This is a genomic window from Micromonospora sp. NPDC049051, from assembly GCF_043197575.1.
Classification (GTDB): domain Bacteria; phylum Actinomycetota; class Actinomycetes; order Mycobacteriales; family Micromonosporaceae; genus Micromonospora.
Genome location: NZ_JBICTL010000005.1, coordinates 171580 through 228687, shown reverse-complemented (window position 1 = coordinate 228687; position 57108 = coordinate 171580). Strand labels below are relative to the sequence as shown.

50 protein-coding genes, 1 tRNA gene, 1 other RNA gene and 4 pseudogenes (2 of these 56 cut by a window edge) are annotated in these 57108 nt (G+C 73.0%); 20 read left to right on the top strand and 36 right to left on the bottom strand.

Annotation, left to right across the window (positions count from 1 at the left end; all coding sequences use genetic code 11):
- Together ACGFIR_RS22210 and ACGFIR_RS22205 are read left to right on the top strand one after the other, a co-directional pair.
- Positions 1 to 1273: the 3' portion of an AAA family ATPase gene (locus ACGFIR_RS22210; protein WP_393146875.1), read on the top strand. Its footprint begins 71 nt before the window's first position; the window shows 1273 of its 1344 coding nt (coding positions 72–1344); its start codon lies beyond the left edge, outside the window; the stop codon is at positions 1271 to 1273.
- Positions 1274 to 1453: 180 nt separating this feature from the next.
- The gene (locus ACGFIR_RS22205) at positions 1454 to 2179 is read left to right on the top strand and encodes a hypothetical protein (protein ID WP_393146873.1); all 726 of its coding nucleotides are present in this window, start codon (positions 1454 to 1456) and stop codon (positions 2177 to 2179) included.
- A 630-nt stretch (positions 2180 to 2809) separates the two neighbouring features.
- Here ACGFIR_RS22205 and rnpB read toward each other — a convergent pair.
- Positions 2810 to 3226, bottom strand: an RNA gene (rnpB, locus tag ACGFIR_RS22200) — RNase P RNA component class A.
- Between the two features lie 103 nt (positions 3227 to 3329).
- Here rnpB and ACGFIR_RS22195 point away from each other — a divergent pair.
- On the top strand, positions 3330 to 4091 hold the full coding sequence (locus ACGFIR_RS22195; RefSeq protein WP_393146871.1) for a sulfite exporter TauE/SafE family protein: 762 nt from the start codon (positions 3330 to 3332) through the stop codon (positions 4089 to 4091).
- Positions 4092 to 4274: 183 nt separating this feature from the next.
- Positions 4275 to 5152, top strand: a protein-coding gene (locus ACGFIR_RS22190; RefSeq protein WP_393147276.1) for an IS5 family transposase whose coding sequence is annotated in 2 segments (ribosomal slippage) — positions 4275 to 4626 and positions 4626 to 5152 — 879 coding nt in all. Because the reading frame shifts where the segments join, the coding sequence is not laid out codon by codon here.
- Between the two features lie 18 nt (positions 5153 to 5170).
- On the opposite strand, the gene ACGFIR_RS22185 is transcribed toward ACGFIR_RS22190, so the two are convergent.
- The 10 genes from ACGFIR_RS22185 to ACGFIR_RS22140 all read right to left on the bottom strand — a co-directional run bounded on the left by ACGFIR_RS22185 (position 5171) and on the right by ACGFIR_RS22140 (position 15645).
- Positions 5171 to 5719, bottom strand: coding sequence for a hypothetical protein (locus ACGFIR_RS22185; RefSeq protein WP_393146869.1), 549 nt, complete (start codon positions 5717 to 5719; stop codon positions 5171 to 5173).
- 97 nt (positions 5720 to 5816) lie between these two features.
- A complete protein-coding gene (gene mctP, locus ACGFIR_RS22180; RefSeq protein ID WP_393146867.1) occupies positions 5817 to 7472 on the bottom strand; it encodes a monocarboxylate uptake permease MctP in 1656 nt (551 codons plus the stop codon).
- Complete coding sequence (locus ACGFIR_RS22175) at positions 7472 to 7753, bottom strand: DUF3311 domain-containing protein (protein WP_393001876.1); 282 nt, start codon at positions 7751 to 7753, stop codon at positions 7472 to 7474. Before ACGFIR_RS22175 ends, mctP begins: the two co-directional genes overlap by 1 nt.
- Positions 7754 to 8038: 285 nt before the next feature.
- Complete coding sequence (locus ACGFIR_RS22170) at positions 8039 to 10495, bottom strand: M14 family zinc carboxypeptidase (RefSeq protein WP_393146865.1); 2457 nt, start codon at positions 10493 to 10495, stop codon at positions 8039 to 8041.
- A gap of 113 nt (positions 10496 to 10608) precedes the next feature.
- Positions 10609 to 10689, bottom strand: coding sequence for a putative leader peptide (locus ACGFIR_RS22165; RefSeq protein ID WP_393002887.1), 81 nt, complete (start codon positions 10687 to 10689; stop codon positions 10609 to 10611).
- A 163-nt stretch (positions 10690 to 10852) separates the two neighbouring features.
- Positions 10853 to 12076: a bifunctional RNase H/acid phosphatase gene (locus ACGFIR_RS22160; protein WP_393146863.1), complete on the bottom strand. Its 1224-nt coding sequence runs from the start codon at positions 12074 to 12076 to the stop codon at positions 10853 to 10855.
- 4 nt (positions 12077 to 12080) lie between these two features.
- Positions 12081 to 12818: a zinc ribbon domain-containing protein gene (locus tag ACGFIR_RS22155; protein ID WP_393146861.1), complete on the bottom strand. Its 738-nt coding sequence runs from the start codon at positions 12816 to 12818 to the stop codon at positions 12081 to 12083.
- On the bottom strand, positions 12815 to 13645 hold the full coding sequence (locus ACGFIR_RS22150) for a Nif3-like dinuclear metal center hexameric protein (RefSeq protein ID WP_393147274.1): 831 nt from the start codon (positions 13643 to 13645) through the stop codon (positions 12815 to 12817). Before ACGFIR_RS22150 ends, ACGFIR_RS22155 begins: the two co-directional genes overlap by 4 nt.
- Before the next feature lie 181 nt (positions 13646 to 13826).
- Entirely contained in the window at positions 13827 to 14399 is a 573-nt protein-coding gene (locus tag ACGFIR_RS22145; protein WP_393001868.1) for a flavoprotein, read from the bottom strand.
- Positions 14400 to 14415: 16 nt separating this feature from the next.
- Positions 14416 to 15645 (bottom strand): helix-turn-helix domain-containing protein, encoded by a 1230-nt coding sequence (locus ACGFIR_RS22140; RefSeq protein WP_393001866.1) that lies wholly within the window; start codon positions 15643 to 15645, stop codon positions 14416 to 14418.
- A gap of 245 nt (positions 15646 to 15890) precedes the next feature.
- Between ACGFIR_RS22140 and ACGFIR_RS22135 the strand changes: the two genes are divergently transcribed.
- Positions 15891 to 16562: a bifunctional DNA primase/polymerase gene (locus ACGFIR_RS22135; protein WP_393146859.1), complete on the top strand. Its 672-nt coding sequence runs from the start codon at positions 15891 to 15893 to the stop codon at positions 16560 to 16562.
- 245 nt (positions 16563 to 16807) lie between these two features.
- Here the strand turns inward: ACGFIR_RS22135 and ACGFIR_RS22130 are convergent, their stop codons facing one another.
- From ACGFIR_RS22130 to ACGFIR_RS22110, 5 genes are all read right to left on the bottom strand, one after another.
- Positions 16808 to 17530 (bottom strand): FAD:protein FMN transferase, encoded by a 723-nt coding sequence (locus ACGFIR_RS22130; protein ID WP_393147272.1) that lies wholly within the window; start codon positions 17528 to 17530, stop codon positions 16808 to 16810.
- A gap of 103 nt (positions 17531 to 17633) precedes the next feature.
- Entirely contained in the window at positions 17634 to 18221 is a 588-nt protein-coding gene (locus ACGFIR_RS22125; RefSeq protein WP_393146857.1) for an FMN-binding protein, read from the bottom strand.
- A 10-nt stretch (positions 18222 to 18231) separates the two neighbouring features.
- Positions 18232 to 19653: a ferric reductase-like transmembrane domain-containing protein gene (locus tag ACGFIR_RS22120; protein ID WP_393146855.1), complete on the bottom strand. Its 1422-nt coding sequence runs from the start codon at positions 19651 to 19653 to the stop codon at positions 18232 to 18234.
- Complete coding sequence (locus tag ACGFIR_RS22115; protein WP_393146853.1) at positions 19650 to 21017, bottom strand: DUF1501 domain-containing protein; 1368 nt, start codon at positions 21015 to 21017, stop codon at positions 19650 to 19652. The genes ACGFIR_RS22120 and ACGFIR_RS22115 overlap by 4 nt, the downstream gene beginning before the upstream one ends.
- Before the next feature lie 20 nt (positions 21018 to 21037).
- Positions 21038 to 23110, bottom strand: a complete 2073-nt coding sequence (locus tag ACGFIR_RS22110) for a DUF1800 family protein (protein WP_393001856.1) — start codon at positions 23108 to 23110, stop codon at positions 21038 to 21040.
- A gap of 472 nt (positions 23111 to 23582) precedes the next feature.
- Here ACGFIR_RS22110 and ACGFIR_RS22105 point away from each other — a divergent pair, with 472 nt between their 5' ends.
- Entirely contained in the window at positions 23583 to 23840 is a 258-nt protein-coding gene (locus ACGFIR_RS22105; protein WP_393001854.1) for a DUF3040 domain-containing protein, read from the top strand.
- Between the two features lie 102 nt (positions 23841 to 23942).
- On the opposite strand, the gene ACGFIR_RS22100 is transcribed toward ACGFIR_RS22105, so the two are convergent.
- From ACGFIR_RS22100 to ACGFIR_RS22090, 3 genes and pseudogenes are all read right to left on the bottom strand, one after another.
- Positions 23943 to 24938 (bottom strand): SWIM zinc finger family protein, encoded by a 996-nt coding sequence (locus tag ACGFIR_RS22100; protein ID WP_393001853.1) that lies wholly within the window; start codon positions 24936 to 24938, stop codon positions 23943 to 23945.
- A pseudogene (locus ACGFIR_RS22095) lies at positions 24935 to 27094 on the bottom strand (DEAD/DEAH box helicase); the annotation flags it as partial. The pseudogene ACGFIR_RS22095 and the gene ACGFIR_RS22100, both read right to left, overlap by 4 nt.
- A gap of 68 nt (positions 27095 to 27162) precedes the next feature.
- Positions 27163 to 28084 (bottom strand): annotated as a pseudogene (locus ACGFIR_RS22090) (ATP-dependent helicase); the annotation flags it as partial.
- A 136-nt stretch (positions 28085 to 28220) separates the two neighbouring features.
- On the opposite strand from ACGFIR_RS22090, the gene ACGFIR_RS22085 reads away from it, so the two are divergent.
- Positions 28221 to 29093: a carbohydrate kinase family protein gene (locus tag ACGFIR_RS22085; protein ID WP_393146851.1), complete on the top strand. Its 873-nt coding sequence runs from the start codon at positions 28221 to 28223 to the stop codon at positions 29091 to 29093.
- Between the two features lie 82 nt (positions 29094 to 29175).
- Here the strand turns inward: ACGFIR_RS22085 and ACGFIR_RS22080 are convergent, their stop codons facing one another.
- Complete coding sequence (locus ACGFIR_RS22080; protein WP_393146849.1) at positions 29176 to 29697, bottom strand: DinB family protein; 522 nt, start codon at positions 29695 to 29697, stop codon at positions 29176 to 29178.
- Between the two features lie 84 nt (positions 29698 to 29781).
- Here ACGFIR_RS22080 and ACGFIR_RS22075 point away from each other — a divergent pair, with 84 nt between their 5' ends.
- On the top strand, positions 29782 to 29988 hold the full coding sequence (locus ACGFIR_RS22075; protein ID WP_393001847.1) for a hypothetical protein: 207 nt from the start codon (positions 29782 to 29784) through the stop codon (positions 29986 to 29988).
- 33 nt (positions 29989 to 30021) lie between these two features.
- Here the strand turns inward: ACGFIR_RS22075 and ACGFIR_RS22070 are convergent, their stop codons facing one another.
- From ACGFIR_RS22070 to ACGFIR_RS22060, 3 genes are all read right to left on the bottom strand, one after another.
- Positions 30022 to 31167 carry a polysaccharide pyruvyl transferase family protein gene (locus ACGFIR_RS22070; protein ID WP_393146847.1) on the bottom strand — a complete coding sequence of 382 codons (1146 nt, stop codon included), beginning with the start codon at positions 31165 to 31167 and terminating at the stop codon, positions 30022 to 30024.
- Positions 31168 to 31235: 68 nt separating this feature from the next.
- The gene (locus ACGFIR_RS22065; protein WP_393146845.1) at positions 31236 to 31715 is read right to left on the bottom strand and encodes a GNAT family N-acetyltransferase; all 480 of its coding nucleotides are present in this window, start codon (positions 31713 to 31715) and stop codon (positions 31236 to 31238) included.
- Between the two features lie 19 nt (positions 31716 to 31734).
- Entirely contained in the window at positions 31735 to 32313 is a 579-nt protein-coding gene (locus ACGFIR_RS22060; RefSeq protein WP_393146843.1) for a TetR/AcrR family transcriptional regulator, read from the bottom strand.
- A 74-nt stretch (positions 32314 to 32387) separates the two neighbouring features.
- On the opposite strand from ACGFIR_RS22060, the gene ACGFIR_RS22055 reads away from it, so the two are divergent.
- Positions 32388 to 32969: a dihydrofolate reductase family protein gene (locus ACGFIR_RS22055; RefSeq protein ID WP_393146841.1), complete on the top strand. Its 582-nt coding sequence runs from the start codon at positions 32388 to 32390 to the stop codon at positions 32967 to 32969.
- 74 nt (positions 32970 to 33043) lie between these two features.
- Here the strand turns inward: ACGFIR_RS22055 and ACGFIR_RS22050 are convergent, their stop codons facing one another.
- From ACGFIR_RS22050 to ACGFIR_RS22040, 3 genes are all read right to left on the bottom strand, one after another.
- Positions 33044 to 33841, bottom strand: coding sequence for an alpha/beta fold hydrolase (locus tag ACGFIR_RS22050; RefSeq protein ID WP_393001837.1), 798 nt, complete (start codon positions 33839 to 33841; stop codon positions 33044 to 33046).
- Positions 33842 to 33917: 76 nt separating this feature from the next.
- Entirely contained in the window at positions 33918 to 34385 is a 468-nt protein-coding gene (locus ACGFIR_RS22045) for a GNAT family N-acetyltransferase (protein WP_393146839.1), read from the bottom strand.
- Between the two features lie 91 nt (positions 34386 to 34476).
- A complete protein-coding gene (locus tag ACGFIR_RS22040; protein ID WP_393146837.1) occupies positions 34477 to 36399 on the bottom strand; it encodes a sigma-70 family RNA polymerase sigma factor in 1923 nt (640 codons plus the stop codon).
- Between the two features lie 132 nt (positions 36400 to 36531).
- Between ACGFIR_RS22040 and ACGFIR_RS22035 the strand changes: the two genes are divergently transcribed.
- From ACGFIR_RS22035 to ACGFIR_RS22020, 4 genes are all read left to right on the top strand, one after another.
- On the top strand, positions 36532 to 37404 hold the full coding sequence (locus tag ACGFIR_RS22035) for a hypothetical protein (protein WP_393146835.1): 873 nt from the start codon (positions 36532 to 36534) through the stop codon (positions 37402 to 37404).
- Between the two features lie 387 nt (positions 37405 to 37791).
- The gene (locus ACGFIR_RS22030; RefSeq protein ID WP_393146833.1) at positions 37792 to 38694 is read left to right on the top strand and encodes an aminoglycoside phosphotransferase family protein; all 903 of its coding nucleotides are present in this window, start codon (positions 37792 to 37794) and stop codon (positions 38692 to 38694) included.
- 59 nt (positions 38695 to 38753) lie between these two features.
- Complete coding sequence (locus tag ACGFIR_RS22025) at positions 38754 to 39491, top strand: VOC family protein (protein WP_393146831.1); 738 nt, start codon at positions 38754 to 38756, stop codon at positions 39489 to 39491.
- Between the two features lie 116 nt (positions 39492 to 39607).
- On the top strand, positions 39608 to 39850 hold the full coding sequence (locus tag ACGFIR_RS22020) for a hypothetical protein (RefSeq protein ID WP_393146829.1): 243 nt from the start codon (positions 39608 to 39610) through the stop codon (positions 39848 to 39850).
- 45 nt (positions 39851 to 39895) lie between these two features.
- On the opposite strand, the gene ACGFIR_RS22015 is transcribed toward ACGFIR_RS22020, so the two are convergent.
- The 7 genes and pseudogenes from ACGFIR_RS22015 to ACGFIR_RS21985 form a co-directional block, all read right to left on the bottom strand.
- Positions 39896 to 39967 (bottom strand) — tRNA-Val (locus tag ACGFIR_RS22015).
- Between the two features lie 77 nt (positions 39968 to 40044).
- Entirely contained in the window at positions 40045 to 40512 is a 468-nt protein-coding gene (locus tag ACGFIR_RS22010; protein WP_393001823.1) for a peroxiredoxin, read from the bottom strand.
- An 84-nt stretch (positions 40513 to 40596) separates the two neighbouring features.
- A complete protein-coding gene (locus ACGFIR_RS22005; RefSeq protein WP_357450928.1) occupies positions 40597 to 41034 on the bottom strand; it encodes a DUF3052 domain-containing protein in 438 nt (145 codons plus the stop codon).
- Positions 41035 to 41146: 112 nt separating this feature from the next.
- Positions 41147 to 43123 (bottom strand): annotated as a pseudogene (locus tag ACGFIR_RS22000) (thiamine pyrophosphate-dependent enzyme); the annotation flags it as partial.
- 321 nt (positions 43124 to 43444) lie between these two features.
- Positions 43445 to 43831 (bottom strand): annotated as a pseudogene (locus ACGFIR_RS21995) (transketolase); the annotation flags it as partial.
- A 51-nt stretch (positions 43832 to 43882) separates the two neighbouring features.
- Positions 43883 to 44365 carry a MarR family winged helix-turn-helix transcriptional regulator gene (locus ACGFIR_RS21990; RefSeq protein WP_393146827.1) on the bottom strand — a complete coding sequence of 161 codons (483 nt, stop codon included), beginning with the start codon at positions 44363 to 44365 and terminating at the stop codon, positions 43883 to 43885.
- 53 nt (positions 44366 to 44418) lie between these two features.
- Entirely contained in the window at positions 44419 to 44823 is a 405-nt protein-coding gene (locus ACGFIR_RS21985) for a YjbQ family protein (protein ID WP_393001817.1), read from the bottom strand.
- A gap of 185 nt (positions 44824 to 45008) precedes the next feature.
- Here ACGFIR_RS21985 and aceE point away from each other — a divergent pair, with 185 nt between their 5' ends.
- A complete protein-coding gene (gene aceE, locus ACGFIR_RS21980) occupies positions 45009 to 47753 on the top strand; it encodes a pyruvate dehydrogenase (acetyl-transferring), homodimeric type (RefSeq protein ID WP_393146825.1) in 2745 nt (914 codons plus the stop codon).
- A 139-nt stretch (positions 47754 to 47892) separates the two neighbouring features.
- On the opposite strand, the gene ACGFIR_RS21975 is transcribed toward aceE, so the two are convergent.
- Positions 47893 to 48339 carry an SRPBCC family protein gene (locus tag ACGFIR_RS21975; protein ID WP_091104367.1) on the bottom strand — a complete coding sequence of 149 codons (447 nt, stop codon included), beginning with the start codon at positions 48337 to 48339 and terminating at the stop codon, positions 47893 to 47895.
- A 186-nt stretch (positions 48340 to 48525) separates the two neighbouring features.
- On the opposite strand from ACGFIR_RS21975, the gene ACGFIR_RS21970 reads away from it, so the two are divergent.
- From ACGFIR_RS21970 to gltX, 3 genes are read left to right on the top strand one after another with little or no spacing between them, the layout of a single operon-like run.
- Entirely contained in the window at positions 48526 to 49857 is a 1332-nt protein-coding gene (locus tag ACGFIR_RS21970; RefSeq protein ID WP_393146822.1) for a GH1 family beta-glucosidase, read from the top strand.
- Entirely contained in the window at positions 49854 to 51131 is a 1278-nt protein-coding gene (locus ACGFIR_RS21965; RefSeq protein WP_393146820.1) for an MFS transporter, read from the top strand. Before ACGFIR_RS21970 ends, ACGFIR_RS21965 begins: the two co-directional genes overlap by 4 nt.
- 49 nt (positions 51132 to 51180) lie before the next feature.
- A complete protein-coding gene (gene gltX, locus ACGFIR_RS21960) occupies positions 51181 to 52590 on the top strand; it encodes a glutamate--tRNA ligase (protein WP_393146818.1) in 1410 nt (469 codons plus the stop codon).
- A gap of 147 nt (positions 52591 to 52737) precedes the next feature.
- Here gltX and ACGFIR_RS21955 read toward each other — a convergent pair whose 3' ends face one another.
- On the bottom strand, positions 52738 to 53328 hold the full coding sequence (locus ACGFIR_RS21955; protein ID WP_393146816.1) for a copper resistance protein CopC: 591 nt from the start codon (positions 53326 to 53328) through the stop codon (positions 52738 to 52740).
- A gap of 275 nt (positions 53329 to 53603) precedes the next feature.
- On the opposite strand from ACGFIR_RS21955, the gene ACGFIR_RS21950 reads away from it, so the two are divergent.
- Positions 53604 to 54254, top strand: a complete 651-nt coding sequence (locus tag ACGFIR_RS21950; protein ID WP_393001805.1) for a hypothetical protein — start codon at positions 53604 to 53606, stop codon at positions 54252 to 54254.
- Between the two features lie 43 nt (positions 54255 to 54297).
- Here the strand turns inward: ACGFIR_RS21950 and ACGFIR_RS21945 are convergent, their stop codons facing one another.
- Positions 54298 to 54636, bottom strand: coding sequence for a hypothetical protein (locus ACGFIR_RS21945; protein WP_393001803.1), 339 nt, complete (start codon positions 54634 to 54636; stop codon positions 54298 to 54300).
- Between the two features lie 223 nt (positions 54637 to 54859).
- On the opposite strand from ACGFIR_RS21945, the gene ACGFIR_RS21940 reads away from it, so the two are divergent.
- Positions 54860 to 56116, top strand: coding sequence for a PucR family transcriptional regulator (locus ACGFIR_RS21940; protein WP_393001801.1), 1257 nt, complete (start codon positions 54860 to 54862; stop codon positions 56114 to 56116).
- A gap of 78 nt (positions 56117 to 56194) precedes the next feature.
- Positions 56195 to 57108: the 5' portion of an acyltransferase domain-containing protein gene (locus ACGFIR_RS21935; protein ID WP_393146814.1), read on the top strand. 256 nt of this gene lie beyond the right edge of the window; the window shows 914 of its 1170 coding nt (coding positions 1–914); the start codon lies at positions 56195 to 56197; the stop codon falls past the right edge of the window.

The window sequence follows — 57108 nt, the reverse complement described above, 5'->3', positions numbered from 1 at the left end:
GCAAGATGGCCGCGTCACCATTATTGCAGGACCGAACGGTGTCGGCAAAACGCACATACTGAGGTTGATTCACGCCATTCTGGGCCTGCAAATCACCACCTTATCTCGAATGCCATTTCAGTTGGCGAGACTAAAGTTTGCAGACGGACGCTCCCTCACCGCACGCCGACTAGTCGGCAGCAACCCGCGGGAGTCCCGACTTCTTCTCGAAGGAAACGGGGCACGAGGCAGGAAACTCGGCCTGGTCGAATTTCCCGCCGAAATTAATATTGAGAGCGAGCTGGAACGCTTCATTCCTCGCAGTGACGGACGATTTATAGACCGTCGAACGGGCCGCATCCTGCAGGGTCGCGACGTAGAAGAGTACGCATCGTTCTACCGTATGCGACATTCACACGCACGGCGACGCGCAATGGGTGAAGAGCAGGCCGCACTGTTTAGCGAAGAGGTGATTAGCAATAGCGACTGGCTTGCCGACTTGATCGAAAACCGCAATCCGATCTTCATCGACACGAAGCGGCTAGATACGCCACAAATGAAGGGTGGACCCGACGGCCCCCCCTCCTCGAGACCTCGAATCGACGAATACATCGAGCAGGTTAAGGTTCAGGTAGCAGACGCCAGGCGCGGGTCTTTGGCCGTCACGCAGGAAACGGACCAGACCTTCGCAAAGCGCGTCCTCACTCCGTCGAAAAAATCTAAGCCGATTCGCGAAGAGGACCTTAAGCGGAGATACGAAGATATCGCCGAGCAGAGCGCAGAGCTTTACAGAAGCGGCCTCTCGCAAACTCTTGTTGATGTTCAATTTCCCTCAAGCACCGTGGACTCCACAGAGACCCGGGTACTGTCCATCTTTATTGACGACTGGCAGCGCAAGCTTGAGCCACTTCTCCCCGTCAACGACAAGCTGAAAGCCCTACAGCGGATCGTCAACGACAAATTCATAGGGAAGAAGTTAAGGCTGGACAAGACGGGCGCACTAGTCTTCGTAGCCGACGACGATCAGTCGTTGATACCTGTAACACTCCTATCGTCAGGCGAGCAGCACATTCTCGCTCTATTTACCATGTTGTTGTTCTCAGCCCAACCTGGATCGGTTGTCCTTATCGACGAGCCGGAGATCTCTCTCCACGCCGCGTGGAAGCACGCCTTCCTCGAAGACATCACCGACGTCGCCAACATCGCTGACCTGCAGATCATACTTGCAACACACTCCAGCGGGATAATCAATGGCCGCTGGGATCTAGTCCAAGAGCTTGGAACGCGCAGGTAAAGCGTGATCACTTCAATCAAAGCTTACGACCGCGTTGCGGATAGAATCCGACAGCACAGGCAGGCGGATACGCGACCAGTACTTGTTGTCGAAGGCCCCACGGACTCTCGCTTTTTTCGGGTCGGGTTTGACGACGAATTCGTGGCGTTCCCTACAGGTAACCGGAACAGCGCCCTAGCCGTGACCGAGCAGTTGGTTGCATGGGGAATGCCGGAGGCAGCCTGTGTGGTTGACAGAGATTTCGATCACGAGATCAAGCAGAGAGAATCAGACGGATTCCCGGTATTCGCCTACGAGAATGCAGACCTTGAGGCCATGGCCTCAAGGACGGACGCCTTTGAGTTGATGCTATCCGAACTCGGGAGTGAACAAAAGGTCAAAGATAAGGGCGGACCAGCGGCGATTGCCAAAATCATATACGCAGCAGTTATCCCAGTCGCGCGATTGCGATGCGCCAACGCAGCGAACGGATGGGGACTAGCCTTCGACAAAGTCGAACTTGCCGATAAAGTGTCGCTAAAGACACTCGAACTCAATATACGCGGCTACTGTGCTGCGCTGAGCGCTGAGAGCATCGATCCTCCGCCGGTGTCCGACCTGGTGGCAGTCGCCGACGGTTCGACTCCGCTAGCTCAAGAGGTATCCTGTCCACGCCGTTCCTATCCCTACTATCGCGGTCGAGACTTTTTATCGGTAACGGGGGTCGCCCTAAGGCGGCAGGTCGGATCCTGCCAAAAAGCCGCAACAGATGCCGAACATCTCGCAGGCATCATCAGAGCGATTGCATGCAAGGGCGTCAAAACGTCCCCTTGGGGGAAGGACTTGCAGCGGTTCATCGGAGACCTAAATACTTCCCCTGCTGGAAGGGTTCCGAGACCTCGGCGGCAGCCTGACCGAGAGGACTAGCGAACATCTGAGCCTACGCCCCTTCTCGGCACTCTTTGTAACGCTTGTAAGAACGTTCCTCGGTTGCACAAGAACCTCCGGGACGCCAGAAGGCATTACCCAGGACACGACACTTCTAGCGACTATTGCCGAAATTCTCTTTCTTGGATCAAGGCACCGCGCTCCGCCCGGTGCGGGGCGGCAAGCCCGGCCGGCGGGAAGCCACCGACAGCCGCCGGGACACCGCCCCACCGCAGCCAGAACCAGCCTCAGAGAAGCCGTGACGGAAGCCAGCGGCTCGACCTCGTCGCGTGGTCGGGGCTTCCGGCTGCCGCACCAGTCCAAACCCGGGACTGGCTTGCCACCGTGTCACCGAGTCGGGGTAGCAGTTCCACCGCCAGGACGTGCCCGCCCCCGTCTACCGCCGTCGGGGACGCGCAGGCCCCGCCAAGCCGCCCCGGAAAGCCCCCAGGACGGAACAGCACGCGCCAGGACGAGGCGGTCCACTGATCCCCCGCTCAGGCCGTCTCCAGGCCGTCTCAGGCCGTGGCTAGGCCGTCAAACGCCACCCAACGATGACCAAGGTCAACCAACGGCACCAAACAAAAGACCAGCTCAGAGCCTTGATCGTGGCTCTGAGCTGGTGGGCGACGGACGAGTCGACCTGTACGCCGGATTCTGTGACCGGCGCGCGCCCCGAGGGGCTCGCGTCGGCGGCGGCCATCCATCTAGGCCTGCCGTCGCCGGCAGGCTCGAGCGGCCTACCCGCAGACATCGGGCGGGCCGCCCTCAAGCGTCTGCGCGGGTCGTCATCGTTGCTGATGACGGCCCTTTCTTGGCCTTGCTCCGGGTGGGGTTTACCGAGCCACCCCGGTCACCCGGGGTGCTGGTGGGCTCTTACCCCACCGTTTCACCCTTACCGTCCCCGATGGGGTCGGCGGTCTGTTTTCTGTGGCACTGTCCCGCGGGTCGCCCCGGGTTGCCGTTAGCAACCACCCTGCCCTGTGGAGTCCGGACGTTCCTCGGCGGCGGGCCGGAGCCCGCCGACGCGACCGCCCGGTCGACTCGTCCGTCGCGCACCCATCCTAACGACGTCACGGCTGCGTCTATTGCCACCCCGGGTCGACCGGCGACCGTCCCGCCGGGGGCGGGGTACTAGCCTCTGGTGACCATGGAGGTCTCCGACGCCGCGCTGCTGATCGCCGCCGGTCTCGCCGCGGGCACGGTCAATGCGGTGGCCGGCGGGGGGTCGCTCATCACCTTCCCGGCGATAATCGCGGTGGGCCTGCCGCCGGTGCCGGCCAACGTGAGCAATTCGGTGGCGGTCTTCCCGGGGTACGTGGCGAGCGTGGCGGGCAGCCGGCAGGACCTGCCGCCCCGGCGGACGGTGGCCGCGCTGGTGCCCACCACCATCGTCGGCACGATCGCCGGCGCCCTGCTGCTGCTGGCCACCCCGGCGCGGGCGTTCGAGTTGGTGGTGCCCTTCCTGGTGCTCGGGGCGACGGCGGTGCTGGCGTTCCAGGATCCGCTGCGCCGGCTGGTCGGGCATCCGCGCGACCTGTCGCCGCGCCGCCGTACGGTCACCTTGCAGACCATGGTCGCTGTCGGCGCGGTGTACGGCGGCTACTTCGGCGCGGCGCTCGGGGTGATGCTGGTCGCCGGCCTGGCCCTGGTGCTGGACGCGACGCTGGCCCGGGTGAGCGCGCTCAAGAACCTGCTCTCCGCCCTGGTCGGGCTGACGACGCTCGTGGTGTTCGCGCTGTTCGGGCCGGTGAACTGGGCGGCCGTGGCGGTGGTCGCACCGGCGACGCTGGTCGGCGGGTACGTCGGCGCGCGGCTGGTGCGCCGGCTGCCGCCGGTGGTGCTCAAGGTGCTGATCGTGGTCTTCGGCACGGTCATCGGCCTGTACCTGCTCTCGCGCGCCCTGAACTGAGCCCCGGCGGCAGGTACTCGGCCGGGCAGGTTGGCCGGCTAGGGCCTGTGTCGAAGTCGGCGGTGGTGCCTGAGCTGGCGTGACCGCTCGGCGTGTCGAAGATCGAAAATGGGTGAGGTCTCCGGTAGATGGTTCAGCGACCAAGCAGAACCTGAAACCGGAGACCTCGTGGACACCCTAGCGGTGACGAGGCGGTTCGACCTGACCGACGTGCAGTGGGCGGTGCTGGAGCCGTTGCTGCCGGCGCCGAAGCGCCCGGGTCGACCGTCGTCGTGGACCAGGCGGCAGTTGATTGATGGGATCCGGTGGCGGATCCGGGTGGGTGCCCCGTGGCGGGACGTGCCACCGCAGTACGGGTCCTGGTCGGCGGTGTATGCCCTGTTCCGGCGGTGGCAGCGCAACGGGACCTGGCAGCAGGTGCTCACCGCATTGCAGGCCCTCGCCGACGCGGCCGGGCGGATCACCTGGGACGTCAGTGTGGACTCCACCAGCGCTCGGGCCCATCAGCATGCGGCCGGAGCGAGGAAAAGGGGGATCTGCAGGCTGAACCGCCTGGCGGGGTCAGCGTCGAGCCGGCAGACCACGCGCTCGGCCGGTCCCGCGGCGGGTTGACCACCAAGCTGCACCTGGGCTGCGAGCAAGGCCAGAAACCCCTGGCAATCGTGTTGACTGCCGGGCAACGAGGTGACAGCCCGCAGTTCATCCCGGTCGTGGCCGCCATCCGTGTTCCTCGCCTGGTCACGGGCCGTCCGAGGACCCGCCCGGACCGGGTCTTGGCCGACAAGGCGTACACGTCGAAGGCGAACCGGGCCTACCTGCGCCGGCGGGGCATCGCCGCGACCATCCCGAGCAAGGCCGACCAGGACGCCCACCGACGAGCCAAGGGGTCCAAGGGCGGCCGGCCACCGGCCTTCGACCCGCACATCTACCAGCAACGTCACGCCGTGGAGTGCGGGATCAACCGCCTCAAGCGCAATCGGGCCGTGGCCACCCGGTTCGACAAACTCGCCGTGCGCTACGAAGCCACCATCCACCTCGCGGCCATCAACGAGTGGCTGTGACCGACTTCGACACAGGCCCTAGTGGTCGTTGAGGGTGAAGAAGAGCGTCCCGTGTTCGACGTCCAGGAAGGCGGCCCGCCACCGCGTGGACGGCTTCCCCTCGTCGTACGAGCGGCTGTGCAGCCACCGGGGCGCGGGTGGCAGGTACGGCGCGAGAGCGGGCCACGCGTCCGCCGGGCCGGGTTGGGGAGTTCCGGCCGGGCCGGCGGGCGCGTACGGCACGAAGTCGTACCGCTGCGCCAGTGTCCGCGCGTCCTCCGCGCGCAGCCGGACCACGCCCTGGTAGGCCCAGTCCGTCGGGCCGGGCGCGCGGCCGCACGGCTCGCCCGACGCGCGCAGCTGCCAGTGGATCTCCGGGTAGTCGCCGAGGTCCGGCAGCTCGCCGGGCGGATCCCACCGGTCGGTGCGGACCTTCGCCTCCGCGGCGCGCACCGACTCCTGGCACGTACGCGCCTCGTCCCGGTCGTCGCCGACGACCAGGATCGCGGCCCCCACGCACCCGCCGACCAGCAGCAGCGCGGTGGCGCCGCCGAGGAGGGCGACCAGCACCGGCACGCGTCTCTTCATGGTCGTCAGCGTACGAAGCGCGTCCACCCGCGCCGCACCCGGACAACCGCGTCGCCCCCGGCCGGCGGGGACCGGGGGCGAGGCGTTTCGCCAGGGCTCAGGCGACCGGTTCCGGGGCCGCGTCGGCGTCCCGGCGCTCACCGGGCACGACGCGCGCGTCGCCCTCGTCGGCGAAGTAGTCGTCCGACGTGGTGCCGTCGCCGCCGTCGCGTACCTTGGCCGCCCGCAGCACCACCGTGAGCAGCGCCGCGACCGCCAGGTTGACCAGCACCGCCACGATCCCCACGTAGATCGTCTTCGGGGTGTCGAAGCCGAAGTCGGCCAGCGGGAACGCCGAGCCGCCGAAGTGCCTACGGCCGGTCGCGGCGTTCGGGATCTGGTAGAGCATCCACATGCCCAGCCCCATGCCCGCGACCCAGCCGCCGATCAGCGCGCCGCGGTGGAACCAGCGCGTGTAGAGGCCCAGCGCCACCGCCGGCAGCGTCTGGAGGATGATCACGCCGCCGATGAGCTGGAGGTCGATGGAGAACTGCGGGTCGAGGAAGACGATGCAGGCCACCGCGCCGACCTTCACCACCAGCGAGGTGATCTTGGAGACGTTCGCCTCCTGCGCCGGGCTGGCGTCCCGCTTCAGGTACTCCTTGTAGATGTTGCGGGTGAACAGGTTCGCCGCCGCGATCGACATGATCGCCGCCGGCACCAGCGCACCGATGCCGATGGCCGCGTACGCGACGCCCGCGAACCAGTCGGGGAACTGCTGGTCGAACAGGACCGGCACCACCGTGTTGCTGTCCACGGTGCCCTCCTTCGACCCGGGCAGCGGCTTCACCCCGGCCGCGATCGCCATGAAGCCGAGCAGCGCGATCAGGCCGAGCAGCAGGCTGTACGCGGGCAGCGCCGACATGTTCCGCTTGATCACGTCGCGGTTCCGGCTGGCCAGCACGCCGGTGATGCTGTGCGGGTAGAGGAACAGCGCCAGCGCCGAGCCGAACGCCAGCGTGACGTACTGGAGCTGGTTGTTGGCGTTGAGCAGCACCCCGTCGCCTGCGTTCGGCGACGCGTCGAACTTCGCGTCGGCGGCGTCGAAGATCTCGCCCCAGCCGCCGAGCTTGTACGGCAGGTAGAGCACCGCCACCAGGATCACGATGTAGATCAGCGAGTCCTTGACGAACGCGATGAGCGCCGGCGCGCGCAGCCCCGACTGGTAGGTGTACGCGGCCAGGATCGCGAAGGCCACGATGATCGGCAGGTGCCGGGCCAGCGTGCTCTCGCCGGTCACCCCCATGGTCTTGAGCACCGCCTCGATGCCGACCAGTTGCAGCGCGATGTACGGCATCGTCGCCACGATGCCGGTGATCGCGATGAGCAGCGCCAGCACCGGCGAGTCGAAGCGCTTGCGGACGAAGTCCGCCGGGGTGACGAAGCCGTGCCGGTGCGAGACCGACCAGAGCCGGCACAGCACCAGGAACACCATCGGATAGATCACGATGGTGTACGGGACGGCGAAGAAGCCGGCCGCGCCGGCCCCGAACATCAGCGCCGGCACCGCCACGAAGGTGTACGCGGTGTAGAGGTCACCGCCGACCAGGAACCAGGTGATCCAGCCGCCGAAGTTGCGCCCGCCCAGCCCCCACTCGTCGAGGTGGGCCATGTCCTTCGGGGCCCGCCACCGGGCCGCCACGAACCCCATGGCGCTGACCAGCAGGAAGAGCACCGAGAAGACGACGATCTCGGTGAGGTGGTCGCGCCACATCAGCGACCACCCGCATCCGTACCGGCCGGCCCGTCCGACGGGGTGCCGGTCCGCTTCTTGGTCATCTGGTACACCAGCGTGGTGGTGGCCACGCCGAGCAGGATGTAGGCGAGCTGGAGCCAGTAGAAGCGCGGGAAGCCGAGGAACCGCGGCGAGTCGGCGTTGAAGAAGACGGGGATCAGGGGCACCAGGATGGGAATGAAGAGCAACCAGTTCCAGGGGCTGTGGTCCTTCGCCCGGGACCGCGCCGCCGTGGGCGCCTCCGGCTCGGGTACGGCCATTGCGACGAACCTCCGCGTGTAGATCGGCATTGATGACGGCCGGAGGCTACGACCCTGTGACGACCGTCACGCCCGTTGGTAGGAGGCTGCTGCGCCGAGTGGCCGGCATCGTGCGCCGAACGGCGGACACCCGGGCGCCTCTCCCGTCGCACGGCCACGGTGCCGTCGAATCGTCGATGTCGTCGGGCAGGGCGGCCGTCGCTCCAAGCGGAACGGGACGGGCCCGGGTGCCAAACCTCGGCACCCGTGCCCGTCCCGGCCGGTCGACGGCTCACCGCGCGGCGATCACCGCGCCGCCGTCCAGAGCAGAGCCCGGCCGAGCTGCGGTTGCAGGCCCTTCGGGTGCAGGCGGAACGTCGGGTCGGTGCCGAAGAGCACGACCCCGTTGCCGCCGGCGGACACGCCCCGCACGATGCTGGCCTGGTTGGCCGCCGCGTCCTGACCGTTGGCGCCGCCCGTCGTCCACCAGCCGGCGAGCAGCGGATCGGCCGCGTACGACTGCTCGACCGTGACGTTGCCGCCCAGACCGGTGAACCAGACCGGCTGGCTGACGAACGAGTGCGGGATGGCGCCGGCGCTGACCGGGCCGCCGGCGTTGACGACGTTGACCACCCCACTGGCCAGGCCCGGTCCGGCGGTCGCCGTCACCGACAGCAGCGCGGCGGCGTTGCTGAAGCTCGCCCCGGCGGTGCCCAGACCGACAACGCCGCCGCCCCGGGCCAGGAAGGCGTCCAGTGCGGCGCGGTTCTCCGCCGACAGGTTCGCCAGGTTGACGTTGCTGGCGACGAGGAGCACGTCGACGTCGCCGGTCAGGCCCGTGCTGAGCGTGGCGGCCGTCAGGGCCCGCGCCTCGAAGCCCAGGTCGGCCAGCGTGTCGCGCTCCTCGACGGTGCCCAGGTAGCCGACGACCACCTTGTCCAGCCGGGTCCCGCGCCAGCCGGCGGGCGCGCGTTCGAAGGTCACCGCGTGGGTACGGGCCTCCTCCCGGGCCAGTCTGCGGTTGGCGGGGGTGCCGGGAACGACGACCGAACCGTCGGCCAGGCGGTGGACCGCGACGCCCCGGCCCAACAGCGAGTTGACCGCCAGCAGGTCGGCGGCGTCGTGCAGGTCGAGGCGCAGGTCGCCGTTGCCGGCGGGAACCGCGCCCTCGGCCCGCCCGTCGTACGTCCGCTCCAGTCGGACGGCCGGGAACTCGTTCCACAGGGTCTCGACGGTGGCGCCCCAGGTGAGTCCCTGGCTCCAGGCGGCCGGGCCGGCGTAGAGGTCGTCCACCCGGTCGGTGATGTCGGCACCCGGTTCGAGCAGCGAGTTGACCAGGCCGCGCTTGGGCTGGTGCAGGTCGACCACGTACGAGCCGGCCGGGTAGCTCCGGCCGCCCGCGGTGAACGACTTCTTCGCCCGCCACACCCGCCCGCCGCTGCTGATCAACAGATCGACGAGGCGCGCGGCGGCCGGCTCCGAACGCTGACCGGCACCGGTCGGGATGACGTACGCCCGGGGGAAGGTGGTGTGGTAGTTGTCCTCCGGGCCCCAGCCCGGCACGAAGCCGTCGGGCAGGGCGCGCAGCGGCTCGCCCGCCCAGCCACGCCGGTAGACCTCGGCCTGGTCGTGCAGCACCTGCGCCCGGTTCTCCTGGATGTACCGCAGCGACGTGCGGATCGCCACCTCGTGCACGTCGGTGTTGATGCCGGAGCGCCGCACCCGCTCGGCCGGGGTGAGCGCGCCGCCGCGCGGGTTGAGCGGCGCCTCGATGGTGTACGGGATGCTGCTCTGCAACATGGCGAAGGACGGCACGTAGATCGGCGGGAAGTCGTCCCACACGCCGGGCTCGTCGTCGCGGAACGGGATGCGGGCCCGCTGGGTCTCGGCGTACCCGAGACCACGCAGGTCCTCCTCGATCGCCAGCGCGTTCGGCAGGCCGTGCTTGATGTAGAGGTCGTACTCGTTGTTGACGTTGTGCGGCGGGGTGCTGGGGTGCAGCAGCGTCGGACTCACGTAGCCGTGCAGGTCGAGCGTGATGATCGGCTTCGTGTCGATGATCAGCTCGCGGATCAGGTTGGTCTCGGGCTGCGCCACCACCGTGAGGTCCCGGTTCAGGTCGTAGCCGGCGGAGTTGGCGCGGGTGCCGGCCACCCGGCCGTCCGGGTTGGCGGTGACGTTGAAGACGAGACGGTTGCGCCGCAGCAGCCCGGCCACCTCGGGGCTGGTGCTGGTGGCCAGGTCCTCGATGACCCGCAGCGCCGCGTCGGTGCCCTCCCACTCGTTGCCGTGGATGTTGGCGTTGACGAAGAGCGGCGTCTTGTAGCCGGCGAGCAGTTGCCGGTCGCGCTGGGCCCGGGCCGGCTCGTCCTCGATGAGGCGCTTCCAGATCTCCTGCTGCCGGGCCTCGGCACGGGTCTCCGGCGCGGTCACCGTGACCGCGTACAGGTCGTAGCCGCCGGCCGACTTCCCGGCCACCCGGGCGGAGACCCGGTCGCTCGTGGCCTGGAGGGCGTTCAGCTTCGGCGCGATGTCGTCGTAGGCGATGACGCCGATCGGGATCGAGGCGTCCGCCGGGTTGTCGGGCCAGACCGGCAGGGTGCTGCGCTGGGGATAGCCCCGGACGTCGGCGATGTCGGTGGCGCGCGGGGGCACCGCCGGCAGCGCCGAGGCGCCCGCCGGAGCGGCCCACGCCGCCGTCCCGAGCAGGGAGACGGTCACCGCCGTCGCGGTGAGCCGGGGAAGAAGTCTGTTGAGGGACAAGGACAGTCTCCTGTCACGAGGGAGTACGCACAGGCGGACGCGCCGCAGGGCCGGAGACCTGCGGAGTCGGGAAACGCCAGCAGCGTGCGAGAGAGGGGGGAGAGAACCCGGCGTCAGATGGGGCGTCGACAGGCGGCGCTGGCGACGCGCAGGAGGTCGATGTGACCCCGCTTCGTCAGATGGACGCTTCGCACGGGACCGATCTTGAAGGGCTGCCGGGCGGCCTGTCAACGGATTCGCAGGATCGTCACGACCTTGACGAATCCTGCCGGCCGGCGCTGCCTGGCCGACGGTGGCGCGGCGGGGCGGTGTCGTTGCTGGCCGACCGGGGTGAGGCAGGCGGTGTCGTCGGCCGGGCTAGCCGACGGAGGTGAGATGGGCGGTGTCGTTGACCGTGCGGACGGCCACCCCGCCGTCGGGCCACCTGTCGAGCACCGAGATGCCGGCCGCGTCCAGGAAGAGCCGGTGCAGGAAGCCGTCGCCGGCCGCGAGGGCGTCGCGCAGCACCAGCTTGATCGGCGAGACGTGCGAGACCACCACCACGGTCTCCCCCGGGTACGCCCGGCACAGCCCGTCGACCGCGCGGCGGCAGCGCTCGGCGACGTCCGCGAACGACTCGCCGCCCGGCGGGGCCACCCGGGTCGAGGCGAGCCACGCGTCCATCTCGCCCGGCCACTCCTCGCGGACCTCGGCGAAGGTGCGCCCCTCCCAGTCCCCGAAGTCGCACTCGACGAGGTCGTCCTCGCGGCGTACCGGCACACCGCCGAGCGCCTCGGCGATCGCCTCGGCGGTCGCCGTACACCGGGACAGGGGTGAGCTGACCACGGCCGCGACGGTCGGGGCCAGCGCGGCCACCCGGGCGGCCGTGGCCCGGACCTGGGCCCGGCCGTGCTCCGACAGCGGCACGTCGCCGCGGCCGGAGTAGCGGCGCTGCTCGGTGTACGGGGTCTCGCCGTGCCGGACCAGGACGAGGCGGGTGGCGGTGAAGCTCGGGCGCGGCTCCCAGGAGGCGGGCGCGGTGGCCGGATCGGTGCCCGTGGTCGACGCCGACGCGGCGCGGGCGGCCACCTCACGGGCCCGCGCGCGGGCCGGCGAGTCGGGGCCGGCGACCTCGCGCGGCGGCTCCACGACGCGTGGCGGCGCGGCGGCGGCCCGGGCCGGGGCCTTGCCGGCGGCGGCGTCCATGGCGGCGTTGGCGAGGGCGTCGGCGTGCCGGTTGCGTTCGCGGGGGATCCACTGGAACCGGACGGCGTCGAAGCGCTTCACCAGCCCGGCGGCCTGCGCGGCGAGCGGACGCAGCCCGGGGTGCTTGATCTGCCAGCGGCCGCACATCTGCTCGACCACGAGCTTCGAGTCCATCCTCGCCTCGACCTCGGCGGCGCCCACCTCGGCGGCGGCCTCCAGCCCCGCGATCAGCCCCCGGTACTCGGCGACGTTGTTGGTGGCGACGCCGAGCGACTCGCTCCGCTCGGCCAGCACCTCACCGGTGTCCCGGTCGCGGACCACCGCGCCGTAGCCGGCCGGGCCGGGATTGCCCCGGGACCCGCCGTCGGCCTCGACGACGACCACGCGCGGCGCCACGGGACTACAGGCCGGACTCGTTGGTGCGGACCATGATCCGCCGGCAGTCCTCGCAGCGGACGACCTCGTCCGGGTCGGCCTTGCGGATGCGGGCCACGTCGGCGCCGGAGAGCTCCAGGCGGCAGCCGCCGCACCGCCCGGCGGTCAGCAGCGCCGCGCCGAGCCCGGTGTCCTCGCGGATCTTGTCGTACAGCTTAACCAGGTCGGCCGGGAGGTCGGCCGCCAGCGGCTGGCGGGCGCCACGCTTGAACTCCTCCTCCTTGGCGATCTCGGCCAGGCTCGCGTCGCGGCGCCGCTCGGCGTCGTCGCGCTTCTCCCGTACGTCCGCGAGCCGCTTCTCGACGCCGTCCAGCACGCCCTGGGCCGTCTCCCGCTGCTCCATCAGCTCCAGCTCGGCGTCCTCCAGGTCGCCCTGGCGGCGGTTGAGCGAGGCCAGCTCGTGCTGGAGGGCCTCCAGCTCCCGGGCCGGGCCGGTGCCGGCGGTCAGCCGGGCCTCGTTCTTGGCCTTGCGGGCCCGCACCTGGTCGACGTCCTTCTCCATGCGGGCGATGTCCCGATCCAGGTCGTCGACCGCCACCTGGGCGCGGACCCGCTCGTCCTCCAGCGCGGACAGCTCCCGGGCCAGCGCGTCCAGCTCGGCCCGCTCGGGCAGCGACCGGCGGCGGTGGGCGAGCTGGGCGAGGGTGGTGTCGATCGCCTGGAGGTCGAGCAGGCGGCGCTGGACCTTGGGGTCAGCCTTCACGGTCGGGGCTCCTTCTCGTCCACCGCGGGTGGGGCGGCGTGTACGGTCCACGGGTCGGTGTCCCGGTCGGACACCAGCGTCTCGACACCCGTCGCCTCCCGCAGGAGGGCGGCCAGGTCGTCCAGCCACGGTCGTTCCGTCGCCCAGTGGGCGGCGTCGAGCAGGGCCGGGCCGCTGGCGGCCAGGTGCTCGCCGGCCGGGTGGTGGCGCAGGTCGGCGGTGAGGTACGCGTCCACCCCGGCCGCCGTCGCGTCGGCGAGGAAGCCGTCCCCCGCGCCGCCGCTGACCGCGAGGGTACGAACGATACGCCCGGGATCCCCGGCGGCGCGAACTCCCCAGGTGGTGGCGGGCAGCACGGCGGCGGCGTGCCGGGTCAGCTCCGCCAGCGTCATCGGCTCCGGCAGCTCGCCGATGCGGCCGATCCCCCGGCCGTCGCCGTGCGCGGGCGAGCCGGGCGCGGGCCGGTGCAGCGGGCGCAGCCCGGTCAGGCCGAACCGGGCGGCGAGGGCGTCGGAGACCCCCGGGGCGGCCACGTCGGCGTTGGTGTGCGCGACGTACAGCGCGACGTCGGACTTGATGAGCTGGTGGACGATGCGGCCCTTGTAGGTCGTGGGGGCCACCGAGGAGACGCCGCGCAGCAGCAGCGGATGGTGGGCGACGATCATGTCGACGGCGGCGTCGAGCGCCTCGGCGACCGTCTCCGGCACCACGTCGACCACGCAGAGGACCCGGCGTACCGGGGCGGACGGCTCACCGAGCACCAGCCCGACCCGGTCCCAGTCCTCGGCCCAGGCCGGCGGATAGTGCCGCTCCAGCTCGGCGACCACGTCGGCGACGGTCGGCGGGACTGCGTTGGTGCTCACGGCGGGCCAGCTTACCGGCGCTGGCTGCGGCCGAGGGTGTCGCCCACCGACGCGACGGCGTGTCCCACCGCCGTGCTGGCGCGCCACGAGCGGGGAAGGGTCCCTCGCCAACGCTGTGCGTCAGCGGGGGACCCTTCCTCACGCTTCAGGCGACGGGGCAGAGCCGGTCCCGTACGGCGGCCAGGCCCAGGGCCCACGGGAAGGAGTCCACGTGGCGCTCGCCGGTGCCCGGCGGGTGCAACGGCACGACGTCGTCGCCGAAGAGCACCGTCACCCCCCACTCGGCGAGCCGGGCGATGCCGGCGCGGAAGGCCGGATGGTTCGCCATCGCCGCGTTCGTGTACGGCACCGCCACCACCGGTACGCCCAGCCCCTGCCCCTCCACCAGCAGCCCGAGGGCCAGCGTGTCGGTGATCCCGGCCGCCCACTTGTTGACGGTGTTGACCGTCGCCGGGCAGACGATGAACGCGTCCGCCTGCGGCAGCACGTCCAGGTCGCCCGGATTCTTGTAGTGGGTGCGGACCGGATGGCCGGTCTGCCGGGCCAGCGCGGCCCGGTCGACGAACTTGGCGCCGTCCGGCGTGGTGACCACGCAGACGTCCCAGCCGTCCTGGTGGGCCAGCTCGACGAGCCGGCCGACGTGGCGGGCCAGCGGCGAACCGCAGGCGATGACGTAGAGCACCTCACGGCGCTCGCTGCTCGGGTGCGGGCCGGTCATCAGGCCGGCTCCGCGCTCATACCCCTACTCCCATGTGCTCAGCCAACTCCGCAATCGGAGAAGGCGGCGCACCACGTGTGCGACGCAGGATGTCCGACATCACCTCGTGGGCGATCGGCCGGCAGCGGATCTCCGACGGCGCGAGGCGGTCACCGCGCAGCAGCATCTCGCCCGCGTTGGCCACGTCGCCGATGTGGGCGAAGCCCCGGGCGATGTCGAGCAGGTGGTGGGCCCGGCGCTCGGGCAGCAGCGCGTTGAACGCCGCCTCCTGGATCCGCTTCTGGTGCACCTCCACCGCCCGGCCGCCGTCGCCCAGCTCGACCGCCGCCGCCGCGCGGTGCAGCTCGATGTTGGTCGGCCCGAACGAGGTCCAGTAGTGGTTGTGGTCGCCGCCCAGCAGGAGGGCCGCCTCGTGCGCGCCGTTGATCAGGTCGTCGACCGTGGCGGAGTCGCCGATCCGGGCGGCGGCCATCGCGCCCTGCAACAGCAGCATCCCGTAGACCGACAGCAGGGCCGGGGACGCCTCGTTGTCGCCACCCGGGGCGAGCCGGTTGGCGATGGTGACGTTCAGTTCGAGGGCGGGCCGGGGCCGGCCCATGGCCACCAGCGCGTTGCAGACCCGGGTGGTGGCGATGCCGGCCAGCAGCGGGTCGTCGGCACGCTGGGCGACCGCCATCGAGCGGTCGGCGGCCAGCCAGGCCAGGTCGCACTCGCCGAGCTTGCGCAGCACCGAGGAAGCGATCTGGTAGACCTGCCCGAGCAGGTGGGCCGCCTCGCGGGCCTGGTCGCCGCCGTGGCCGGCGTCGGCGGCCTGCGCGTCGCGCAGCAGCTTCGGCAGCGCCCGGGTGAGCATCCCGTACCGGCCGTACTGGTAGGTGAGCCAGGCGTGGTTGACGGCCTTGCGCATGTCGGCCAGGGGCGGCGGGTACGACACGGCGTCGAAGTACGCGCTCATCGAGTCGTAGCGCTCCAGGGCCGCCCGGATCTCCTGCACCTCCACCTGGTCGATGCAGTTCAGCGCGTCCGTACGCCGCTCGGGGTCCTTGCCCAGCAGCAGCTGCACGTCGACCTGGAGGATGGCGGCGATCTCGTAGACGACGGAGAACTTGTCCAGCCGGCGCACCCCGCGCTCGACCTTGTCCACCCAGCTCTTCGACTTGCCCAGCCGATCCGCGAAGACCTGCTGCGACATCTTGCGCCGCACCCGCCAGTAGGCCACCCGCCGCCCGATGGGCAATTCCTCCATCTACCCGTTCCTCCCCAGTGCCCGCTCGAGCGGGCGTGCCGGCCGGTTCCCCGGTTTCGGCGATCCGTACGTGCTCAGGTTTTCGCTGGTCGCACAGCGTGTGCGTCAGCCGTACAGCCAGTCCTCGTAGTTTTCGTGCAAGTTGCATCAGCCGTTCGTCAGCTCAACGATCGCGGATTACGGCAGTGACGGTGCTCGACATGCGACCTGGGCACCGGCCGGGGTCCGGCGAGGGGAGATGGCACATGTGGGGGAATGTCGCGCCGCGCGTCGTTCAACTGTCCCCGTTGGAGCGGGTACGGCTGCGCCGGGTGGCGGTGCGCTACGCCCTGCACGGCTGGGACGTCACCCCCGGCGCCTGCCTGGCCCGCAGCCGCTTCGTCTGCGGGCGGGCCGGCTGCCCGACGGTCGGCTGCCATCCCGCGCTGGAGAACTGGGAGCACGCGGCGAGCGCCGACCCGGCCCGGGTCGCGACCTGGTGGCGTACCCGGCCCCACGGGGTGCTGCTGCCCACCGGGCGGGCGTTCGACGTGCTGGAGGTGCCGACGCACCTCGGCCGGCACGTGCTGGACGCGGTCCGGACGCACCCGGCCGGCGTCGGCGTACGCGGGCCGGTGCTGGTGACCCCGACCGGCCGCTGGATGTTCCTGGTCCGCCCCGGCGACCCGCTCCGTCCCGAACTGGAGCACTGCTTCCACGTGGTCCGGCACGGGACGGGCTCGTGGATCCCCGCCCCGCCGACCCGGCTGCCGGAGGGCACCGTGCGGTGGGCGGTGGCGCCCGAACAGGCCCGTTGGCAACTCCCCGACTCCTATCTGGTGCAGAACGCGCTGATCGAGGCCCTGCGGGCCACCGGCGTCACGCTCACCTCCGACCTGCTCCCCGGGCACCTGCCGCTGCCGCGCCGGGGCATGTGACGCCGGGCCGACAGCGACGCCCGGGGGTCGGCGCTCGTTGGGTACCACGACGGCGCACCCGCGCCGGGAGCGGGGGTTACATGTCCACCGACGACACCACGCGCCAGCCGGACGGCACGGAGCCGCCGCCGCGGCACCACCGGCCGCGCCGCCGCTGGCCGGTCACCCGTCCCGTCGGCTCCCGCCCGGGACGCCCCCGACCCGTCGGCTCCCGTCCGGCCGTCACCCGCCCCTTCCGCTGATCCTCAGTCGGCCAGGGGCAGGCCGGTGGAGTGCAGCAGCCGGGCGTCGTCGGTGACGACCGCGTGCCGGTGCCCCGGCAGGCCGTCGAGCCAGCCCAGGCCGGCCGGGCCCATCGCGACGGCCGCCGTGGCGTACGCGTCGGCCAGCCCGAGGTCCGGCCCGACCACGGTGACCGAGCGCAGCCCGGTGGCCGGTACGCCCCGACGCGGGTCGAGCACGTGGTGGCCGCGCTCGTAGACGCCGGACGTGGCCACGGCCAGGTCGGTGCCGGCCAGCACGAGACACGTGGACATCGCGTCCCACGGGTGCCGCACGCCGATCCGCCACGGTCGCCCGGCCGGGGAGTGGCCGCGTACCCGCACGTCGCCGCCGGCGTTGAGGCAGTGGTTCGCCGCCCCGGCCACGAGCAGCCGGTCCGAGGCGACCTGCACCGCCCAGCCCTTCACGTAGCCGGACGGGTCGAGCCGCCCGGTGGCGTACGCGTCGAAGAAGCCGTCGGTGGCCTGCCACAGGTCGGCGCAGCGCGCCAGCACGGCCCGCAGGTCCGCGCCGGCCTCGGCGGGCCGCAACTCGCCCCGGTCGACGCGGCACACCTCGCTGTCCGCCCGGTACGTGCTGAACCGGGCGTCGACCTCGCGCAGCCAGGCGAACACCCCCGACGCCAGCTCGTCCAGTTCGGCGGCGGGCAGGTCGTCGGCGAGGTCGAGGCTGATGGCGGTGCCCATGACCTGCTCGACCCGGCGCAGCCCCGGCCTGGTCGCCGGTGCGTGCCCGCCCGCGTCGGCCCGCGCCACCACCGCCGGCGGGCACCCGCCCGTCGCCGGCACGTCAGTTCGCCCGGTCGATGGCGGCCTGCAACGACTGCTTGTACGAGGTGCTCGTGGCGGTCGCCCCGGAGACGGTGTCCACGTTGGCGCTCTGCCGCTGCACCACCAGCCCCGAGGTGCCGCTGTAGCGGCCGTCCACCTGCTCGCTGCGCTGGTCGGACTGGGCGGTCTTCTCGGGCAGTTCCAGGGCCACCACGTCGACGATCCGCGTACCGGAGAGGGTGATCTGCACCTGGACGTTGCCGTACTCGTTCTCCACGACCGGTCCGGTGACGGTGCGCGTGGTCGGCGCGGCGGGTCTGGTGGTGGTACGCGGCGCGGACGGCGCCCGGGTGGTGGCGTCGGGCCGGCTCGCGGGCGGGCGGGTGGCGGTGCGGCCGGGCCGGGGGGACGCGCTGGTGCCGGCCGGTGACGGCGCGGCGGAGACCGCGCCGTCGGTCGGGGTCGGACCGGCGGGCGCGGAGGCCACCGGCGGAGGCACCGCCGGCAGGTCCCGGGCGACCGGGCTGGTGCCCGGCGAGCCCTTCAGCACCACCATGGCGGTGGTGCCGGCCGCCAGGCCGGTGATCGCGAGCAGAGCGCGACGCATGGGGGCCTTCCTACAGCTCGAACGTGGCGAGGTGGATCTGCCGGCGGGGCACGCCGGCCTCGCGGAGCGCCCGCAGCGACTGCTCGACCATGCCGGGGGGTCCGCAGAGGTAGACGTCGCGCCGGGCGACGTCGGGCACCAGCCGGCACAGCCCGTCCGGGCTCATCACCTGGCGTGGCCCGGCATCGTCCCGGGAGCCGACGACGTACCAGATCGCGGTGTCGCGGGCCTCGGCGAGCCAGTCCAGCTCGCGGTGCAGCAGGACGTCGGCCGGGGTACGGGCACGGTAGATCAGCGCGGCGCCGGGCGGCAGCTCCTCCAGCAGGGCCCGGATGGGGGTGATCCCGCTGCCGCCCGCGATCAGCAGGGCCCGCTCCCGGGTCCGGTGGGCGGCGGTGAAGGTGCCCGACGGCCCCTCCGCCCAGACCCGCGTGCCCGGTTCCAGGTCACGCAGGTCGGCGGTGTGCCTGCCGACCACCTTGACGGTGAGCCGCAGCCAGCGGCCGTTCGCGGCGGCGGAGACCGAGAACGGGTGCGCCTGCCACCAGCAGCCCCGGGCGAGGAAGCGCCAGCGGAAGTACTGCCCACCGAGCAGTTCCAGCCGCTCCAGCCGGTCGCCGGTCAGGTAGATGGAGACGGTGTCCGGGCTCTCGGCGACCACGTCGGCGACCCGCAGCCGGTGCCGCAGGTTGAACGCCAGCGGCGCGAGCACCCGGCCCCAGAGCAGGGCGGCGAGCACGAGCGCGTACATGGCGATCCACCCGGTGCGCACCGGGCCGGGCCGGAACAGCTGCGCGCCGTTGCTGAACTGGTGGGCGAAGCCGAGCAGCAGCACCGCGTAGCTCGACAGGTGCAGGGCGTGCCACAGCTCGTAGGGCAGCACGGTCCGGATCGCCCGGACGCTGGTGAGGCCGACCAGCACCAGGATCCCGGCGGCGGCGAACGCGGAGACCATGTCCTCGTAGTCGCGCAGCAGCACGCCGGCCTCGGTGAGCACCGGGTTGTCCTCCAGGCCGGCGTAGCCGACCAGGATCAGCGACGCGTGCGCGAGCACGGCGACCAGCAGGGTGGCCCCGACGTCGCGGTGCCAGCAGGCGATCCGCTCGCCGCCGGCCCACCGCTCCAGCACCGGCAGGCGGCTCATCATCAGCACCTGCACGAGCAGCAGGTAGCCGGCGACCAGGCCGGCGATCTGGCCGGCGGCGGTCACGGTGGCGGCGGTCGTCCGCAGCGACCCGGGCGGGGTGTCCAGCCACCAGGGCAGCACGCTGGCGAGGAGGCCGACGACGAGCAGCACGGCCAGCAGCCGCCGGCCGCCGGGCCCGCGCCGCGGCGGCACCAGCGGGCGTACGTCCGCAGCCGGCCGGCCGCCGCGGCGGGACGGGGTCGTCCCGGCGCGGCGGCCGGCGGCGTGGGTGCGCGGGTACGTCACGCGTACAGCTTCATCGGGCGGTACTTCTGCCGGGGGAAGATCTTGTCCACCTCCGCGTTGGTGAGCCCGAAGCGGCCCTGGGCGACGGCCCCGTAGACGTTGAACATGTTGTTGTACTCGGGCACGTCGCCGGAGTCCAGGTCGTTCAGCCCGTTCCAGGTGCCCAGCAGCGAGCCGGCGAGCTTGCGCCCGGAGAGCACGGTGACCACCCCGCCGTGGCCGTGGTCGGTGCCACCGCCGTTGGAGGCGACCCGCCGGCCGAACTCGCTGGAGACCATGATGGTCACGTCGGCCGACTTCTCCCCCAGGTCGGTGAAGAACGCCGCCATGGCGCTGGCCAGCTCGTTCAGCCGCCGGTGCAGCTGACCGCCGTCGCGGGTGCCCTGGTTCTCGTGGGTGTCGTAGCCGCCCATCCCGACGGTGGCGACCCGGACGTTCGCCCCGCCCTTGATGAGCTGGGCGAGCTGCTGGAACGCGTACCCGACGCCCTTGTACTCGACGCCCTCGGCCGCCTGGTACGGCTTCGCGGCGAGGCGCTGCGCGGTGGCCAGCGCGCCCAGGCCGTCCTGCACGGCCTCCTGCACCGGATGGTTGATCCCGGTGAAGAGCCCCTTGATCGCCTTCTCGGTCGCGGCCCGGTACCGGTCGTCGCCGTTGAGCCGCAGCGAGCCGACGCTGTTGAGCGAGATCGCGCCGTTGGTGCCGACCAGCGAGCGGGGCAGCGTACTGCCGATGCCGACGCTGCGGAACGCGGTGCCCGTGCCGAGCGTGTCGACCAGGCTGTCCAGCCAGCCCCGGCCGCCGGTCTCGCTGGGCAGGCCGCCGAGGTTGCAGGCGTCCGCGGCCTGGAAGTGGCTGCGGGAGAGCCGCTCGTCGGAGACCGCCGGGACGAAGCCCAGGTTGCCGCTCTTCAGCCACGGCTCCAGCGGCTTGAACGCGCTGGTCAGCTTGAAGCCGCGACCCAGCGCCAGGGAGTCGTCGCCGAGCAGCAGGTCGGGGCGGGCCTTGGCGAGCACCGGGTCGTCCGCCGGCGCCGCCAGACTCAGCCCGTCCAGCCCGCCGTAGAGGAAGACGTGGATCAGCGTGCCGGTCTTCGTCGCGGCGAACGAGGCGGAGGTGGTGACGAACTGGGCCGTCGCGAGGGCGGTGGCCGTGGCGGCGGCGCCGGCCACGAACGTCCGCCGGGTCACGCCGCGACCGTCCTGCTGGGCCTCCTCCAGGTCCTCCAGCCGCCGGTAGCGGTCGGCCTCGGCGGCGTTCTCGGCGGCGACGATGTCGGCCTCGGCCCGCAGCAGCGCCTCGGCCGGGTTGTCAGCCAGCCGCCGCACGTCGGGGCATTCGGGGTGCAGAGGGAACGTGTGCACAGTCTTCTCCATCGGGTGCCTCACCGGAGGTGGTGCTGGGGGGAAGCGAGGATCGCCCGCGCTACGGCGGTGACGGCCCCGTCGAACGTGGCGTCGACCTTGTCGCCGGCCGACACGCCGGCCACGCCGAGGATCAGGGACCGCTCCCGGGCGCTCAGCTTCTGACCCACCAGCCGCAGGGCCAGCGCGTCCACGTACGCCCCGGCGGTGGCCGGGGGTCTGGCCACCAGCTTCTCGGCCGGCGTGTAGGTGAAGACGGTGCGCCGGCCGGCGAGCAGCTCGCCCGCCTCGTTCCAGCCGTTGACCATCGTGCCGGCAGAGGTCCAGGCCACGTAGACGTCCGGGTAGCCGTCGGGGGTGGGCTGGCCCATCGGGTACTGGCCCAGCTCGCGCATCCGGTCGTGGACCTGCCGCAGCCCCCGGGCGTACGGGGTGCGCTTGCTGTCGCCGTTGTCGTGCTTCGGCGACGCCTCCGGGGAGACCCCGAGGGCCCGGTACGTGGCGACCAGGTACTCCATCGGCCGGCGCACCTTCTGGCCCACCGCCGCCCAGAACTCGGAGGAGCTGAACAGCGTCATCAGCACCGGCTTGATCATGCCCTTGTTCAGGCTGTACGACTTCGCCAGCCGCTCCACGAGGGACTTCGGCGGGGTGTCCGAGACGAAGCGGGTGGCCAGGCTCTGCGCCACGTACTTCGCGGTGGACGGGTGCAGCGCGATGTAGGTGATGTACGCGTCGATGGCCGCCTCGGCCTTCTTCGCGTCCTTCGAGTCGTTCGCGTGGGTGAAGCCGAGGACCTTCACCTTGCCGACGTAGTGCCGCTCCGGGCGGAACACGTACTTGCCGTCGCTGACGCCGCGACCGGTCTGGAGCAGGGCCGCCTGCCGGACGTCCTTCTCGGTGTAGCCGCCGTCGACGCCCACCGAGTACAGCTCCAGGTTCTCCCGGGCCAGGTTCTCGTTGACCGCGTCGGCGCGGGAGTCGTTCTGGTTGAGGTAGAGCAGCAGCGCCGGGTGCCGGTTCGCGGCCAGCAGCATCTCGGGGTAGCTGCCGAGGGCGTGCGCCCGGACGACGTCCCGGTCGAAGGACGCGCGGTGGACCTCGCCGCCGTCGAAGTCCGCGGCGACGTGCAGGAAGTCGTTCCAGAAGTCGACCATCACCTCGAAGAGCTGCCGGTTCGACCAGATCTGCCGGGCGATGGTGGCGTCCACCATCTCCTTCTCCGGCTGTGCACCGCGCTCGTTGAGCTGTTCGCGCTGCTCACGCAGCTGCGCGGTGCTGAGCTTCAGCGTCGGCAGCTCGGCCAGCTTCAGCTCGGCCTTCGTCGGGGCGATCTTGTCGGGGTCGAGCTGCCAGCGCAGCCAGCCGTCGATGCCCCGCTCCTTGATGTCGGCGAGGACCTGCCCGGTGGCGCCGAAGGTGGCGCGGCGGGCCAGGTGCAGCACCGGGTCCTTGGCGAGCACCGTCTTGACGGTCACCTTGGTCTCCGCGGCGGCGGCAGCCGGCCCGGAGAAGGTCCGGCCGCCGGTCGGCGCGTTCTTCTTCAACGCCTCGCCGGCCCGGGAGCCCATGTAGCTCTCGTTCTGCTCGGTGTAGGTGCGCACCGTGCTCGGCTGCTGCCCGCTGGGACGGGCGGGGGTGCCGTCGGTGACCGTGGTGCCGGTGGCGTCAGCGGCGACCGCCCCGTCGCCGAAGAGGCTGCGGATCTGCGGGCTCATCGCCAGGGCGGCGCCACCGGCGACCACGGCCGCGGTGCCGCCGAGGGCGGCGAGGGCCTTGCGTCGGCCGACCTTCCCGCCGGGCTCGTCGCCGTCGTCCAGGTTGGGCAGTCCGGGGCCGGGCGACGGCGCGGCGGCCTGCCGGCCGAAGCCCTCCGGGCCGACCCACTGCGGCCCGCGCGCGGGCGGCTGACCGGCGTTGGCGTACCGCCCCTGCGGGTCGGGGGCGTGTCCACTCTGGTGCGGGGCGCGCGCGTCGTGGCCGTACGGGGTGGGGGCGTGGCTGTCGCGGTGACGGTCGGCGCCGGGGTACTGCCGTCCGTCCCAGCCGCGGTCGTCCCGCGGTAGACGTGGTGGCACATTCTGGTCGGCCATGTACCAATCCGTTTCTGCTGCGCCGCGACGACTGACACCGGGCACGGGTGCAGGTGCGGCGGCTCGTGCCTGAGGGGGGTTGCTCCGCAAGGTAGTGAAGCGTCCGAGCGCCATCAAGCAGCGCCGGAAGCCCCCGGGACGGCACTTAAGACGGCGCTCAGCACCGGTCGGCGACGGCCGAATTCCGCACACGCCGGTACGGACCTCGCGAGCAGGGCGTACGCGCCACGGCCGGGACCGGACGCGACGACAGCCGACGGAACGGCACGGGCGGGCACATTCATCGTCACAGGCAAATTTAAGGTACGGCTAAGCCTGCGCTGAGACGACTTTCCCGCGCTCCCCGAGGGCGACTCCACGCGGCCCGGGTGCGCCGCCCGGACGGGGCCGCAAAGTAGGAGCAGGACCGGAGCGTGAGCCGCCACCACAGCGGGTATGCCGCCGAACCGCTGAACACGTGAGGGGAAGGCACATGCTCAGCAAAGAGGATCAGCGCAGGTTCGAGCAGATCACCCGTCAGCTCCGGGAGAGCGATCCGGCGTTCTTCGCCAGGCTCGACAACCGGGCCCGGGGCCGGCGCGGCCGATGGCTGCTGCTGTTGACCATCGTGCTGTGGGCCTCGCTGCCGGCGATGACCGTGCTGGCCGGGCGGGTGGCCGGGGCCATCTGCGCGGTGCTCCTGGTGGCCAACGCCGCGGTCATGTGGTGGTTGCGCCGCCGGTGGCTGTGACCCGGGATCCCGTTCGGCCTGCGCGCAGCAGGTGCCGGCGCCCTCGGCCGGGTCGGTCGGCGGGCCGGCGGGTCGGCCGGGGGACGTCGTCCGCCGCCGGCCTCACGGGCCGAGCAGCCGGTACGCCCGCCGCAGCCGCTCGACGAGGCCGGGCCCGCCGATCGCGGGGGCCGGCGCGCCGAGTTGCCGCAGCAGCAGATCCGGTCCGGTCGACAGGCTCGGTGGCCGGTCGGGCAACGGCACCGGCGGCAGCCAGAACCGGTCGACCGCGTCGGCCAGTGGCGCCGACGGCAGGCCGGCGAGCGCCCGCGCGGCCCCGACCGGGGCGACGTCCACGGTGTCCCGGCCGGCCTTCGACCCGGTCAGGTCCGCGTGCCCGACGACGGATCCGGCCGGCGCTGCGGCGCCCTGCTCAGCGTCGTCCCGCCCGGACGGCGCGGCAGCGCGCGTGCCGTCCGGTGCGACTGCCGGCGGCTCGCCGCCGCCCACGGCGCCGGCCCGGAGGACGCGCAGCCGGTCGAGCAGCTCGGCCCGGCTGCGTCCCCGCCAGTGCAGCAGTTGGAACGGGTCCGCGTCGAACGCCTCGGCGAGCAGGTAGAACGTGGCCGCCAGGTGCTTGCAGGGGACGGCGAAGTCGGGGCAGCTGCACCGTTGACGCAGCTCCGCCACGTCGGCGGGGAAGAGCGGGGCGCCGGCCGCGACGAACAGCTCCTCCAGTTCCGGGGGCAGGTCGCCGGCGAGCAGCCGGGCGCTGAAGAACGCCTGGGCGGCCAACTCCGCCTCGACGCGGGCCCAGAGCGCCTCCGGGAACACCGGCAGGGCGATGCTCACCTCGTACGGTCGCGGGCGGGAGCCCTGCACGGCGGCGGCGACGGTGCCGGCGGCGACGTCCAGGCGGATCACCTGACCCGCCCGCGCGTACGACCGGCCACGGGTCAGCCGGGTGCCGAGGGCGAAGGACTCCAGCACCTCCAGGAACCGCCGCGACCACCAGGACCGGCCGATGGCGCCGCGCGTACTGCGCGCCTTCAGCCCGCCGTCGACCCGGCGCGGCGGGCCGTAGTCGGCGAACCGGCCGCTCGCCGGCTGCCCGCTCACTCCACCACCGCCCCGGCCTCCAGCGTGAACAGCTCGCGCAGTTGCGTCGTGGACAGCTCCGTGACCCACTGCTCGCCGGTGCCGACGACCGAGGCGGCGAGGCTGCGCTTGTCGGCGATCAGCGCCGCCACCTTCTCCTCCACCGTGCCGGCGCAGACGAACTTGCGGACCTGCACCCGGCGCCGCTGGCCGATGCGGAACGCCCGGTCGGTGGCCTGGTCCTCGACCGCCGGGTTCCACCACCGGTCGACGTGCACCACGTGGTTTGCCTCGGTGAGGGTGAGCCCGGTGCCGCCGGCCTTCAGGGACAGGACGAAGATCGCCGGTCCCCGGGGGGACTGGAACCGGGTGACCATGGCGTCCCGGTCGGCCTTGCCGACCCCGCCGTGCAGGAAGAGCACCTCGCGGCCGAACCGGGCCGACAGGTGCCCGCGCAGCATGCCGCCGAACTCGGCGTACTGGGTGAAGAGCAGGGCCCGCTCCCCCGCCGCCAGGACCTCCTCCAGGATCTCCTCCAGGCGGGCCAGCTTGCCGGAGCGGCCGGGCAGCGCCGAGCCGTCGCGCAGCAGCTGCGCGGGGTGGTTGCAGACCTGCTTGAGCCGGGTCATGGCGGCGAGCACCAGCCCCCGTCGCTCGATGCCGTCGCTGGACTCGATCCGAGCCAGCATGTCGTCGACGATCGCCCGGTAGAGCGAGGCCTGCTCGGCGGTGAGGTTGCAGAGCACCTCCATCTCCAGCTTCTCCGGCAGGTCGGAGATGATCGAGGAGTCGGTCTTGAGCCGGCGCAGCACGAACGGGCCGGTGATCCGGCGCAGCCGCTCGGCCGCCTCGGCGTCGCCGTGCCGCTCGATCGGCTCGGCGTACTTCTTGCGGAAGGTCGCCGCCGGTCCCAGCAGCCCCGGATTGGCGAACTGCATGATCGACCAGAGGTCCGCCAGCCGGTTCTCCACCGGCGTCCCGGTGACGGCGATCCGGTGCCGGGCGGGCAGTGCGCGGACGGCCTCGGCCTGCCGGGTGGCGGCGTTCTTGATGGCCTGGGCCTCGTCGACCACGACCCGCCGCCAGTCGATGCCGGCCAGGTCGACCGCGTCGCGGGCCGCGACCGAGTAGGTGGTGAGGACCAGGTCCGCGTCGTGCACGGCCGTGGCGAACGCCTCGCCCCGCGCCCGCTCCGCGCCGTGGTGCACGTGTACGCGCAGCCCCGGCGTGAACCGCGCCGCCTCCCGCTGCCAGTTGCCCACCAGCGACATCGGGCAGACCAGCAGGGTGGGGCCGGCGCCCGGCGGGTCCCCGGCGAGCAGGGCGAGCAGTTGCACCGTCTTGCCCAGCCCCATGTCGTCGGCGAGCACCCCGCCGAGCCCGAGGGACTGTAGGAACGCCAGCCAGGCCAGCCCCCGACGCTGGTACGGCCGCAGCGTGCCGTGGAACGCCGGCGGCGGGTCCAGCGGGGTGAGCCGCCGCTCCACCGCCCCGGCGAGCAGGTCGCCGAGCGCGCCGTCGGCGCTGACCTCCAGCACGGGCAGCGCGTCCGGCTGCTCGGCGTCGGCCAGGCCGAGCCGGAGCAGGTCGGCGACGGTCAGCTCGCCGGAGGAGCGGAGCAGCCGCAGGCCGGCGGCGAGCCGCTTCGGGTCCAGCTCCACCCACTGCCCGCGCAGCCGCACCAGCGGGGTCTTCAGCGCGGCCAGCGACGCCAGCTCCTCGGCCGTGAGCGGCTGGTCGCCGAGGGACACCTCCCAGCGGTAGTCGACGAGGGCGTCCAGCCCCACCCCGCCGACGGTGGCGGCGACGGTGCCCGGGGCCGTCCGGCTGCGGGCCTGCAACCGGGCGCCCAGCCGGGACGACGGGCGCCGCCACCAGGACGGCAGCAGCACGGCGAACCCGGCGGCGTGCAGCACCGGTGCGCCCTCGCGCAGGAACCGGTGCGCCCCCTCGACGTCCAGTTCCAGGGCCTCCGGGGTGGCCGCGCGCAGGGCGGTGTCCAGCTCGGACCAGAGCCGGCTGGCGCGGCCCAGCTCGGCGAGCAGGGTCTCCTGTGGGTCGTCGCCGCGACCGGCCAGCCCGGCGACGGTCTCCGGTGCCCGCCAGACCTGCCCGGCGTCCACGTGCAGGCTCGGCTCGTCGGCCGCCTGGAGGCCGAACTCGACCCGCCACCGCCCGGGCGCGCCCACCGTCGCCGCCGCCTCGGCGGGCACCACGACGACCGGCTCGGTGACCTCCTCGGCCGGCGGCTCGATCAGGCGGAAGCTCGCCCGTACCGCGCCGCCGGCCGCGTCGCGCTGCCAGACGTCCAGCTCGGCGCGGAGGGTGTCCAGCCCGGCCGGGTCGGCGGCGAACTCCCGCACCGGCCCGGTGAGCGCGGCCAGCCAGGCCGGCACGGCGCCGTTCGGGCGTACGCCCCGGGCCAGTGCGGTCTCCGCCAGGGCGGCCCGGACGGCGGCGTCGGCGAGCGCGTCGAGCGCGTCGGCGACCAGCGCGCCCGGCGCGTGGTCGGTGTCGGGGCGGGACGGCGTGCCGGCGGCGGCACGGCGACGCCCCGGTCCGTCCTGGCCGCTGGCGGCGCGGGCGGCCGGGGGCAGGGCCAGCGCCAGCGCCCTGGCCCAGGCGGCGTCGGTGCCGGTCAGCAGCGGTCGCCACACCGCGCGGGCGGTGACCTCCGCCCGGTTCCCGCCGGCCTCCGACGGTTCGGCGAGGCCGGGCAGGACCCGGCCCCGGGTCGTCAGGTCGACCGCGAAGTCGGCCAGCTCGGCGAGGTGGCGCAGGGTCGCGCCCGGCACGGCGGCCAGCTCGGCGAGGCCGCGCAGCAGGGTCAGCGCGGCATCGAGGGCGTACCGCAGGACGGGGACCCGCCACCCGGCGAGGGTGACCGCCCCGCGGACCGCCCCGGCGACCTCGGGGCGGACGAGTTCCGGCGAGTCCAGCGGCGCGCCGGACCGGGTGGGGAGGGTGAGCAGGGCCGTGCCGAGGTCGGTCGGCTCGGCCGTGGCGGCCAGCGCGGCGGCGAGCGTGGCGTGGTCGGCGGCGAACGGGTGCGGCCGTTCCCGGGGCGCCCGGCCGGGGCGGCGCGGCGCGTGGGCCGGCAGCGTGCTGTCCTCGGCCCAGACGGCGAGCCCGGCGTCCGGACGCCAGACCCCGTGGACGACCAGCACGTGTCCCCCTCCTCGCGACGACCCGGCGAGGATATCGGTCCGGCCCCGCCGGCCCCGACCAGCACGCCGCCGACCGCTTCCGCGACAGCCGACAGCCGGGCGGCCGGGAGCGGACGGCGGGGCTAGGGTCGGGCGGGTGTACGACCTTCTCGTGATCGGCGGTCTCGGTGTCGACGTGCGGGTGCGGGTGCCGGAGATCCCGCTGCCGGCCGCCGACTCCGTACCGGTCGACCCGATCGACCTGCGGATCGGCAACACCGGCGCCGGGGTGGCGCTCGCGGGGCACGCGCTGGGGCTCCGGGTGGCGCTGGTGGACGTCGTCGGCGCCGACCCGGCCGGCGACGTGGTCCGGGCCGCGCTGGCCCGTACCTCCGTGCACGCCGTGCTGGGCGAGGCCCCCGCCGGCACCCGGCGGTCGGTGAGCCTGGTCGACCCGGCCGGCCGGCGCATGTCGCTCTACGACCCGCGCCCCTGGCACGGGCCGCCCCCGTTTCCGGCGGGCGAGCTGACGGCGCTGGCCCGGGCAGCGACCCACGTCCACCTGTCAATCATGGACTGGACGCGTCCGCTGCTGCCGGCCCTGCGTGCCGCGCTGCCCGACGGCGTCGCCCTCTCCACCGACCTGCACGACTGGGACGGTGCGAACGCCTACCACCGGCCCTTCGCCGAGGTGGCCGACCTCGTCTTCGTCAGTGGCGTGCGGCTGGGTGCGGGGGCCGGCGCGCTCGCCGCCGCGCTGGCGCCCCGCACGGTGCTGGTGACCCGGGGCGCGGACGGCGCCGAGGTGCACTCCGGCGCGGGCGACCCGACGCGCGTGCCCGCCGCCGTGCCGCCCGCGCCGGTCGTCGACACCAACGGCGCGGGGGACGCCTTCGCGGCGGGCGTGATCGCCGGGCGGCTGCGCGGCGCGGCGCTGACCGACGTGGCGGCGTACGCGGCCCGGGTCGCCGCGGCGGCCTGCACCCACGACGGGATGGAGTATCCGCCCGGCCTGCTGCCCCGTCGCTGACGGCGCGGCTCGTCGCCGGCGCCCGGTCAGCGCGTCGGCGGCGGGGCGAGCCGTACGGGTTTCTGCCGACCGGGCCGCACGCTCAGACCGCGCCGGTGGCGCCGTCGGTCAGCTCGCGCAGGATGTCGGCGTGCCCGGCGTGCCGGGCGGTCTCCTCGATCATGTGTACCAGGATCCAGCGCAGCGACACCTCGCCGAGTTGCGGCTGCGGCACGACGTGGTCGAGGTCGAACCGGGCGGCGACCTCCCGGGAGCGGGCGCAGGCCTGCTCGTACGCGGCGGCGAGCCGTTCGACGGTGTCGTCGTCGGTGAGCGTGAAGCTGGCCAGCGCGTCCTCCTCGGTGCTCAGGTAGACGTCGTCCGGGCCGGGGGCCAGCAGGCACGGAAACCAGTTCCGCTCGACCAGGATGAGGTGTTTGACGAGGCCGGCGACGGTGGTGGCCGAGGGCACCAGCCGGCGGGCCGCGTCGGCGTCGGAGAGCCCGCGCAGCTTGCGCAGCAGCACCCCCCGGTGGAAGTCGAGGAACGACTCGAGCACGGCCCGCTCGTCGCCGGTGCGCGCGAGCACCGGCCCGAGGGTGGGATCGATCGCCATCTCCGCCATCCACCGACCCTAGTACCGGGGCACCGCGCCCCGCTGCCCCGCTATCCGCTGCGGGCTCCGCGCGGGCACGGCAGGATGGGACGCATGGCATCAACGGTGCAGATCCCCCTGGCGGGTGGCGTGGCCGACGGCGAGACCGTCACCGTGGAGCTGGACCCGAACGGCCGCCCGCCGCTGACCCATCACCACCTCGGCGCGAAGGGCCTGGCCGAGGCGGAGATCTACGAGCTTGAGTCCGTGGAGGGCGAGACCGACCGGTGGTGCTACCGCTGGCGCGGGCCGGCGGTCTGAAGGCGGCTCGACCCACCCGCGCTCCGAGGCGGCTCAGCCCACCCGGGTCAGGGCGCGGGCGCGCAGGCTGTCCAGCACCGCGCGGGTGACCTGCGCGGTCCCCCGGGCCTCGTCGCACACCTCGGCCACCCGCCGGGCGGTGGCCTCGGCCCGCTGCTCGCGCTCGTCCCAGAGCCGGTCGACCTCCGCCAGCAGCGGGCCCTCCACCTCCCGCTCCACGCCGCGCAGCGCCGGCACCCCGAGCCGCTGGGCCAGGTCGAAGACCTTGCCGGCGTACGGCAGCGGCAGGAACGGCGTGCCGGCCATCGCGGCGAAGATCAGGAAGTGCAGCCGCATGCCCACGGCCAGGTCGAAGTGGCGCATCAGCCCGAGCACCTGGTGGGGCGAGTAGGTGCCGTGCAGGATCCGGCCCCGCTCGGCGGCGACCATGTGCGACAGCACGCCGTGCGAGTGCCGGATGTCGTCGCGCTCCATCGGGACGAAGAGCACGTACGCGTCGATCCGGTGCACCAGGAAGTCGCCGATCTGGGCGAGCAGGCGGTGGTAACCGTCGACGTCGAGGCGCTCGGCCGCCCGGCCGGGCTCCCGCACGCTCATCCCGATGAGGCGCTTGCCGGCCGGCACGCCCTCCTCCCGCAGCAGCTCGGCCGGGAAGTCCTCGGGCTCGATCAGGAACGCCGGGTCCGCGGTGACGGTGATCGGGTTGAGCAGCCCCGCCTCCTCCAGCATCATCCGGGACTCCTGGTCCCGTACGGTCACCTGGGTGGCGCTGGCCAGGGTCTCCCGGACCATGCCGGTGTCCACGCCCTCGCTGAGCGGCCCGACCCCCACCGCGTACGTCAGCAGCGGCAGGCCCCGCTCCTGGGCGACCCGCACCACCCGCAGGTAGCGGCGGGCCTCCCGGTCGTAGAGGATGCCGCCGCCGCCGAGGATCAGCACGTCGAGCTGGGCCAGCACCAGCGCCGAGTCGGTCCGGCTGATCCCCTCCCAGGGCACCGCCTCCACGTCGGGATGGGCGAGGCGGGTGTGCTCCGGGTTCCGGGAGAAGACGATGATCCGCCCGTTCGGCTCCTGCTCCCGCAGATCGGCCAGGAGGCCGCTGAGGATCGCCTCGTCGCCGAGGTTGCGACCGCCGTACGAGCCCAGCACCCCGATGGTCAGTCCGCCGTCTCGCGTCATCCGTCGCTCCTCCCCAGGTGCGTCCGGGCGGGGTTTCCCGCTGGGCGGGGGAACACTCCTGACGCGGCTCAGCTCGCGGGGGAGATCCGTTTGGTCATCTGCTGGGCGGCGACGCGGTAGCCGAGGCTGCGGTAGAGGTGGATGGCCCCGGTGTTGGAGCCGAAGACGTTCAGCCCCAGCTCGGGCGCCCCGAGCGCGGCGAGTTCCGCCTCGATGAGCTGGATCATCCGCCGCCCGTACCCCCGTCTCCGATGTCCGGGATGCACCTCGACGTTGTTGAGCCACGCGGTGTGGGGCCCGGCGGGGCTGCCGGGCAGCGAGACCCAGATCCACCCGACCTCGACGTCACCCACCCGGGCCGTACGCAGCAGGGAGCCGGCGGAGTCGACCCCGTCGGGAAGGAGTTCCCGCAACTGGGTGGTGGCCCGCTCCAGGGCCACGGGCGGGGGCAGGCCGCCGTCGGCGGTCATCGCCTCGGCGTACGAGCGCACGAGCGGCTCCCGCAGCCGCGCGAACTCGTCGGCCGTCATCGGCACCAACTCCACCACGCCTCCCCCTCCCCCGGACTCACCGGTCGGCGGTGCCGACCAGCCGGGACACGAACGCCACGACCACGTCGTCGGGGTCGAATCCCGCCTCGATGGACGTGCCGAGCAGGTCGAGCAGCAGCCCGTCCACGGCGTAGTGCAACAGAGCGACCTCGAACGCGCCACCCGGTAATCCGGAGGCGAGATGGAACGCCACGTCGTCGCGGTAGCCCCGCCGCAGGGTGTCGCCGAGGATCCGGGCCAGGTCGGGGCGGCGGGCCGCCTCCAGCCGCAGCTCGATCAGGGCCCGGGTGAGGTCGGGCTGCCGGGTGGTCCGCTCGACGATGTAGCGCAGGTAGTCGGTGAACAGCTCCAGCGACGGCTCGCGGGCGGCCAGCTCGGCCAGGACCCGCTCGTCGGGGGCGAACCGCTCCATGATCCGCTCGCCGAGGGCGCCGAGCAGCGCGTCGCGGGAGCGGAAGTAGTTGGAGGCGGTGCCGGTCGGCACCCCCGCCTCGGCGTCGACCGCCCGGTGGGTGAGCCCCCGCGCCCCGGTGGCCGCCAGCACCCGCAGCCCCGCGTCCGCCAGCGCCGCCCGTCGTTCCACGTTCCTCGCCATGGGAAACACCGTAGCACCAACCACTACGTGTGTAGTAGCTTCATCCACGACACCAGTAGTGATTGGAGAACGGTTTGCGCAAGCTCGTGTACTACGTCGCCAGCACCCTCGACGGCTTCATCGCCGCCCCCGACGGGTCGTACGACTTCTTGGGGTTGGCTCCCGACCTGGCCGCCCACGTGGCGGCGAACTGGTCCCAGACGCTCCCGACGTTCGCCCACCCGCAGTTCGGCATCGACGAGGCGACGGGCCGCTTCGACGCGGTGCTGATGGGCCGGGCCACCTACGACCCGGCACTACAGCTGGGCGTCACCAGCCCGTACGCCCACCTCACGCAGTACGTCTTCTCCCGCACCCTGCCGCCGGCCGCCGAGCCGGAGGTGGAGATCGTCTCCACGGACCCGGTCGAGTTCGTCCGGGAGCTGAAGCGCCAACCCGGCCGCGACATCTGGCTCTGCGGCGGCGCCCAGCTCGCCGGCCAGCTCCTACCCGAGGTCGACGAGCTGATCATCAAGCTCAACCCGTACGTGGTCGGCAGCGGCATCCCGCTCACCGCCCGGGGATTCGACCCGCGCCGGTTCGACCTGGTCGACACCCGCCCGTTCGACAGCGGAGTCGTCATGCTCCACTACGCCCGCCCCGCCGAGGCCGGGTAGCCGTTCCACGGTGAGCACCAGATTGGCGTCCAGCTCGTCGCGGCCCGGTCGTCGAACGGCGGCACACGTCGGCGTCAGCCGGGCGGGGGCACCGGGTGGGTCAGGAACGGCAGGACAGCGGCGGGCAGCGCCGGCGAGGTGACGATGTCGTAGTGGGTGAGCCCGGGCAGCACGGCGAGCCGGGCGGCCGGCCGGTCGGTGCCGTCCCAGCCGGCGTCGCGGTGGCCGCCGCCGAGCAGCCCGAAGAACTCCACCATGTGCGCGGTGCTGACCGAGTCGCCGTCGGCGAACACGAGCAGGGTGGGCACGGTGAGGGCAGCCACCTCGGCCGACCAGTCGTAGTCGCGCCGCAGCAGCTCGCCCGTCTTCGCCCAGAGCCGTGACCAGTCCCCCGGTCGGGGTGCGACCCGCGTGTAGAGCTCGTACGGCGGGGTACCGCGCATCCGCTCGCCGGCCGCCTCGTCGGGCTCGGGCATGCCCGCCAGCACCCCCGGATACCAGCCCTGCCGTCTGCACGGCGCGGAGACGACGACCAGCCGGCGCACCCGGGCCGGGTGCTGGATCGCCGTACGCAACGCCACGCCGCCGCCGAGGGAGTAGCCCATCACGTCGGCCCCCGCCAGGCCAAGCTGGTCGATCAACGCGGCCACGTCGTCGGCCATCGACTCGTGGCGCAGCGGACGGTCGACGTCGGCGGTGCGCCCGTGGCCCTGAAGGTCGACCGCGATCACCCGGCGACGCGCGGCCAGCGCCGGCAGGACGGCCGCGAACATCTCCACCGACCCGAAGCCGCCGTGCAGCAACAGCAGCGGACGGCCGGTGCCGTGCTCCTCGTACCACAGGCGCAGCCCGTGGACCTCCGCGTAGCTCACCGTCCCATCCAACCCCCGCCCGTACGCCGTGCGCGGGCCGTCGGGGCGCTTCACCCCGTGGTGACGCCCCCGCGCGCTACAGGCGCTTGCGCATCTGGATGGCGGTCGCCTCGAAGCCCAGCTGCTCGTAGAGCGTCCGCGCGGGCAGGTTGAAGCCGAAGACGCTCAGGCCGATCGAGCGGACCCCCCACTCCCGGCACTGCCGCTCGACGGCCTGCAACATGGCCCGCCCGTAGCCCCTGCGCCGCAGGTCCGGTCGCACCTCGAAGTCGTAGCCGAAGGCGTGCGGGCCGTCCGACTTCTGCTCGACGTGCAGCCAGAGCATGCCGACCTCGTCGTCGCCGTCGTAGGCCGTCCAGAAGTGGTGCCCCGACGTCGCCAGACCGTCCGGCAGCAGCTTCGCGTAGTCCTCCTGCGCCTTCGCCTCGGCCTCCGGCGCCGGCATCGCGCCGGAGTCGGCGATGTTCCGCGCGTAGCTCGCCTCCGCCCGCTGCCGGTACCGGAGGTACTGCTCGGCGGTCATCGACTCAAGTCTCAGCGTCACCCCGACACCGTATTTCAGCCGTCCGGGCCGGACGGTCCGGCAAGGACAAACAGGACGGTCGACGGTCGCCCCCGCTCCACGGCCGTCACGGCTAGCCCGGCCGGACGCACGGGTCGGTGACCGTGCGGGTCGCGCTCTGCGCCGTGCGGCCGTCTTCGGCAGTCGCGCGTACGGACCAGGTCAGCGTCGGTACGCGCAGCTGCCCGACGCTCACCCGCGCGGCCGACCCGTCCACCGTCATCGCCCGGGTCGACGTCCTTCCCCCGCTGGGTGTCCAGCGCACCTCGGCGCCGCTGAGCGCGGCGCTGCCGGTGGCCTGCACCACGAGCGTGTACGTGTCCGAGCCGCACCGCACGTGAGCGGTGGCGGAGACCGTGAACGCCGCGGCCAACTGGGGTGTGGCGGTCGGCCGGGGCGCGGTCGGAGTCCGGGACGGCGCCCCGGTCGGCGACGGCGCGGGACCGCCCGGCACGGCGTCGGGCGCGTCGGTCCGGGCGTCACCGTCCGTCGGCGCGGCCACGGGGTCGGGTGTCGGACCGGCGGCCCCGGCCGGCGGTTCGGCGGCCCGCGTGCCGGTTGCCGGGGCGGTGCCCGACGGCGGCGCGGAGGCGGCCGTCACCGGATCGCCGGCCGCCGGTCCGCGCGTCTCCGATACCGGCTGGCCGGAGGCGTCCCGCGCGGCGGTCGGACGCCCGGGTCCCAGCGCCCAGGTCCCGAGCGCGGCGAGGAGGATCAGCAGAGCCACGGTCGCGGCCACCCGCCGGCGGCGCCGGTCGCGGTTCGCAGGCGAGGTCGCCCGCACGGCATGCGCCGTACCGCGCGCCGCCACCGCACCGGCCGGAGCCGCCGCCGCACCACCCGGCGACGTTGCCACACCGTCCGAGGACGTCACCGCACCACCCGGCGACGTTGCCGCACCGTCCGTGGCCACCGCCGCCGCGTCGTCCGGGGCCACCGGCCCGTTCGGTGCCGGCGCGGGCCTGTCGACCATTCCATCCGTCGCGGGCACGGGTCCGTCAGCCGCTCCCTGCGCCCGCCCGGCGTCCCCCGTCCCGGACAGCGCCTCGGCCGACGGCGCCGGATCGGCGGACGGTGCCGGGTCGGCGGACGGTGCCGGGTCGGCGGACGGTGCCGGGTCGGCGGACGGTGCCGGGTCGGCGGACACGGGGTCGGCCGTGGCCGCGCCCGCCGGATCGGCGCTCGCGTCGGGCGCCGGATCGGCCAGGACGCCGGTCGCGCAGGCGTCGGCCAGCCGCGGCCACACCGCGTCGGCGACGACCAGGAAGGCCGGCGCCGTGTACGCCGACAGCAGCGCGGCCGGGCTCAGCTGTTCCCGCCGGAGCAGCCCGCACACCGCGCAGCTCTCGATGTGCCGCGAGACCCGCTTGCGCAGCGTCGGCGTGAGTCGGCCCTGCCAGCCGTCGATCAGTCCGGCGAGGGCCGGGCAGTCCCGGGCTCCGGTGCGGGCCACCAGCAGCGCCCCCAGCGCGCGTTCGAGCTGCGAGCGGGCGCGCGACAGGCGGGCGTGCGCGTGGTTCGCGGGCACCCCGAGGGCCGCGCCGATGTCGGCGGACGACAGGTCGTGGCGGATGGCCAGGTGGACCACCTCACGGTCGCCCGGGTTCAGCGCGGCGACGGCGTGGTGGACCAGGTCGCGTACCTGCTCGGCGTTGACGCCCGTGCCCGGGTCGGCGACGTCGGCCGCCGGCTCGCCGGCCTCCTCGATCGGCAGGGAACGGGACCGCTCGCGGAGCTGCCGGAGGCACTCGGTGCGCACGATGGCGTACAACCAGGAACGCAACCGGTCCGGCTCCCGGAGCTGGCCGATGCGCTGGCTGGCGGTGAGGAAGGCGTCGTGGACGGCGTCCGCGGCGGCGTCCGGCTCGCGCAGCATGGCCCGGGCGTACGTGTACAGCCGGTCGGCGTAGCGCCGGTACATGCCCTCCAGCCCGGCCCGCTCGCCGCGCCGCAGCGCCTCGACCAGCGTGGAGTCGTCCTGTGCCGCCGTGTCCATCCGTGTCCCTCGCTGCTCGTCGACGGGTCCAGTAAAGCGGCGAAATTTTTTTCTTCGAAGTTTCTGTTGGCATCCCGACCCGCCCGCGCTCCTACCGGTGTCAGCGCGACGAACAACCGAAGGGAAGACACCATGCGAGAAGGATCGAAGCACATCCGTTGGACGCGTCGGACCGCCACCGTGGGCGGGGCCGCACTGAGCGCGCTCGTACTCGGCCAGCTTGCCCTCACCGGGCCGGTGGCGGCGGTGCCCGGCCTGAGCATCAAGACGACGACCGGTCCCAGCAACAGCAGCGCGAAGACGCAGAACGCGGCCTGCCCGACCGGCACGAAGGTCATCGGCGGCGGTGGCGCGATCACCGGTTCCGGCCTGGGGCAGGTCGGCATGGACATCATGCGGCCGCTCATCGGCGGGGACGCGTACTCGGTGACCGGCCGGGAGGACGAGAACGGCGTCGGCGGCAACTGGGCGGTCACGGCGAACGCGATCTGCGCCACGCCGCCCGCGGGCCTGGTGATGGTGTCCGGCAGTTCGGCGCCCAGCTTCGGCACGTCGAACTGGTTCGAGAAGTCCTGCCCGGCCGGCAAGCACGCCATCGGGGTCGGCGGCGCGGTCGTCGGGGCGTCGAACAGCGAGGTCGTCCTGGAGGACCTGCGCATCAACCAGAGCAGCGTCGTCGTGGCGGGCGCCGAGGACGGCACCGGCTTCGCCGACACGTGGTGGCTGGACGCCACCGCGATCTGCGCCGACCCGCTGCCCGGCGAGCAGCGTGTGATCGACGACAGCCTCTACAACTCCGCCTCCACCCGGTCGATCACGGCCACCTGTCCCCCCGGCACCCGGGTGCACGGGGTGGGCGGCGAGATCCTCGGCGGCGACGGGCAGGTGCGCCTGACCGAGATGCGGGCCACGACCTCGACCGTCGTCACGGTCTCCGCCGCCGAGGACGAGGACGGCTTCAGCAGCAACTGGAAGGTGCGCGCGTACGCCGTCTGCGCGAACTGACCCGGTGCCCCGTGGTCCCGCGCCGCACCTCGGCGCGGGACCACGGGCAACCGCCGGTTGACGTCCCACGGCTCACTCGCTGTGGAGCACCTCGGCGATCGTGAGCCGGGCCGCGCCGCGGGCCGGGACCAGTGCACCGAGGAGCGCGATCACGACGCCGGCACGCCCGGCGCCCCCAGCGCCAGGCTTCCCACCGGGGCGAGGGAGATCCCCTCGCCGTAGATGACCCTCCGCGCCCCGGTATCCCGCGCGGGCACGGCCAGGCCGATCCGCATCCGATCAGGCGGGGTGTCGAGAACCACGCTGGCTCGGCAGGTGCGGCGAGGCGACGTGCGTTGCCGGGCTAATCGGTTGGCCCCGTGCGGCCGCCGCACTACCGTGCCGGTCGTGCCCATCCACGATCACGAGGTCCGAGCCACCGTCGCTCAGGTGCGCCGGCTGGTGGCGGCCCAGTGCCCGCAGTGGGCGGACCTTCCCGTGACAGCCCTCCCCGGGGAGTTGGAGGGCACCGACCACGTCCTGTTCCGGATCGGCAGCGACCTCGTCGCCCGGATGCCCAAGATCGCCACGGCCGTCGACCAGGCCGATTCCGACGCTCGGTGGCTGCCCATGCTGGCGCCTCACCTGCCCGTACGGATTCCCGTCCCGCTGCACCTCGGTGAGCCGGGCGCGGACTACCCCTGGCGGTGGACGGTGGTGCCGTGGATCCCGGGAGACACACCGCCCCGACTCGGCTGCGACGACGTACCCCTGGCCCGCGAGGTCGCGGCCTTCGTCCGTGCCCTGCACCGGGTGGATGCCACCGAGGGCCCGGTCAAGCCGCCGGGTTCCCGCGGGTCCGCCCTGCGGCACGTCGACGCGGCAGTCCGCCGGGTGCTGCCCCGCCTCGCCGGGCACGACGACGGCTTCGACGTGGCCGAGGCCGAGGCCGCGTGGGACGCCTGCCTCGCCGCTCCCGACTGGGACCGGAATCCCGTGTGGCTCCACGGCGATCTTCAGCCGGGCAACCTGATCACCGACGCCGGCCGGCTGGTTGCGGTCGTCGACTTCGGGGCGCTCGGTGTCGGCGACCCGGCGCCGGACGTGGCACCGGCCCTCTGGACCTTCACCGGCGCGGCGCGGGACGCGTACCGGAAGGCGGTCGGGTACGACGACGCCACCTGGCGCCGCGCCTGCGGCTGGGCCCTCGCACCGTCGTTGACCGGCATCGACTACTACCGGCACAGCTTTCCCCGGATGGCCGAGCACGGCCGCCGGATGGTCCGCGCGGTGATCGCCGAACTGCTGTGAGCACGACCGCGACCATTTCGGGCACCACCGCCGACGCGGCGAGCCCTAGCATCGCGGGTATGGCGACGCGGCTCGTGCAGATCAACATCAAGGCTCGGGACGACTCCGCGCTGGGCGGATTCTGGGCGGAGGCGCTCGGCTGGGGAATCTCCAGCGAGGGACCCGGCGTGACCAACCTCGAACCCGAGGGCTTCGTCTACCCCGACCCCGTCGCGGTCTGCGTCGACCTCATCGTCTCCCCGGAACCCAAGACGGTGAAGAACCGCGTGCACGTCGACCTCGCCACCACCTCGGCAGCCCATCAGGCGGAACTGGTCACGCGCCTGAAGGATCTCGGCGCGACACCCGCCGACATAGGTCAGGGCGACGTCCCGTGGACCGTCATGGCCGACCCGGAGGGCAACGAGTTCTGCGTGCTGGACCCCCGACCGCTCCACCGGGACACCGGACCGATCGCCGCGGTGGTGGTCGACTGCGCTGATCCGCGAGCCATGGCCCGCTTCTGGGGCGAGGCGATGGACTGGGCGGTGCACGAGGTGACCGATGACAGGGCGCTACTGCGCTCCGCCAAGGACGTCGGCCCATACCTCCAGTTCCTCCGTACGCCCGGGGTGAAGACCGGGTGGAACCGCGTCCATCTCGACGTCCGCCCGTACCCGGGCGACGACCTGGCGGCCGAGGCGGCCAGGCTGCGGGCTCTCGGCGCCACCGCCATCGACCTGAGCCCGGACGAGGTGCCGTGGACCGTCCTCGCGGACCCGGAAGGCAACGAGTTCTGCCTCCTCACCCCAAGCTGACCCGAGCCCTCGTCGCGCCGCTCACCACGGCCAGGCCCGGACTGTGCGACGCGGCTGGATTCGAAGTCCGCACACCAGAATCGCTCCGTGGCGAGCAGCAGGCAGGGAGCTTCCTCGTGAACCGGGTCGTCCAACAGGTCCTGCTCTACCGGACGCCCGACCGGTGGCGCATCACGGTCTGGGAAACACCCGAAGCCATCGCATGCGGCGACGTACCCGACACGCCGCCAGACGCACCCATCGGCACCGCCCAGCAGGACCTCCTCGCGCATCTGCGCAGGCACTGGAACTACACCGGCCAACTGACCTGGCACGAGGAGAGGCCCGACGGGTGGGTCGCCACGCCAACCACCGACTGAGCCGAAGATCCTTCAGCCGGACATGTCACCGCTGATGGTGAAGGGTGGGCGCGGCAGGTTTCGAACCTGCGACCCCTCGCTTGTAAGGCGAGTGCTCTCCCACTGAGCTACGCGCCCGGAACCCGTACGAGCGGGCCGGAGGGAGGCAAGCTTACCCTGCCCCCGCCGACCCGGTCGTACGGCGTGCCCGGTTGTCAGGCCGCGACGGCCTCGGCCAGAGCCTTGCGCCAGCCCTGCTGGTCGCGGGCCTCGCCCGGCATGTTCATCTCGGCGAAGCGGACGACGCCCGCCTTGTCGATCACGAAGGTGCCCCGGTTGGCGATGCCGGCGACGTCGTTGAAGACGCCGTACGACTGGGCCACCGCGCCGTGCGGCCAGAAGTCGGCCAGCAGCGGGAACTGGTAGCCCTCCTTGTCGGCCCAGATCTTGTGCGCGTAGACGGAGTCGACGCTGACGGTCAGCACCTGCACGTCGTCGTTGACGTACTCGTTGAGGTTGTCCCGCACCTCGCACAGCTCACCCTGGCAGATCCCGGTGAAGGCGAGCGGGTAGAAGACCAGCAGCACGGTGCGCTTGCCACGGAAGTCCGAGAGGCGGACCTCCTGGTTGTTCTGGTCCTTGAGCACGAAGTCCGGCGCCTCGGCGCCAACCTCGATCGGCATGCGAGCTCCTCAGGATGGGGTCGGAATGGGCAACAGCCTGCCACACCCGGCAGCGGGCGCCGCCGGGTGATCGCCGGCGTCGGCCTACTTCTTGCCCTTGGCCCCGCGGCGCAGGACGAGGCGGGCGCCGCTCCAGTCCCGGCCGGCGTTGACGGTGGAGGTCTGTTGGAGGCCGGCGGTGGGCGCGGACTCGGCGATCTCGCTCGGCTCGACGTGCCCCTCGCGCCCGGCCTTGGGCGTGAGTAGCCACACGACGCCGTTGTCGGCCAGCGGGCCGAGGGCGTCGACGAGGAGCTCGAAGAGATCACCGTCGCCGTCGCGGTACCAGACCAGCACCGCGTCGACCACCTCGTCGGTGTCCTCGTCGACCAGCTCTCCACAGCGGTCGGTCAGGGCGTCCCGGAGATCCTGGTCGACGTCGTCGTCGTACCCCATCTCCATGACGACCATCCCCGGTTCGATCCCGAACCGGTCCGCCAGGCTGCGTACCCCGTCGGCGGCCTGACCAGCGGTCGCGCTCACTGTCGCGTGCCTCCTCAACTCATCCCTACCTGCGGCGTCACGGCGACGCCGTCAGGCAAAGTCCACACAGTTGTGGCTCCCTGCGCAAGTGGCGCACCGGGTGGAACGGAATTTACCGTGCCAGGAGCGTGCGGGCACCCTGGGTAATTGCTTCCTCGGAGACGAGAACCTGACGCGCCGCCGGACCTAATGGTACAAACGAGTCAACTCCGGCCACTCGTCGCGCAGCGCCGACATATCCGGCATCCACCAGGGCCGCGATGACGCCCTCGCCCACGCCGCCGGACCGCCGGGTCTCGTCCACGACCAGCACCCGGCCGGTCGCCGCCGCCTCGCGGATGATGTCGGCCACCGGCAGCGGGGACAGCCAGCGCAGGTCCACCACCCGGGTGCCGATCCCCTCGTCGGCGAGGGTCGCCGCCGCCCGCAGGGACATCCGCACCCCGTTACCGAACGTGATGATCGTGACGTCCTCGGTCGAGCCGACGCCGTAGACGCGGGCCCGGCCGAGCGGCACGTGCCCGCCGGTCCACGCGCCCGGCTCGGCGTACGGGGCCAACCACTCACCGTCACCGTCGGCGTACAGGTCGCGGGTGTGGTAGAGCGCGATCGGCTCCAGGAAGACGCAGACGCTGCCGTCCACCGCCGCGCTGGCCAGGCAGGTGCGCAGCATGGGCGCGGCGTCGTCCGGCCGCGCCGGCACCGCGATCACCAGACCCGGCACGTCCCGGAGTACGGCCACCGAGTTCTCGTTGTGGAAATGCCCCCCGAGGCCCTCCTCGTACGCCAGGCCCGCCACCCGCACGACCATCGGGTTGCGGAACGCCCCCCGCGAGAAGAACTGCGTCGTGGCCGCCTCGCCCCGCAGCTGGTCCTCGGCGTTGTGCAGGTACGCCAGGTACTGGATCTCGGGCACGGGCAGCATCCCGGCCAGCCCGGCACCGAGCCCCAGCCCGAGGATCGAGGTCTCGTCGAGCAGCGTGTCGAAGACCCGGGCCGCGCCGAAGCGGTCCCGCAGCCCCTTCGTCACCCCGTGGACGCCGCCCCTGGCGCCGACGTCCTCGCCGAACACGGCCATCTGCGGGTGGTCGAGCATCCCGTCGGCGAGCGCGGCGTTGATGCTCTGCGCCAGCGTCAGCGGGCCGGTCAGCTCGGGCGGCTTCCCGCCGAACGCCTCCGCCCTGGCGGCGGCCCCGGGGCCCGTGGCGCGGGCCGCCGCGTCGGCGATCGCCCGGGCGAGGCGTACCGGGCGGCGGGGTGCCAGCGGGGCCACCACCTCCGCGGGCGCGGTGAGCTTCGGCTCGTCCAGCACCTCCTCGGCGATCCGGCGCACCTGCCAGCCGATCTCGTCGTAGCGGGCCAGCAGTTCCTCGCCCGTGACGACCCCGGCTCCGACGAGCCGCCGTGCGGTGCCGGCCAGCGGGTCCCGGTCGAGGTCGGCGGCGATCTCGTCGGCGCTGCGGTACGCGGTCTCGGCGTCCGCGCCGGCGTGCCCCATCAGCCGCACCGTCGACAGGTGCAGCACGGCGGGCCGCCGGTGCCGGCGCACCCAGGCCGCCGCCTCGACCGCGACCTCGTACGCCCGCACCAGGTCGCTGCCGTCGGCGGCGAAGTAACGGATCCCCGGCTTGGACCGCAGCGTGGTCTCCACCCACCCCTTCGGGGAGCGGACGCTGATGCCGAGGCCGTTGTCCTCGCAGACGAAGAGCACCGGGATGCGCAGGCCGGTGTGGTCGTACCAGCCGGCGGTGTTGAACGCGGCGGTGGCGCTGGCGTGGTTGACGGAGGCGTCGCCGAACGAGCAGACCACGATGGCGTCCGTCGGCCAGGAGACTTGCTCGGCACCGTCCCCGCTGCCGGCCCGCGCCCCGTCGCGCCGGCCGGAGGTGTCCAGCCGGCGCAGCCGTTCCACCGCCAGTCCCATCCCGACGGCGCGGGGCAGGTGCGCGGCGATGGTGGGGGTGGTCGGGACGACGGCCAGGTCGGCCCGGCCGAAGACCTTCTGGCGCCCGCCGGCGATCGGCTCGTGGCTGGAGGCGACCATGCCCCGCAGGACGTCGCGGGCCGCCTCGGCGTACCCCGGATGGAGCGGCCGGTCCACGACGGACCCGGCGCCGCCGACCGGCTCGTCCGGTTCGGAGGCGTCCGGATCGGCGGCGACCGGGGCGGCACTGCCGGCGTGGCCGCCCGGGACGCGACCGTCGCCGGGGCCCGCCGGGTCGACCGCAACGGGCCCGTCGACCGCAGCCGGCCGGTCGACGCCGCCGGGCTCGCCCGCAAGCTGCCCCGTCCCGGCCCGCTCGGCCCCGACCCGCTCGGCCCCGGACCGCTCGGCCCCGGCCGGCTCGCTTCCGGGCCGCCCAGCCTCGGGCCGCCCAGCCTCGGGCCGCTCGCTCTCGGGCCGCTCGGCGACCGGCCACTCGGCCTCGGGCCGCTCGGCCGACGCCGATCCGTCGGCCTGGGCCGCGCGGACGCAGTAGAAGGCGCCCGAGCGGTAGTGCAGCAACGCCGGATCGGTGGCGCGCAGCGCGGCGGCGACCGCCGCGTTGCCCTCGTGGCCGGCGGAACCGGTCGTGTAGAAGCCCTCGCCGAAGCTGTGCAGCCAGCGGCCGGCGAGGTCGAGCTGGCGGCTGGTCGCCTGGGCGTCGAAGAGCTCCAGCGCCCGCGCGCCGGTCAGCGTCGTGTCGTCGGTGACCGGCCGTGCCGGGTCACGCCGCTGCGGCGGGGCGGCCAGCGCGGCCAGCGTCTCCCGGAACCGGTCGTCGAGATCTTGCGGGGTGGTCACGTCGGACAGCATTACCGACAAGCGGCCCGCGCGCCCACTCGGACACGAACGACGCGGTGTGGGTCAGTCCTCGTCGCAGCGTTCGGGACAGCCGCCGTCGGAGACCTTCCAGACCAGCTCACGCAGGGTCGCCAGCTCCTGCGCGGTGAGCCCGGCGAGCAGCCGGGAATCCGACACGACCTCGTGCACCCGGGCCCGCATCTGCCGCCCCGGCCCGGTGACCACCAGCGTCTTCTGCCGCCGGTCGACCGGGTCGGCGTGCCGCTCGACCAGCCCGGCCCGCTCCAGCTTGTCGACCAGGGCGGTCACGTTGGACCGGTCGCAGCCCAGCCGGGCGGCGAGGTCGCGGGCCGGCAGCGGCCGGTCGGGGTCCAGCTCGTGCAGGGCCCGCGCGGTCGCGGGGGTCAGTCCCAGTTCGGCGATCCCCCCGTCCTGCTGGTGGCGCAACGCGGCGGCGATGTGGGCGATGCGGCGCACCACGTCGCCGGCCAGCGCCGCGCGGTCGGCGGGACCCGGCGGGGTGGAGGGGACGGTGTGCGACGCCATGCCCCACATCGTACGCGCGTCAAAGGTTGAATTACTCCACCATCAGGACGGCGTCAGCCGGGGAGGAACGAGAAGCGGACGCTCCGGGTGGGGTTGTCGCCGTTGGGGTCGACCAGGCAGACCGACTGCCAGGTGCCCAGCGCCAGCCGCCCGTCGACGACCGGCAGCGTCGCGTACGGGGGGACGAACGCCGGCAGCACGTGGTCGCGCCCGTGGCCGGGCGAGCCGTGCCGGTGCCGCCACCGGTTGTCGGCGGGGAGCAGGTCGTCGAGCGCCGCGAGCAGGTCGTCGTCGGATCCCGAGCCGGTCTCGATGATCGCCAGACCGGCGGTGGCGTGCGGCACGAAGACGTGCAGCAGACCGTCGCCCTGCCCGGAGACGAACCGCTCGGCCTCCGCCGTGATGTCCCGGACGGTCGGCCGGCTCCCGGTCTGGACTGTGATCACCTCACTGCGCATACGACGCATTCTGCCCGAGGAGGCCGTCGGCCGCCCGGATCCCACCGGCCGGCCCGGTTGCGCAAAGTTACCGACGGGTACCTGTGTCGCAGGTCGCGTCTCCGGCCGGTGGACGTGACGACAGGTGCCACCAGGGGGCAGGATGGCGCTAGAGACCTATCCCACACGAAACCGAGGGAACGCCTGTGGCTACGGAACGCAAGCGCCCGGTGATCACTGCTGGTCTGCCGAGCCAGCTTCCGGACATCGACCCTGAAGAGACCAGCGAATGGGTCGAGTCGCTCGACGGTGTCATCGACGAACGCGGAACAAAGCGCGCCCGCTACGTCATGCTGCGCCTGCTGGAGCGGGCCCGTGAGCGTCAGGTCGGGGTGCCGTCACTGACCACCACCGACTACATCAACACCATCCCGCCGGAGCGCGAGCCGTGGTTCCCGGGTGACGAGCACGTGGAGCGGCGGATCCGGGCGTACGTCCGGTGGAACGCCGCCATGCTGGTGCACCGGGCACAGCGCCCCGAGATCGGCGTCGGCGGGCACATCTCCACCTTCGCCAGCTCGGCCTCGCTCTACGAGGTGGGCTTCAACCACTTCTTCCGGGGCAAGGACCATCCGGGCGGCGGCGACCACATCTTCTACCAGGGGCACGCCTCCCCCGGCATGTACGCGCGGGCGTTCCTGGAGGGGCGGCTGACCGAGCACCAGCTCGACGGGTTCCGCCAGGAGCTGTCGCACCCGGGCGGCGGCCTGCCGTCGTACCCGCACCCGCGGCTGATGCCGGACTTCTGGGAGTTCCCCACGGTCTCGATGGGCCTGGGCGGGCTGAACGCGATCTACCAGGCGCGGTTCAACCGCTACCTGCACCACCGGGGCATCAAGGACACCTCGGACCAGCACGTGTGGGCGTACCTGGGCGACGGCGAGATGGACGAGCCGGAGACGCTGGGCGCGATCGGGGTGGCCGCCCGCGAGGAGCTGGACAACCTCACCTTCGTGATCAACTGCAACCTCCAGCGGCTCGACGGGCCGGTGCGCGGCAACGGCAAGGTCATGCAGGAGCTGGAGGCGTTCTTCCGGGGCGCCGGCTGGAACGTCATCAAGGTGGTCTGGGGCCGCGAGTGGGACCCGCTGCTGGCGGCGGACACCGACGGCGCGCTGGTCAACCTGATGAACACCACGCCCGACGGTGACTACCAGACCTACAAGGCGGAGTCCGGGGCGTACGTCCGGGAGCACTTCTTCGGCCGCGACCAGCGGACCCGCAAGATGGTCGAGGACCTCAGCGACGACGAGATCTGGAACCTCAAGCGGGGCGGGCACGACTACCGCAAGCTCTACGCGGCCTACAAGGCGGCGATGGAGCACACCGGCCAGCCGACCGTGATCCTGGCCAAGACGATCAAGGGCTGGACGCTGGGCTCGCACTTCGAGGGCCGCAACGCCACCCACCAGATGAAGAAGCTGACGCTGGAGGACCTGAAGACCTTCCGCGACCGGCTCTACCTGGACATCCCGGACAAGGCGCTGGAGGACAACCCCTACCTGCCGCCGTACTACACGCCGGGCGAGAAGTCCGACGAGATCGCGTACCTCAAGGAGCGGCGTCAGCAGCTCGGCGGCTACCTGCCGTCGCGGCGCGCCGGCCAGAAGCGGCTGGCCATCCCCGGCCCGGAGCGCTTCGCCGACGTCAAGCGCGGCTCGGGCAAGCAGAAGGTGGCCACCACGATGGCCTTCGTCCGCCTGCTCAAGGACGTGATGAAGGACAAGGAGTTCGGCAAGCGCTGGGTGCCGATCATCCCGGACGAGGCCCGCACCTTCGGCATGGACTCGCTCTTCCCGACGCAGAAGATCTACTCGCCGCACGGCCAGCGCTACACCTCGGTCGACCGGGAGCTGTTCCTGTCGTACAAGGAGTCCACCGGCGGGCAGATCCTGCACGAGGGCATCAACGAGGCCGGCTCGGTCGCCTCGTTCACGGCGGCGGGCTCGTCGTACGCCACCCACGACGAGCCGATGATCCCGATGTACATCTTCTACTCGATGTTCGGGTTCCAGCGCACCGCCGACGGGTTGTGGGCCGCCGCCGACCAGATGGCCCGGGGCTTCCTGCTGGGCGCCACCGCCGGCCGGACCACGCTCAACGGTGAGGGGCTCCAGCACGAGGACGGCCACTCGCTCCTGATCGCCGCCACCAACCCGGCGGTGGTCGCGTACGACCCGGCGTTCGCGTTCGAGATCGCGCACATCGTGGAGAACGGCCTGCACCGCATGTACGGCGAGGCGCAGGAGAACGTCTTCTACTACCTGACGATCTACAACGAGCCGATCCTCCAGCCGGCGGAGCCGGAGGGCGTGGACGTGGAGGGCCTGCTCAAGGGCATCTACCGCTACTCCCCCGCCCCGTCGGTGGGCGACGACGCGCCGAAGGCCAACGTGCTCGCGTCGGGCACCGGCATGCAGTGGGCGCTCAAGGCGCAGCAGTTGCTGGCCCAGGACTGGGGCGTGGCCGCCGACGTCTGGTCGGTGACCTCCTGGACGGAGCTGCGCCGGGACGCGGTGGAGTGCGAGGAGCACAACCTGCTCAACCCGGGCGAGGAGCAGCGGGTGCCGTACATCCAGCAGAAGCTGGCCGACGCCGAGGGGCCGAAGGTCGCGGTCAGCGACTGGATGCGCGCGGTGCCGGACCTGATCGCCCGCTGGGTGCCCGGGGACTACACCTCGCTCGGCACGGACGGGTTCGGCATGTCCGACACCCGCCACGCCCTGCGCCGGCACTTCCACGTCGACGCCGAGTCGGTGGTGGTCGCGACGCTGCGGCAGCTGGCCCTGCGCGGCACGGTGCCGGCGGGCGTGCCGGCCGAGGCGGCCAAGAAGTACGCCATCGAGGACGTGAACGCGGCCCCGGTCGGCGAGACCGGCGGCGACAGCTAGGACGGCACTGACGAAGGGCCCGGCGCGTTCCGCGCCGGGCCCTTCGTCGTCGCCTGCCGGGCGAACCGGCGGCGGTCCGGAATCCCTGGCTAGGACACCGGGCCACCGCCGTCGCGGGTGGCGCCAGGACGTGCCCGACTCAGCCGACGGCGGCCAGATCGGTCAGCCGGGCGAGCGATTCCTCCAGGTCGGCGCCGACCCTGCGCAGGCCGAGGCGGAGCAGGGCGGCCTTGACCGGACCGGCCGGCCAGCGTACGACGATGAGTCGCACGATCGTCCCGCCCTCCTCCTCGTCCGCGGTGAGCTGGACGTAGATCTCGGTGCGCGCCTCCGCTCGGGCACCGGCTCCCTTGGCGCGTTCGCGCCAGCCGATCAGGGTCGGCTCCTGGTAGGCGATCACCTCGGCCTCATGCGCCGCGCCACGCCCGGCCTGGACGAGTTGTCGGCGGCCGAAGCCCTCTCCCGAGAGCACCTCGGCCGCACGGACCCCCGCCAGCCAGGCCGGCAACTGCTCGGCCCGCTGCACGACGTCCCAGACCGCTTCCACTGGCGCCATCACGTGCGCACTGCGTTCCACGAGGATCATTTCCGTCTTTCCTCCAGTGAGGACATCCCACGATATCGGCACTCTATGCGCAAATTCGGACGTACCGGGACGGGTTCGGAAAAGACACGCCGAAATCCATTGCGCTACGGCGACGGACGGCCTATGGCGCATCGACCGGTCCGCCCCTAGAGTCGCGAGCACGATTCACGTGTGACGGGAGGGCGCATGTCGACCGCAGCGATGCCCGAGTTCCCCACCGGATTCCGCTGGGGAGTGTCCACCTCCGCCTACCAGATCGAGGGCGGCGCCGACTCCGACGGCCGGGGAGCGTCCATCTGGGACACCTTCGCCCACTCCCCGGGCCGGATCGCCGACGGCAGCACCGGCGACGTGGCCTGCGACCACTACCACCGGCACGCCGAGGACGTCGCGCTGCTGGCCGGGCTGGGCGTCTCGGCGTACCGCTTCTCGATCGCCTGGCCCCGGGTGCGGCCCACCGGCGACGGCCCGGTCAACGCCGCTGGGCTCGACTTCTACGACCGGCTCGTCGACGACCTGCTCGCCCACCGCGTCGACCCGGTCGCCACGCTGTTCCACTGGGACCTGCCCCAGCCGCTGGAGGACGCGGGCGGCTGGCTGAACCGGGACACCGCCCACCGCTTCGCCGAGTACGCCGACGCCACCGCCGCCCGCCTCGGCGACCGGGTGAAGCTCTGGATCACCCTGAACGAGCCGTTCATCCACATGAGCCTCGGCCACGGCACGGGCGAGCACGCCCCCGGCCGGACGCTGCTCTTCGACGCCTTTCCGGTGGCCCACCACCAGCTCCTCGCCCACGGCCTCGCCGTCGCCGCGCTGCGGGCCCGCACCGCGAGCCCGGTCGCCATCGCCAACAACTACTCGCCGGTGCGGGTCGCCGGGAACACCGACGCCGACCAGGCTGCCGCCGGGGCGTACGAGGCGCTGCACAACCGCCTCTTCACCGACCCGCTGTTCGGCCGGGGCTACCCCGCCGAGCTGGGCTTCGACACGAGCGTGGTGCGCGCCGGCGACCTCGACGCGATCGCCGCGCCGATCGACGTGCTGGGGGTCAACTACTACAACCCCACCGGCGTACGCGCCCCGCAGGAGGGCTCACCCCTGCCGTTCGAGTTCGTGCCGCTCGACGGTTACCCGCGCACGGCCTTCGACTGGCCGGTCGCCCCGGACGGGCTGCACGAGCTGCTCGGCTGGCTGCACCGCACCTACGCCGACGACCTGCCGCCGATCCAGATCACCGAGAGCGGCTGCGCGTACGACGACACGCCCGACGCCGACGGCCGGGTGCACGACCCGGAGCGCATCGCCTACCTGGACGGGCACCTGCGCGCGGTACGCGCCGCGATGAACGAGGGCGTCGACGTCACCGGGTACTTCGTCTGGTCGCTGCTGGACAACTGGGAGTGGGCGGAGGGCTTCACCAAGCGCTTCGGACTCGTGCACGTCGACTTCGACACCCAGCTCCGTACGCCCAAGTCCTCGTACGCCTGGCTCCGTGACCTGATCTCCCGGCCGTGACCACCGTCGACCCGACACCCGGATCGCTGCCGGCGGCGCTCGCCGAGCCGACCGCGCCGGTACGGCGGCGCTGGATCGCGCTGCTCTCCGCGGCGAACCTCGGCGTCTGGATGGCGTTCTTCACGCCCATCCAGGTGCTGCTGCCACAGCAGTTGGAGCGGATCGCGCCGGCCGGCAAGGAGACCGCGCTGGCCGTCGTCACCGGCCTCGGCGCGCTCGCCGCCGTGCTCGCCAATCCCCTCGCCGGGGCGCTGTCGGACCGCACCTGCCTGCGGCTGGCCGGGCGGGAGTTCGGCCGGCGGCACGTCTGGACCGCCGGCGGCGCGCTGCTCGGCGCGGCGGCCCTGCTGCTGCTCGCGCAGCAACGCACCGTCGCCGGGGTGGCGCTCGGCTGGGTCGCCGCGCAGGTCTGCCTCAACACGATGCTGGCCAGCCTGACCGCCGCCGTGCCGGACCGGGTGCCGGTCGTCCAGCGGGGCGGCGTCTCCGGCTGGGTCGGCATCCCCCAGGCGCTGGGGCTGGTGCTCGGCGTGGTGCTGGTGACCGCCGTGGTGAGCGGCACCGCCGCCGGCTACGCGGCGGTGGCGGCGGCGGTGCTGCTGCTGGCGCTGCCGTTCGCCCTGCTGACCGCCGACGACCCGCTGCCCCGGGCGCACCGCCCGGCGCTGAGCTGGCGCGCGCTGTTCGCCTCGATGTGGGTCTCGCCGCGCCGCCACCCCGACTTCGGCTGGGCCTGGATCACCCGGTTCCTGGTGCAGCTCGGCAACGCGCTCGGCACGCTGTACCTGCTCTACTTCCTCACCGACGAGGTGCGCCACGCCGACCCTGAGGGCGGCCTGCTGGTGCTGATCCTGCTCTACACGGCCGGCCTCGCGGCCACCACCGTGGTGGCCGGGCGGCTGTCGGACCGCTCCGGCCGGCGCAAGGTCTTCGTCATCGCCTCCGGCGGGATCATGACGGTCGCCGCGCTGCTGCTGGCCGTCGCGCCGGTCTGGCCGGTGGCCGTGGCCGCCGCGCTGCTGCTCGGCGCCGGTTACGGCGTCTACCTGTCGGTGGACGCCGCGCTCATCACCCAGGTGCTGCCCGCCGCGACCGACCGGGCGAAGGACCTGGGCGTGATCAACATCGCCAACTCCGCGCCGCAGGTGCTCGGCCCGGCGATCTCCGCCCCGCTCGTGGTGCACCTCGGCGGCTACCCGGTGCTCTACGCGGTCACCGCCGCGGTGACCGTACTGGGCAGCGTGCTGGTGCTGAAGATCCGCTCGGTGCCCTGAGGCGTACCCCTGGCCGAATCCGGTCGCGCGCCGCCGTAGGCTGGGGGGCGTGACGGTACGTGTGCGCTTCGCCCCCTCCCCGACCGGTATGTTCCACGTCGGCGGTGCCCGCTCGGCGTTGCAGAACTGGATCTACGCCAAGCAGCAGGGCGGGGTGTTCGTGCTCCGCATCGAGGACACCGACGCGGCCCGCAACAAGCCGGAGTGGACCGAGGGCATCCTCTCGGCGCTGGACTGGATCGGCATCGAGCGCGGCAGCTACGAGGGCCCGCACTTCCAGTCGCAGTACGCGGGCGAGCACCGGGCCGCCGCCGCGCGGTTGCAGGAGTCCGGCCGCGCGTACTACTGCGACTGCACCCGGGAGGCCGTGCAGGCGCGTACCGGCTCGCAGTACCAGGGTTACGACGGCTTCTGCCGGGACCGGGGCCTGCCGGCCGGCGAGGGGCGTGCCCTGCGCTTCCGTACGCCGGACGAGGGCGAGACCGTGGTGGTCGACCTGATCCGCGGCGAGCCCACCTTCGAGAACAAGCTCATCGAGGACTTCGTCATCGCCCGGGGTGACGGCTCGCCCGTCTTCCTGCTCGCCAACGTGGTCGACGACATGACCATGGGCATCACCCACGTGATCCGCGCCGAGGAGCACCTGCCCAACACCCCGAAGCAGCAGTTGCTCTGGGAGGCCCTCGGGGTCAAGCCGCCGATCTGGGCGCACGTGCCGGTGGTGGTCAACGAGAAGCGGCAGAAGCTGTCCAAGCGCCGCGACAAGGTGGCCCTGGAGGCGTTCCGGGACGAGGGCTACCTCGCCGCCGCGATGCGCAACTACCTGATGCTGCTCGGCTGGGCGCCCTCGGGCGACCGGGAGATCGTCCCGTGGTCCGTGATCGAGGAGGAGTTCCGGCTCGAGGAGGTCAACCCCTCGCCGGCGTTCTTCGACGAGAAGAAGCTGCGCGCGTTCAACGGCGAGTACATCCGGGCCCTGCCGGTGGAGGAGTTCGTCGAGGCCTGCCGGCCGTGGCTGACGGGCACCGGCACCATCGCCCCGCCGCCCTGGCAGCCGGAGGAGTTCGACGCGGACGCCTTCGCGGCCGTGGCCCCGCTGGCGCAGACCCGGATCGCGGTGCTCAGCGAGATCGTGCCGAACGTCGACTTCCTCTTCCTCGCCTCGCCACTGATCGACGAGGCCGCCTGGGCCAAGGCGATGAAGGAGGGCTCGGCGGAGCTGCTGGACGCGGCCACGGCGGCGTTCGAGGCGCTGGAGTCGTGGGACGCGGAGACGCTCAAGTCGACTCTGGAGGCGGTCGGCGCCGAGCGCGGGCTCAAGCTCGGCAAGGCCCAGGCGCCGGTACGCGTCGCCGTCACCGGCCGTACCGTCGGGCTGCCGCTGTTCGAGTCGCTGGAGGTGCTCGGCCGCGAGCGCACCCTGAGCCGGCTGCGCGCCGCCCGGGTCCGCCTGGTCTGAGCCCGGTCGCCTTCCCGACCGCCACGAGCGCTTCGTCGGGAAGGCGCGGGCGCCGGCGGGCGGCCCGCAGGTCGCCGCGCAGCACGTACCTCCCTCAGCGCCCAGACCGATCGGTCCGGGCGCTGAGCCGTCGGGGGCTCGTGCCGCTCAACGGCCGGCCGAGCGGCGGCGCAGCAGCAGGCCGGCGGCCAGGGCGCCCAGCAGGAGCACGCCGCCGAGCGCCCACAGCCAGCCGCGCCCGCCCGCCTCGTCGCTCTCCTTCGCCGCCGGGACCGCCGCCGTCGGCGAGCCCGTGCCCGCCGGCCCGGGCGCGGCCGAGGTCGGTCCGGTGCCGGTCGACGGCGGTACGGCCGACGCCGGATCGGTCGGGTTGGCGGTGCCGGTCGGCGCCTCGGCGGGGGTGCCGGTGGTCAGGGTGAACCGCACCTCCCCGGAGACCGGGTGCCCGTCGCTGGACGCCAACCGGTAGCCGACGATGTAGAGCCCCGCCGGGCCCGGCTTGAACGGCACGCTCACCCGCGAGCCGGAGAAGGTCGGCGCACCGTCCAGCGCGGCCACGTTGTCCGGTCCGGTCACTGTGATCTTCGTCGTATTCGGGTCGGCCTTGGCGAGGAAGCGCAGCTCGATCTTTGCCGGCGCCTCGGCGATCCGGGCGCCGTCGCGCGGATCACTGCCGGTCAGCGAGTTGTGGGCGGCTGCCGGAGCGGCCGGCAGCAACAACGACACACCGAGCGCCACGCCGACCACCACTGGCCAGGTACGTGCCGTACGTGGGAACCTGCCCCCCATGAACCCCTCCGTAAAGGTACGATCCGCCCGCTGATTCACGGCCACCGTCCATTGGTCGCGCCGGGATCACAGATAGTTCCAATTACTGTTCCACGAGCTGCAACCGATCGACGTTCTGCGCAGTCTTAAAGGGTGGCACCCCGGCACGGGTCCGGTCACCCCCGTCAGCCAATCGACGCGTGACCTGCAGCAAGCCATCCATCGAACGGGGCGAGGAGGCGGCGATGGTCCGAACGATGCGGCGGCTGGTCGCGGTGTTGACGGGCGGGCTCGCGACGGCGATCCTGTCGCTCGGTTCGACGGCGACGGCGACGGCCGCGCCGAAGCCCGCGCCGGCCGGTGTGGAGATCACCGGGGAGGGGCTGACGGACCCGCTGCGGCTGCGCGCCGAGGCCCACCCGGCGCACGTGGTGGCCGTCATCGACCAGGTCAACTTCCTCGGTCGCACGGGGCAGGCCAAGGGCCCGAAGGCGGCCGACCTCGGTCCTAAGTACACGGTCGTGGTGTTCGCCGGCGACGTTCCGAAGCAGACGTACGACCTCTACCCGAAGGCGGTCGGCGGGCCGCGCGTCTTCCGCCCGGCCAAGCAGCCGGACGCCCGCAAGACCGCCGCGGGCTGGTTCCTCGGCCGGCTCAACATGTCCGAGACCCTCCGCACGGCCGGGGTCCCGCTGGAGCGGCAGTTCGACACCGTCAGTGGCGGCGTCGGCGGCGGCGAGCGGGTCATCCCCGAGGACGCCCTGAACCCGGCCAAGGACATCGACGAGGCGCTCGGCGAGTTGCAGCGGCTGCTGCTGCTCAACGTCGCGGTGGTGCTGGTCATCACGTCGGGGCTCGCCGGGATCGCCCTGCTGGTCCGCCGCCGCACCCGCTGACCGACGCCGGTCAGCCGGTCAGCACAAGCGGCCGGTCAGTCGGTCAGCACCAGCGGCGCGGGGGCCGCTCGCGGCGGGTGGCGCGCAGCCGGGGGCGGACCGGCCCGTGCCGGTGCCCACCGGCCCAGCCGGGCAGGTCGCTGCGGCAGCCCTGCGCCGCCGCCGGCTCTACCTCGCCGGCCGGAGCCGGCTCGGGGACGCGCTGCCGGGGAACCGGGACGTCGTCGTCGGGGCGCTCGGGCGCGCGGGCCGGGTGCTCCGGCGCGGGGGCCGGGAACGCGCCGGGCAGCCGGCGGTGCTTGGCTGCCGCCTGCTGCTCCTGGTGGCCCGGCCGGCAGGGCTCGCCCTGGGCGCAGCCGTGCTCGGCCTCCCCATGCGCCATCCCGGTCTCCTCACGCTCGCCCCCACCCCGCCGGGGTCGCTCCGACGGGCCCTGTCACCGTACTGGCCGGCACCGACGGCCCGTGCAGCCGCACCCGGGTCTCCCGGCGCCCGGTCCGGCGGGCGGACCGCCGCCCCGACGGCGAGCAGGATCGCCGCCCGGATGGTGGCCACCGGGCCGGCCCGGCGCGGAAGCGCAGGTCGGTGCGTGTCAGGCTGGGACGGTGAGTGAGCCGGGCGGGACGGAGCTGTCGGCCACGCTGCGCCGGATCGAGCGGGCGGCGGGGGCACTGGCCAGCGCCAGCGTCGCCCGGATGGACGAGGCGCTGCCCTGGTTCCGCGACCTGCCGCCCGACCACCGCTCCTGGGTGATGCTGGTGGCCCAGGCCGGCGCCCGGTCGCTGGTGCAGTGGCTGCGCGACGGTGGCGGCACGGCGGACAGCACCCAGGAGGTCTCGGACGAGGTCTTCGCCACCGCGCCGCAGGCGCTCGCCCGCTCGATCAGCCTCCAGCAGACCGTCGCGCTGGTGAAGGTCATGATCGACGTGGTCGAGGAGCAGGTCTCGCACCTGGCCGCGGAGGGCGAGGAGCAGCAGCTGCGCGAGGCGGTGCTGCGATTCTCCCGGGAGATCGCCTTCGCCGCCGCCCGGGTGTACGCGCGGGCCGCCGAGTCGCGCGGTTCGTGGGACGCCCGGTTGCAGGCGTTGCTGGTGGACGCGCTGCTGCGCGGCGACTCGCCGGACGTGCTGGCGAGCCGGGCGGCGGCGCTCGGCTGGGCGGACGCCCCGCCGGTGGCGGTGGCGGTCGGCCGCTCCCCCGGCGGGGAGGTCTCCGCCGTGCTGCACACCGTCCACCGGCAGGCCCGGCGCATCGGCACGGAGGTGATCGGCGGGGTGCACGGCGACCGGCTGGTCATCGTGCTCGGCGGCGCGGCCGACCCGGTCGCGGCCACCGGCAAGCTGCTCGGCGCGTTCGGTGACGGCCCGGTGGTGGTCGGCCCGGCCGTGCCGAGTCTGGACGAGGCGACCGAGTCGGCCCGCGCCGCATTGGCCGGCTTCCGGGCCGCCCCGGCCTGGCCGACCGCGCCCCGGCCGGTGCCGGCGGACGACCTGCTGCCGGAGCGGGCGCTGGCCGGGGACGCGGAGGCCCGCCGACGGCTGCGGCACGACGTCTACGCCGCGCTGGTGCGCTCCGGCGGGGAACTGCTGGAGACCCTCGACGCCTTCTTCGCGGCGGCCGGCACGCTGGAGAGCGCCGCGCGGTCCCTCTTCGTCCACCCGAACACGGTGCGTTACCGGCTGCGGCGCGTCTCCGACGTCACCGGCTTCTCGCCGCTGGCGGCGCGGGACGCGTTCGCGCTCCAGGTGGCCCTCACCGTCGGCCGGCTCGATCCGGTGGCCCCGCCAGCACCGAACCCGGCAATGACCTCAAACCTTGGCAAAACGCCACACACAGGTGATGATCGCCGCCGATTTTTGTAGGATTCCTCCAAAGGTTCTAGTGCGGTTTGGTCGGAGGCGGCACAGCGCTACCCGCCCGTATCCGGGAGAGTCATAGACGTGCTCGCCGTACTCTCGCCCGGCCAGGGTTCCCAGAAACCCGGCTTCCTGACTCCCTGGCTGGACCTCGCCGGTGCCGACGCGCGCCTGCGCTGGTGGTCGGCGCTGGCGGGGGTCGACCTGGTGCACCTCGGCAGCACGGCCAACGCGGACGAGATCAGGGACACGGCCCGCACCCAGCCACTGCTGGTCGCCGCCGCGCTGCTGGCCGCCGAGCACCTGCCGATGTACGACGTCACGCTCACCGCCGGCCACAGCGTGGGCGAGTTGAGCGCGGCGGCGCTCGGCGGGGTGCTCCCGGCGGAGGCGGCGATCACCCTGGCCGGCGTACGCGGTCGGGAGATGGCCGCGGCCTGCGCGCTGGAGCCCACCGGGATGGCCGCCGTGCTGGGCGGGGACCCGGACGAGGTGCTCGCCTCGATCACCGCACACGGGCTGCACCCGGCCAACCGCAACGGCGCCGGCCAGTTCGTCGCCGCCGGCTCCGTCGAGGGGCTGGGGAAGCTCGCCGCCGAGCCACCGGCGAAGGCCCGGGTGCTCCGCCTGAAGGTGGCCGGCGCCTTCCACACCCCGTACATGGCCCCCGCCGAGACGGCACTGGCCGCCGTGGCCGCCGGGATCACCCCGGGCGACCCGACCCGGATCCTGCTGTCGAACCTCGACGGCGCCGCGGTCGACCACGGGCGCGACATGGTGCAGCGCCTGGTCCGCCAGGTCACCGCGCCGGTGCGCTGGGACCTCTGCATGCGTACGCTGGCCGACCTCGGGGTGACCGGCGTGATCGAGCTGCCCCCGGCCGGCACCCTCGCGGGCCTGCTGAAGCGGGAGCTGAAGGAGACCGGCGTCCCGGAGATCGTCACCCTGAACACCCCGGACGACCTGCCCGCCGCCCGGGACCTGATCGCCCGGCACGG

Bases quoted from the DNA above. Each gene is read 5' to 3' on its own strand.
- ACGFIR_RS22040 (WP_393146837.1), bottom strand. From the start codon at position 36,399: ATGGACACGGCGGCACAGGACGACTCCACGCTGGTCGAGGCGCTGCGG.
- ACGFIR_RS22070 (WP_393146847.1), bottom strand. From the start codon at position 31,167: ATGACGCGAGACGGCGGACTGACCATCGGGGTGCTGGGCTCGTACGGC.
- ACGFIR_RS22135 (WP_393146859.1), top strand. From the start codon at position 15,891: ATGTGGGGGAATGTCGCGCCGCGCGTCGTTCAACTGTCCCCGTTGGAG.
- ACGFIR_RS22010 (WP_393001823.1), bottom strand. From the start codon at position 40,512: ATGCCGATCGAGGTTGGCGCCGAGGCGCCGGACTTCGTGCTCAAGGAC.
- mctP (WP_393146867.1), bottom strand. From the start codon at position 7,472: ATGTGGCGCGACCACCTCACCGAGATCGTCGTCTTCTCGGTGCTCTTC.
- ACGFIR_RS21950 (WP_393001805.1), top strand. From the start codon at position 53,604: ATGGTCCGAACGATGCGGCGGCTGGTCGCGGTGTTGACGGGCGGGCTC.
- ACGFIR_RS22125 (WP_393146857.1), bottom strand. From the start codon at position 18,221: ATGCGTCGCGCTCTGCTCGCGATCACCGGCCTGGCGGCCGGCACCACC.
- ACGFIR_RS22075 (WP_393001847.1), top strand. From the start codon at position 29,782: ATGGCATCAACGGTGCAGATCCCCCTGGCGGGTGGCGTGGCCGACGGC.
- ACGFIR_RS22175 (WP_393001876.1), bottom strand. From the start codon at position 7,753: ATGGCCGTACCCGAGCCGGAGGCGCCCACGGCGGCGCGGTCCCGGGCG.
- ACGFIR_RS22185 (WP_393146869.1), bottom strand. From the start codon at position 5,719: ATGAAGAGACGCGTGCCGGTGCTGGTCGCCCTCCTCGGCGGCGCCACC.
- ACGFIR_RS22105 (WP_393001854.1), top strand. From the start codon at position 23,583: ATGCTCAGCAAAGAGGATCAGCGCAGGTTCGAGCAGATCACCCGTCAG.
- ACGFIR_RS21985 (WP_393001817.1), bottom strand. From the start codon at position 44,823: ATGCGCAGTGAGGTGATCACAGTCCAGACCGGGAGCCGGCCGACCGTC.
- ACGFIR_RS22145 (WP_393001868.1), bottom strand. From the start codon at position 14,399: ATGACCGGCCCGCACCCGAGCAGCGAGCGCCGTGAGGTGCTCTACGTC.
- ACGFIR_RS21945 (WP_393001803.1), bottom strand. From the start codon at position 54,636: ATGGCGCATGGGGAGGCCGAGCACGGCTGCGCCCAGGGCGAGCCCTGC.
- ACGFIR_RS22080 (WP_393146849.1), bottom strand. From the start codon at position 29,697: ATGGCGGAGATGGCGATCGATCCCACCCTCGGGCCGGTGCTCGCGCGC.
- ACGFIR_RS22195 (WP_393146871.1), top strand. From the start codon at position 3,330: ATGGAGGTCTCCGACGCCGCGCTGCTGATCGCCGCCGGTCTCGCCGCG.
- ACGFIR_RS22060 (WP_393146843.1), bottom strand. From the start codon at position 32,313: ATGGCGAGGAACGTGGAACGACGGGCGGCGCTGGCGGACGCGGGGCTG.
- ACGFIR_RS22035 (WP_393146835.1), top strand. From the start codon at position 36,532: ATGCGAGAAGGATCGAAGCACATCCGTTGGACGCGTCGGACCGCCACC.
- ACGFIR_RS21970 (WP_393146822.1), top strand. From the start codon at position 48,526: ATGTCGACCGCAGCGATGCCCGAGTTCCCCACCGGATTCCGCTGGGGA.
- ACGFIR_RS22130 (WP_393147272.1), bottom strand. From the start codon at position 17,530: ATGGGCACCGCCATCAGCCTCGACCTCGCCGACGACCTGCCCGCCGCC.
- ACGFIR_RS22025 (WP_393146831.1), top strand. From the start codon at position 38,754: ATGGCGACGCGGCTCGTGCAGATCAACATCAAGGCTCGGGACGACTCC.
- ACGFIR_RS22140 (WP_393001866.1), bottom strand. From the start codon at position 15,645: ATGGAGGAATTGCCCATCGGGCGGCGGGTGGCCTACTGGCGGGTGCGG.
- ACGFIR_RS22110 (WP_393001856.1), bottom strand. From the start codon at position 23,110: ATGGCCGACCAGAATGTGCCACCACGTCTACCGCGGGACGACCGCGGC.
- ACGFIR_RS21990 (WP_393146827.1), bottom strand. From the start codon at position 44,365: ATGGCGTCGCACACCGTCCCCTCCACCCCGCCGGGTCCCGCCGACCGC.
- ACGFIR_RS21975 (WP_091104367.1), bottom strand. From the start codon at position 48,339: ATGATCCTCGTGGAACGCAGTGCGCACGTGATGGCGCCAGTGGAAGCG.